The organism is Roseicella sp. DB1501, assembly GCF_013112485.1.
In the GTDB taxonomy this organism is placed as follows: domain Bacteria; phylum Pseudomonadota; class Alphaproteobacteria; order Acetobacterales; family Acetobacteraceae; genus Paracraurococcus.
This window is the reverse complement of sequence record NZ_JABFHG010000012.1, coordinates 1-54,797: the sequence shown is the minus strand read 5'-3', so window position 1 is coordinate 54,797 and position 54,797 is coordinate 1. Positions and strand designations below refer to the sequence as shown.

Here is a 54,797-nt window from a genome sequence, read left to right as displayed (position 1 = left end):
ACCCACCCGCTCCATCCCAGAGGCGATTTGTCCGAAATCAGCCTGCCTGTCCGGTACTCCCCTGTCGCGCCAGGGCCGTCCCGGAACCCGCTCCAACCAGCCCCAGAGGCTTTGTCCGAATGTCGCAGTCCCGCCTCCCCTGACCCATTCCGCGCCATGACCGCCGCCGAACGCCTCGACCGCTTCATGGCCCGCGCCGTCGCCGCCTATTACGCGGGCCGCGACCCTTTCGGCCGCGGCGGCGACTTCATCACCGCGCCCGAGATCTCGCAGGCCTTCGGCGAGGTGCTCGGCCTCTGGGCGGCGGTCACCTGGCAGCAGATGGGCGCGCCCGATCCGGTGCTGCTGGTCGAGCTCGGCCCCGGCCGCGGCACGCTGATGGCGGATGCACTGCGCGCCGCCGCCATGCTGCCGGGCTTCCGCGCGGCGCTGCGGGTGCATCTGGTCGAGGCCTCTCCGGTGCTGCGCGAGGCGCAGCGGCAGCGGCTGGGCGAGGCGGTCGCCGCCTGGCATGCCGACACCGCGGCGCTGCCCGCCGGCCCGGCCATCCTCATCGCCAACGAGTTCTTCGACGCGCTGCCGATCCGGCAATTCATCCGCCGCGGCGGCACCTGGCAGGAGCGCCATGTGGCGGCGGGCCGGTTCGTCGAGCTGCCGGCGCCGCTGGACCTGCCCGGCCTGCCCGCCGAGGCGCCCGAGGACGCGGTCCTCGAATGGGCCGAGGCCGGCGAGGCGTTGGCCGGCGCCCTCGCCGCCCGGCTGCGCGACCAGGGCGGGGCGCTGCTCGCCCTCGATTACGGCCCGGCCGGGCCGGGCTTCGGCGACAGCCTGCAGGCCATGGCGGCGCATGGCCGGGCCGACCCGCTGGCGCCGCCGGGCACGGTCGACGTCACCGCGCATGTGCCCTTCGCGGCGCTCGCCGCCGCCGGCCGGGCGGCGGGCGCCGCAGCGCATGGGCCGCTGCCGTTGGGCCTGTTCCTGCAGCGCCTCGGCCTGGCGCAGCGGGCCGCCATCCTCGCCCGCGCCGCCGGGACCGGGCGGCGCGGCCAGGCCGGGCAGATCCTCTCCGGCGCCGAGCGGCTGCTGGCCCCCGAGGGCATGGGACGCTTGTTCAAGGCCCTCTGCCTGTGTCATCCCCGCCTCCCCACCCCACCGGGCTTCGAATCCCCATGACCGATGCCGAGTATCTGACGACACCCGCGCTCGGCGCGGTGACGGGCCTGCGCCACGGCTTCTTCACCCGCCGCGGCGGCGTCTCGGAGGGGCCCTGGGCGGCGCTCAACTGCTCGCTCTCCGGCCAGGATGACCGCGAGCGGGTGCGGGAGAACCGCCGCCGCGCCGCCGCCGCCCTCGGCCTGGAGCGCGAGGCGCTGCACGGGCTGACCCAGGTGCATGGCATCGCGGTCGCCGAGATCGGCGAGGCGGGCTGGCGCGAGGGCGACGGCCCGGCGGCCGACGCCGTCGTCACCCGGCGCCCCGGCATCGGGCTCGGCATCGTCACCGCCGATTGCGCGCCGGTGCTCTTCGCCGATGCGGCGGCGGGGGTGATCGGCGCGGCGCATGCCGGCTGGCGCGGCGCCGTCGCCGGCGTGCTGGAAGCGACGCTCGCCGCCATGGAGCGGCTCGGCGCCGCCCGCGCGCGGGTCGTCGCCGCCATCGGCCCCTGCATCGGCCAGGCGAGCTACGAGGTCGGACCCGACCTGCATGATGCGGTGCTGGCGCGGGATGCGGCGGATGCCCGCTTCCTCGCCCCTGGCCGGCGCGAGGATCGCTGGCAGTTCGACCTCGCCGGCTATTGCGCCCATCGCCTCGCCGCGGCCGGCATCGCGGTGGCCGAGGCGGCGGGGGTGGATACGCTGGCCGAAGAGGCGCGCTTCTTCAGCCACCGGCGGCGGACGCTGGCCGGCGGCGGGCCGATCGGCCACCAGCTCTCCGCCATCGCCCTCGCGCCCTGAGCCATGCCCTATCTGATCCAGTTCATGATGCTGACCCTGCTGACCATGCTGGTGGCCTGTGTCCTCCTCTGAGGCGCCCAGGCCGGCGGGCCGGCGGGGGCTCCTCGCCGGTCTCGCGGCGCTCGCCCTGCCGGGCCTGCTCGCCGCCTGCGGCGACCTGCCGCAGCCCTTTCGCGGCCGGCCGGGCGCGCAGGCGCAGGTGCTGGCCGTGCCGCTCGCCCTCCGCCTTGCCGTGCCGCCGCCGCCCCAGGCCCTGCTGAGCAATGAGCAGGCGAGCGACTTCGCTGAATCGGTGACGAAGGCGCTGCAGGCGCAGGACGTGCCCGCGATCGCCACCGCGACGCCGCTGCCGCTCGACTGGCTGGTGGAGGTGACGGCGGAGAATCAGGGCCGCACGGTGCGGCCGCGCTTCCGGCTGCTCGACGCCGATCGCAAGCCGCAGGCGACGACCGATGCGCAGGCGGTGCCGCTGCGCGAATGGGCCGAGGCCAAGCCCGAGCTCTTCGACCGCATCGCCCGCGAGGCGGCGCCGAAGCTGACCCAGATGCTGCTGCAGATCGAGGCGGCGCGGAAATCCACCGATCCCGAGAGCCTCACCGCCGGCCCGCCGCGCCTCTATATGCTCGGCGTGCAGGGGGCGCCGGGCGACGGCAACACCTCCCTCGCCGCCCGGATGCGCGAGCAGCTCGGCCATCAGGGCTTCGTCGTGCAGGACAGCGCCGAGGGCGCGGCCTACGGGCTGCAGGCCGATGTCGCCGTGGTGCCCGCCGGGCCGCCCGGCGTCGAGCGGGTGGAGATCCAGTGGATCGTCAGCCGGCGCGACGGGCAGGAGCTCGGCCGCGTCGTGCAGATGAACGAGCTGCCCGCCGGGCGGCTCAACCGGCTCTGGGGCGACATCGCCTATGTGGCGGCGAACGAGGCGGCGGGCGGCGTGAAGACGGTGGTCTCGAATGCCTTGCAGGCGCCGCCGACCAACTCCGACGCGCCGCCGCTGGCCGCCCCGCCCGCGAGTGCGCCCGCGGCAAGCCGGCCCGGCACCGCCCCGGCGCTGCCGCAGGCGGCCGATCTCGGCGGCCCGCCAGCGCTGCCGGGCTTTCGGTAGGGCAGGACCAAGCCTCCCGCCGCCGTCATTCGCCCTCGATGCTGCGCACCGCGTCGAAGCCGACGACGACGCCGCCGAGCACCAGCTTCAGGTCGCCATCCGATTGCCGCTCGGCGGCCGTCGCCCGGGCGAGCACGGTGGCGGTGACGCCCTGCGCCGCGCCGGTCTCGTCGCGCCCGGTCACGGCATAGGCATAGGCGCCGTCCGCGAGCCTGGTGCCATTGGCGTCGCGGCCATCCCATTGCCACTCGGTCTCGCCGCTGCCGAGCGTCACATCCGCCGTCCGCAGCGTCCTGCCGCTGGCATCCGAGACGGTGATGGTCGCCGCCGTCGCCGCGCCGGCGGCCGGCAGGCGCAGCCGGCCCACCCCGTCCTGCAGCGCGATCTGGTTGCTCTCGACCTCGACCTCCTTGCCCATGAGCGGCGCCGCGGCGGTGAGCTGCGCCGCCTGCTGCAGGGAGATCAGCTTCTCGAGGTTGCCGTTCATGCTGATCTGCTGCTCGACCGCGGCGAATTGCACGAGCTGGTTCGTCATCTCGGTCGTGTCCATGGCCTTGGTCGGGTCCTGGTTCTTGAGCTGCGTCGTCAGCAAGGTCAGGAAGGTGTCGAAATTCTCCCCGAAGCGGCTGGCGGCGCTGCTGGCCGAGCTGCTGGCGGCGGACTGGCCGGTGGTGGTGCCGGGGATGGCGCTGGTCATGGCTGGCTCCTCTGTCAGACGGCGATGTCGAGAAGGGTGAGGGAGAGGCTGCGGCTCGCCGCGTCGGGGCCGGATGCCGCGGCGAGGGCGCCATCGGCGGCGCCCTGCGGCCGGCCGGCAGGCGGACGGCGCTCCTCCCCCCGGCCCTGCAGGGAGGCATCGCCGCCGGCGAGGTCGAAGCGCATGCCGCCCTCGGCGACCGCGATGCCGGCCTGGCCGAGGGCGCGGTCGAGCTCGCGTGCGTCCCGCTGCAACAGGGCGAGGGTTTCCGGCCGCTCCGCCACCACCTGGATGGCGGCGGCCTCGCTGCCCGCCTCGCGGGTGACGCGGATCTCGACGCGCCCGAGCGCCTCGGGATCGAGGGCGACGGTTAGGCTCGGCGCGGCGCCCGGGCCGAGGGCGAGGGCGACGGCGACCGGGGCGAGCTGCCGGGCCGGCGGCATGGCGGGGCGCGGCGCAGGCGGCGCGGCGGCCAGGCTGGCCCCGGCCGGTCCGGCGGATGGCGCGGCCGCCGGTGCCTGACCTGCCGGGGCGGCATCGCCGGACGGGACGGGTTGGGACTCGGCTGGGATGGCATCGGGATGCGGCGTGGCCCCGACCTGGCCGCCCTGGGAGTCCACCCTCTCCGCCACGGGATGCAGCGGGACCGGCGCCTCGGCGGCCAGGACGGGCGATGGCCCCGGCGGCCGGTTCTCGGCGCGGCTTTCGGCTTGGGTCTTCGCAGGGCTCTCCGCTGGCGCCTCGCCGGTCGGTACCCCGCGCCCCGCCCTGGCCGAGGGGGCCGCCTGCCCGGCGCCGAGGCGCTCCACGCCGCCCTTCGGCGCCGGGGTGGTGGCGCCGCTGGCGGGCAGAGGGGCCGGCCCGGCGCCTGGCGAGGGCGTCGGCGCCGGCGGGATCGCCGCCGGGTCGGACGGCTGCGCGGGCGATGCGGGCACCGCCGCCGGCTGGCCCGTCAGTGCCGGTGCTGGGGCCGCGCCGCCGGCGGCCGGCGGGCCCTGCGCCGCCGGCCGCATCGCCCCGGCCTGCGCCGGGCGATCCGCGCCCGCGTCCGGCGGCTGAGCGGTCGCCGCGGCGGCGTCGGGCGGCCCCGGTTCCGTGGCGACACGCCCCGTCACCGGCATCGCCGGCGCCGCGGGCTGGCCGCGCATCGCTGCCGTGCCGACGAGCGGCGTCGGAGATGGCAGGGCGCCGCCGCTGCGGTCGCCGGCAGCGGGCGCGGTGGGGGCTCCTTCGCCAGTGTTCTGCGCCGCGAAGCCGGGCAGCCCTGGCAGGACGGGCGGCAGCTCGATGACGGGCGGCGCCGGCTGCCCCGGTGCCAGATCGGCGGCGGGATCGGCGGGCGTCGCGCCGTCCTCCGCCGCGTCCCCGGCCGCCGGGACCTCGACGGCGAGGCCCGGCCCGGCCGCCCCGGCGAGGCGGGCCAGGGCATCGGCGAAGCCGCCATTGGCGATGGCGGCCGGCCGGGCGGCGAGCGGGTCCTGCGCGGGCCGGGGCGCGGCGACGGATGGGAGGGGCGATGGCAGGGCGGCATCCATGCCCGGCCCTCTGCGAAACCCGTTCCACCCGCCAAGCCGGCCCGGCCATGCCCGATGCGGCACGCCCTGCCGCCTAGCCGGCAAGCCCTGCCGGCTGCCCGGCAGGCCCGGCCGCAAAGCCTGCCTTCCGGGCTGGCACGGTGGCTGCAACCGGGCCGGCAGAGATCACGTCCTGCCCGTCGGAGCCTACCGCATGTCCCTGTTCGGCTCGCTCACCGCCGCCATCAGCGGCCTCACCGCGCAGAGCCGCGCGCTCGGCGACATCTCGGACAATGTCGCGAACAGCCAGACCGTCGGCTACAAGCGCGTCGACACCAGCTTCGAATCCTACGTCACCCAGTCCAACGCGGAGATGAATGCGCCTGGCGCCGTCGTCGCGCGGCCGGACTACACCAACTCGGTGCAGGGCACGATCCAGCAGGTGGACGGCGCGCCGCTCTCCCTCGCCATCAGCGGCCAGGGCTATTTCAGTGTCGCCATGGCCAAGGGCGCGCAGAACGGCACGTCGGTCTTCGACGAGCGGCAGTTCTTCACCCGCGCCGGCGATGTCAGCGTCGACAAGAACGGCTACCTGGTGAACAGCTCCGGCTACTACCTGCAGGGCTGGCCGGCCGACGGCGCCGGCAATCCGGACCGGACGGTGCTGGCACCGATCCGCACCAACCAGCAGGTCTTCAACCCCGTCGCCACCTCCGAGATCGACATCGGCGCCAACCTGCCGCCGGCCGCCACCACCACCCCGGTGATCCAGTCGAAGATCTACGACGCGCTCGGCAACCTGCACACGGTGAACCTCACCTTCACCAAGACGGCGGAGAATGCCTGGACGCTCTCGATCAACGCGCCGGACGCGACGCCCTCGACCACGCTCGGGACCGTCGCCCTCGGCTTCAACAGCAGCAACACCGGCAGCATCCCGGCCGGCACGCTGAGCAGGATGAGCGGCGCCACCGGCTCGGTCACCCTGCCCGGCTCGACCGCGACCGGCGATCCAGCCGCCATCACCTTCAGCGCCGATTTCGGCCAGGGCGCCCAGAGCGTGACGCTCAACCTCGGCCAGTTCAACGTCGCCCAGGGGCTGACGCAATACGCCAACAGCACCTCCGAGGTGGAGGTGCGCAACAACGCGCAGAACGGCGTGCCGCTCGGCGCCTATTCCGGCCTCAGCATCGGCGACAACGGCGACGTCACGGTGAATTACGACAACGGCCAGAGCCGCGTCATCGCCCGCATCCCGCTCGTCGCCTTCAGCGATCCGGACAAGCTGCAGCGGCTCGACGGCCAAGCCTTCATGCGCACGCCCGAGAGCGGCGAGGCGCGGGTGACCGACATCGCCTCGAACGGCGTCGGCAAGCTCGTCACCGGCTCGGTCGAGAGCTCGAATGTCGACATCGCCTCGGAATTCACCAAGCTCATCGTCGCCCAGCGCGCCTATTCCGCCAACACCAAGGTCGTGACCACCAGCGACGAGATGCTGCAGGACACGATCAACATGCGCCGCTGAGCCGGCGCCGGGCTGACCCGCCATGAGCCTCGACGCCGCCCTCCGCATCGCCAGCAGCGGTCTCGCCGCGGTCCAACGCAATATCGCGCAGGCCTCGCAGAACGTCGCCAATGCCGATACCGAAGGCTACACCCGCAAGTCGGTCACGCAGCGCGCGCTCACCAGCGGCGACAGCCCGGCCGGCCTGCGGACCAGCGAGGCGCAGCGGGCCGTCGACACCGCGCTGCTGGCGCAGCTCGATGCCAGCCGCGCCAGCACCGCCGCGGCGACGCTGCGCGAGAGCCTGCTCACCGGCATCGAGGATGCGCATGGCGACAGCGGCCAGACCCTCGCCGACGGCCTCTCGGACCTGCAGAACGCCTTCCTCGCCCTGCGCGACGCCCCGGCCGATGCCGGGGCGCAGCGATCGGTGCTGGCGGCGGCGACGACGATGGCGGAGCGGCTGAACGGCGTCTCCCAGGCCATCGGGACGGCGCGGCAGCAGGCGCAGGACACGCTCGTCTCCGAGGTGAAGGCGGCCAATGCCGCGCTGCGCCAGGTGGCCGGCCTGACCCTGCAGATCAGGAACGACGTCGGCGACACCGCCACGCTCGAGGACCAGCGCGACGCCGCCATCGCCAGCCTCGCCGAGAGCCTCGGCGTGCAGGCGGTGAAGCGGAGCGACGGCGAGGTGCTGCTCGTCGCCAGGGGCGGCGTCGTGCTGCCCCTCGATGCCGAGCACGACCAGCTCGCCGTCGCCGAGGCCGCGGTGCAGCCCGGCAGCGGCGCCGCCACCCTGCCCGGCGTTACGCTGAACGGCCTCGACGTCACCGCCCAGCTCAGCGGCGGACGGATCGGCGAGGCGATCACGCTGCGCGACACCACCCTGCCCCGCTACCAGGCCGAGGCCGACATCCTCGCCACCGGCCTCGCCTCGCGGCTCGAGAGCGAGGGGCTGCGGCTCTTCACCGACCGCGACGGCAGCAGCGTGCCGGATGCGTCGCAGGCCTATGCCGGCAGCACGCAGATCGGCTTCGCCGGGCGCATCCGGATCAACCCCGCCGTCGCCGCCGACCCGTCCCTGCTGCGCGACGGCACCCATGCCGTGGCCGGCAGCGCCACCGGGGCCAGCGCCTTCACGCCGAATGCCGCGGACGGGCCGGCCGGCTTCACCACGCTGATCGACCGTGTGCTGAACCACAGCTTCGGCGCCGAGGCGCAGGACGGCCAGGCCTGGCCCGGCCTCTCGACCAGCGGGCTCGGGCCCGATGGCACCCTCGCCTCACCTTTCACCGCCCCGACGACCCTCGCCGCCTATGCCACGCGGCTGACCGCGGCGCAGACCGGCGACCGCGCCGCGGCGACGGCGGCGAAGGAACAGCCGAGCGCCCTGCTGAGCACGCTGGAGGACCGCTTCAGCCAGCAATCCGGGGTGAATGCGGATACCGAGATGGCCCATATCGTCTCCCTGCAGAATGCCTATGCGGCGAATGCCAGGGTGCTGAGCACCATCCAGTCGCTCTTCGAGACGCTGCTCGGGGCGGTGCGATGACCTCGGTCAGCCTGCTCGCCCGCATGGAGGCCAATACGGCCGCGCTGCGGCTGCGCGTCGAGACCCTGACGCGGCAGCAGGCGAGCGGCCGCAAGACCGACAGCATCGGCGATCTCGGCGCGCAGCTGCCGCAGGCGCTGACGCTGCGCGCCGAGATCGCCCGGCGCGACACCTATGGCGCTGCGGTCGGCGAGGCGCTCACCCGCACCTCGGTGACGCAGACGGCGCTGCAGCGGCTGACCGACATCGCCAGCGAGTTCACCGACAAGCTCGCGGTATCGCTCAACCCCGACGACACCAGCTCGCTTTCCCTCATCGCCTCGCGCGCCAGGGCGGCGATGGTCGAGGTGGGGCAGCTGCTGAACACGAAGAGCGGCGGCGAATACGTCTTCGGCGGCTCGGATTTCGGCAACCCGCCGGTGCCCGACCCGGATGCGCTGCCGACGAGCGGCATGGCGACGCGGATCGCCGCGGCCGTGGCGACGCTCGGCAGCGGCACGGCCGCGACGGTCGCGGCCGCGACCAGGGCGGCGGCGCTCGACGACGGCGCCGGCGTCACGCCCTTCAGCGCCTATCTCTCGGATGCCGCGAGCGGCGCCGTCGAGCCGCGGCGCAGCGTCTCGACCGGCGACGGCCAGACGGTCGGCTACGGCATCGTGGCGAACCGCAACGCGGCCGCCGTCTCGGCCGGGGAGACCACGGGCTCCTGGGCGCGCGACCTGCTGCGCGGCCTCGCCAGCCTCGCGGCGCTGACGCCCGCGCAGGCGGGCTCGGCCAGCGATTTCCGGGCCTTCGCCGAGACCATCCGGCAGGGGCTGAAGAGCGCCGAGAACGCCCTCGCCGACGAGCAGGGCGCGCTCGGTCAGACCGAGACGCGGCTGCAGGCGGTGAAGGAGCGGCACTCGACCGTCACCGACACCCTGAAGGCGCAACTCGCCGATATCGAGGAGGTGGACCTTGCGACCGTCATAACCAAGCTGCAATCGACGAAGAGCGTGCTAGAGGCGAGCTACACCGCCATCGGCCAGCTCAGTTCCCTCACACTCACCCACTACCTCGGCTAGGGCATGGCGACGGCGGGCGGCATCGCGCGTCGCGCACCGGCCCCGATGGCAAAACGCGGAGCACGAGCCTGCCGCTTCCGGCAGGCCAGGCGCCCGGCATCGGCCGCGGTTCAGGGTCCGTTAAGCGCGCCCCGCGATGATGCAGGGGTTGCGCGCGCAGCGGCAAAAGGAAGTTTCATGTCCACGCTGGTGCTCGAGTTACGCCAGGGCGACCTCATGGTCGTGAACGGGGCGCCGATCCGTTTTCGCAATCGCACCCGGATCGAGTTGGCCGCCAAGGCGCGCTTCCTGTTCGGCAAGCAGATCATGCCGCCGGAGGCGGCGACCACGCCGGCCCGGCGCATCTACTTCGCGCTGCAGACCGCTTATATCGGCAGCGACGAAGAGCGCCCCGGCGGCCTCGCCGCGGCGCGGCGGCTGATCGACGACTTCCAGGCGGCGACCACCTCGGCGGCGGCGCGGCAGATCCTGCGCGATGCCCTTGCCTGCGCCGAGGCCGATGACTGCTACCAGGCGCTGAAGCTGGCGCGCCGGGTGATGCGGCACGAGGAGGAGGTGCTCGGCCTGACGCCCCTCGCCGCGCCGCGGATGGCGGGGTGAAGGCGCCCCGGCGCCCGCCTCGCTCGGGCGCCTCATTCCGGTGCCGGGGCCGCGACGGCGCCCGCCTCCGGCGGGCCCGGCGGCGTCGCGCCGCCGCGGCGATAGGCGTCGAGCTCGCGTTGCGTCGGCAGGCTCTCGACATGGCCGGTCTGGTCGCGGAACTCGATCACCACCAGCCCGAGCGCCGGATCGAGGCGCAGCGACATGGCCGGCGGGCCCGGCAGGGCGGTGGGCGCCGCCGCCGCCGGGGCATCGGGCGGCGACGGTGTCGGCTCGGCCACGGGGCGTGGCCAGGCCGGCGACGGGGGCATGCTGGGGTCGAGGATGTGCGGCATGGCGAGATGGTCGCAATTTTTCGACAAATCCTGAAGGAAGCCTGAACGCCGGCGGGTTTGACGGGGATCTCGCCCGGCGCGATGGTCGAGCGGCCTTGCGGACCCTTCCGACCCAGCTTCTCACCCTCGGCGGCGCGGCGCTCGGCGGCGGGCTGCTGGCGCTGCTGCACCTGCCGCTCGCCTGGATGATCGGGGCGATGCTGGCCACCGCGGCGCTGGCCTGGCACCGGCCGGTGGCGGTGCCGGGCTGGGCGCGGCCGGCCGGGCTGGTCTTCCTCGGCCTCGGCCTCGGCGCCACCTTCTCCGGCCCGGTGCTGGCCGCCGTCACCGGCGCGCTGCCGGTGCTGCTGGCCGGCGGGGTCATCGCCATCGCCACCGGCTTCGTCGTGGCCCAGCTCTTCACCCGCCTCGCCGGGACCGATCCGCAGACCGGCTTCTTCTGCGCCGTGCCCGGCGGCGTCATCGTCATGGCGATCCTGGCGCAGGAGGCGAAGGCGAGCGTCGCCACCGTCACCCTGGCCCAGACCATGCGCGTGCTGGTGGTGGTGCTGACCTTCCCGCCCCTGCTCGGCTGGCTGGCGCCGCATGGCCAGTTCGGGGAGTTCATGGCGCCGCGCCAGCCGATCTGGTGGCCAGGCCTGCTCGGCATGGCGGCGGCCGGGCTGGCGCTCGCCTTTCCTCTGCGCCGCGCCGGGCTCGCCAATCCCTGGATGCTCGGGCCGTGCGGCCTCGCCATCGGGCTGGCGGCGACCGGCCACCTGCCCTCCGGCGTGCCGATGCTGCTGCTGAACGCGGCGCAGGTGGCGATGGGCGCCTCGCTCGGGACCCGGCTGAGCCGGAGCTTCCTGCTCTCCTCGCACCGCCTGGCGGTGGCGGCGGTGCTCTCCTCGGCGGTGCTGTCGCTGCTGCTGAGCGCGATCGCCTGGGGGCTGGCGCGGCTGGTCGGGCTGCCGGTGCCGGCGCTGATCCTCGGCATGGCGCCCGGCGGGATGCCGGAGATGGCGCTGACGGCGAAGGCGCTCGAACTCGCCGTGCCGCTGGTGCTCGGCTTCCACCTGACGCGGACGGTGCTGTGCAACCTGCTGGTCGGGCCGCTGCACCGGGCCGGGCTGCGGCTGGGGCTGCTGTGACGGCGGCGCGCTATTCGCGCCGCAGCAGACCATCCACCAGCCGGTCGGCCCAGTTGAGCCGGCTGCGCGCCCGGGCCTGGAATTCCCGGCGCAGCGCCGCCTCGTCGTAATCCTCGCGCAGCCAGTCGAGGAAGGGTCGCGGCCGCTCGCGCTGGGCCTGGGCATAGGCCTCGAAGAAGGCGTCGAGGATGCCGGTGCGGCTCTGCCGGACATGGCCCCAGCGCCAGGAGAGCTGCGCCATCGCCTCCTCCACCGGCCGGCCCTGCAGCAGCAGCCAGAGCCCGGCGGCGAGGCCGGTGCGGTCGGCACCGCTCTTGCAGTGGATCAGGATCGGCTCCGGCACGCCGCGCAGGATCTCGGCGAGGCGCAGGATGCGGTCCTTGTGCGGCGCGCCGCGGCTCTCGAAGGGCGCGTCGACATGCACCAGGCCGAGCTCCGCCGCCGCCGCCCGCCCCAGCCGGTCGGAGCCGCAATTCGCCCGCTCGCCGCGCAGGTTGATCACCGTCCGGAGGCCGAGCCGGCGGGTCGCGTCGCGCAGCTGCCAGGGCAACGGGTGGTTGGAGCGGTAGAGCCGGCCGCTCTCCACCACGCCCCAATTGCGCCAGGGCAGGCGCAGCAGCGCGTGATCGACGAAGAGGCTGTTCAGCCAGGCGCGGCGGCCGGGGGCCGGCCGGGGCTGGGGCGCGCTCTGGACGGGGGTTGCGGACATGCCGCCGGTATGGGGTGCGGACAGGGGGAAGACCAGGGGGAAGGTCGAGGGGAACAGCGCGCGAGGGGGCCGCGTTGAGCAGGGGTCACGCGCAAAGGGGAGAAGGTCCCATGTCCAAGGCTCATCCGCCGCCCGTCCCGCCGGCCGGCGTCAGCCCAAAGGGTCCCGGTTCGCAGCAGGCGCCTGCGGAGGCCCGGGCCGCCGAGACGGCGGAGGCCCGCCGAGCCGCGAAGGACCGCAACCTCGAGGAGCAGGGCCGCCAGGGCAACATCCACCAGAACACCACCCATCCGGGCATGCAGCAGGATCGCTGACCATGACGCAGCAGCGCGGCGAGCACGAGACGAGGCGCGACGAGGGAGGCCCGGGCAGCAGCCACCAGGGCGGCTCGCATGGTCGCGCGCATCGGGAGCGGGACGATCACGGCCCCGCCCCCGACCAGCCCACCAATCCGGACCGCAGCCGGGTCTCCGGCGGCGGCGGCGAGCGGGACCGGCACCACGTGCACGATCCGGCCCAGAAAAGGTGAGACGCGGCAGGCGGCGCGGAAGGGATCTGGCCCCTCCGCGCCTCGCCTATTCCATGCGCGCGCCGCTGATCTTCACCATCTCGGCAAGCATCGGCCGCTGCTGCGCCGCATGCGTCACCGCCGCCTCGGGCGTGCTCCAGAGGCAGCGGGCGCCGGTCTCGAGGAAGCGGCGCTGGATGGCGGGATCGGCCGCCACCTCCTTCATCGCCGCATTCACCTTGTCGATGATCGGTCGCGGCATGCCGGCGGGGCCGACCCAGGCGCACCAGGAGGTGATGACGAAATCCGCCACCCCCGCCTCGGCCATGGTCGGGATGTTCGGCAGCGTCGACCAGCGCGCCGGGCTGGTGACGGCATAGGCCTTCATCCGACCCTCGGCGATCACCGGGATGTAGCTGGCGAGGTTGTCGATGGCGAAGGTGAGGTCGCCCGAGAGCATGGCCGGGATGATCTGCGCCGCGCCGCGGAAGGGCACGTGCTGGCCATCGATCTTCTGCCGGTCGCAGAACAGCGCGCCCGAGAGATGCGCCGTGGTGCCGACGCCCGGGCTGCCATAGGAGACGCCGCCCTTCTTCGCCTTCGCCCAGGCGATGAACTCCTGCAGCGTGTTGGGCGGCGTGAACTGCGCCGGCGCTACCACGACATTGGGCAGCTCCCAATGCATCGAGATGAGGGAGAAATCCTTCTCCGGGTCGAAGGGCAGCTTGGCGTAGAGGAACTGCGCGACGGAGAGGTTGGCGATGGTGGCCGGCGCCTGGGTGTAGCCGTCCGGGGCCGCCTTGGCGACCGCGTCCATGCCGATATTGCCGGTGGCGCCGGGCCGGTTCTCGATCACGAAGCTTTGGCCGAGCTTGCCGGTGAGCTGTTCGCAGAGAATGCGCGCCAGCACGTCGGTGGAGCCGCCCGGCGGCCAGGGGACGATCACCCGCACCGGGCGATCCGGCCAGGCCTCGGCCGCCCGCGCTCCCCCGGGGCGCAGCAGGCCCGGCGCGGCCAGCGCGGCCCCGGCCAGGCTGCCCGCGCGCAACAAGCCACGGCGTTCGATCATCGCATTTCCTTCCCGACCATTCCGACCCGTCCATCGCATCGAATGCCGCCGCGCGGAAGGGCCGCGCTGTCCATCCGGGCTTCAGCTTCCGGCCAATGCACGCCAGCCTCGTCGGGATTTGCGAAGGAGAGGTTCATGACGCCGGAGGAATTCCGCCGCCGCGGCCATCAGCTCATCGACTGGATCGCGGATTACCGCGAGCACATCGCCCGGCATCCGGTGATGGCGCAGGTCGCGCCCGGCGAGATCCGCACCCGCCTGCCCGCCGCGCCGCCCGAGCAGCCGGAGGACATGGCGGCGGTGCTCGCCGATCTCGACCGCATCATCCTGCCCGGCCTCAGCCATTGGCAGTCGCCGCGCTTCTTCGGCTACTTCCCGGCCAATGCGCCGCTCGCCGGGGTGCTCGGGGATCTCGTCAGCACCGGCCTCGGCGTCATCGGCCTCTCCTGGCAGTCCGGCCCCGCCATCACCGAGCTCGAGGAGGTGATGACCGACTGGATGCGGCAGAAGGTCGGCCTCTCCCCGGCCTGGAGTGGGGTGATCCAGGACACCGCCTCCACCAGCACCCTGGTCGCGCTGCTCTGCGCCCGGGAGCGGGCGAGCGGCTACGCCATGGCGCATGGCGGGATGCAGGCGGGCGGGCCGCCGCTGCGGGTCTATGCCTCGGCCGAGAGCCACAGCTCGGTCGGCAAGGCGGCGCTGCTGGCCGGCTTCGGCCGCGAGCATCTGCGGCTGGTGCCGACCGACGCGCGGCAGGCGATGCGGCCGGAGGCGCTGGCGGCGATGGTCGCCGAGGACCTGGCGCAGGGCTGCCGCCCCGCCGCCGTGGTCGCCACCACCGGCACCACCGCGACCACCGCCATCGACCCGGTCGGCGCCATCGCCGAGGTCGCGGCGCGGCACGGGGTGTGGCTGCATGTCGATGCCGCCATGGCCGGCAGCGCCATGATCCTGCCGGAATGCCGGCCGCTCTGGGCGGGGATAGAGGGCGCCGACAGCCTGGTGCTGAACCCGCACAAATGGCTCGGCATCCCCTTCGACAGCTCGCTCTACTACGTGCGGGACCCGCAGCACCTGGTGCGGGTGATGTCGACCAACCCCTCCTACCTCCAGAGCGCAGCGGACGGGCAGGTGAAGACCCTGCGCGACTGGGGCATTCCGCTCGGGCGGCGCTTCCGCGCACTCAAGCTTTGGTTCGTGCTGCGCGAACAGGGCGTCGAGGCGCTGCGGGCGCGGCTGCGGCGCGACCTGGAGAATGCCCGCTGGCTGGCGGCCGAGGTGCAGGCCGCGCCGCGCTGGCGGCTGCTCGCGCCGGTACCGCTGCAGACCCTCTGCCTGCGGCACGAGCCGGCCGGGCTGGCGGGCGAGACGCTCGATGCGCATACCCTCGGCTGGGCGGAGCGCCTCAACCGCTCGGGCGCGGCCTATCTGACGCCGGCGCAGCTCGACGGGCGCTGGATGGTGCGCGTCTCGATCGGCGCCGAGGCCACGGAACGGGCCGATGTCGCGGCGCTGTGGGAGGCGATGCAGGCGGCGGCGGAAGGCGGGGATGGCCTGGCGCCAGGCGGCTGAACCTCCCCGGACCAGGCCCCCCTCCCCCGGGATCAGGAGAGGCGGCAGGCCGGGGATGCGGCGCCTGCCGCCGTGCCGCCGGGACGCTTGCCGCCCGCCACCGGCATTGGGGCGCCGCCTTCGGCCTTCCCAACAGCCTCGCCGCGGCCCAGGAGGCGGGCGCCGACCGCCGCCATCTCCTGGCAGACCTGTTCCGCCTCGACCGGCCCCATATCGAGCCTGAGGAGGCGCAGGGCCCGGTCCGGCTGGCCGGTGGCGACCAGGGCGAGCGCGAGGTTGTGCCGGGCCCGGTGCGGTGCCGTCGGCGCGTATTCGGCCTCGGCCAGGATCTCGACCGCCTTCGGCGCCTGGCCCGAGAGCAGCAGGGACATGGCGTAATTGGCCCGGACGCCCCAGTTGCGCGGGGCGAGCGCCATGGCGGCGCGGTAGCTCTCCTGCGCTTGCGCGGGATTGCCGGCCAGATCCTGGGCCAGGCCGAGACCATCCAGCACCGCCGGATCGGCGGGCGCCATGGCATGGGCCTCGGTGAAGGTCGCCGCGGCCGCCGCGACATCGCCCGTGCGCAGCTGGAGGCGACCCAGGGCCAGCAGCCGCGCCCGGCTCGGCCCATCGAGCGCGATGGCCTCCCGCAACGCCTGCGCCGCCTCGGCATCGAGCCCGGCGCGCTCGGCCGCCGTGGCCCATCGCTCGCGCAGCGCCGCATCGCGCGGCCGCTCCCGCGCCGCCTGCCGCAGCACCTCGACCGAGGCCGGGCTGCCGGCGGCGCCCTGCAGCGCCTCGGCCAGCCGGAGCCTGCTCTCGAGCGACAGCGCCGGCGAGGAGGGGGCGGGCCTGGCGCCGCAGCCGGCGAGACCGACCGGCAACAGCAGGGCCAGGGTGATCAGGGGGCGGCAGGGGCGTCTTGACGCGGCAGTGCGAACCATTTTCGGCGCATGTCCTGTTTCGGCCCTAGCCTAGCGCGCGCTCTTTTCGATATCGTAAATAGAAGGCTGCGGGCGCCCCTCACCGCACCAGACGCAGGTTGGCGAGTTGCGTGCCGATCTGCTGGAAGGCGGTGCGGAGGTCGGTCGGCCGCGAGACGAAGACGTAGTTCTGCGGCGTGGTCGCGCAGTTCTGGTAGAGCGTGCGCGTCTCGGCGCTGGTGTTGCTGCCCGAGGTGTCGAGCACGACCGTGTAGATGGTGATGCCAGCCGACTTGATGGCGGTGCAGAGCGAGGCCACGCGGCGGTTGATCTCCGTCTGCGCCTGGCTATTGTTGGTGATGCCGGGGCCCAGCCGGCCATCCTTCAGCCGGCCATAGCCGGTGTAGTCCGCATTGTTGGTGATCGCCGGGGCGCCGGAGGCGGCGGCGACGTTGGCGACCTGGTTCGTGGCCGGGCATGCGATGGGCCGCACCGCCTGGGCCGGCCCCGGCGCCGGGGAGGACGGGTAGCTGGCGGTCGATTTCGTGGTGTCGCTGCAGGCGCCGGGAAAGCCGTGGGTCGCGTCGTGCCACTGGCTCGTGCCGTCGGTCATCATCACGATGACCTTGCGTATGTAGGGCGTGTTGTAGTCGAGCGGCAGCGAGGTTGCCTGGCCGGCCGGCGCGGCGCCCAGTGCCCAGGCGTCACGCCAGCGCGGACTCAGGGTGAACCAGCCGGCCTGCAGGCCGAGATTGCCCATGGTCCCGCCCCGGAAGCTCGGGCGCAGCGACTGGATGGTGTCGAGGACCACCGACTTGCTGGCCGTCAGCGGCAGGACCGCCGTGGTCGGGCAGCCGACATTCGGGCCGACCTGGTAATTCCCGCGATAGAGGTACCAGTCCTCGGTGATGGCGTTGTCGCCGCTCGTCGTGGCGTCCCAGAGCTTGCGCGCCCAGTCGTTGTCGCCGGGCACCGCCGCCCCTTCCAGCGTGTAGAGGCCGAGCGTCGACTTGTAGAGGAAGGGCCGGAACGGCGCCTCGGAGGGCGTGTAGTCCCGGCGGTCGCCGTCCTCCGGCGAGCCGGCATAGCCGGCCCTCGCCTCGACGCAGCCGCGCCAGGAGGTCGGCGCGAAATTGGCATCGAGCGAGGCGGCGGCCTCCGTCTCGAGCCAGCCGTGGCGGTTCGGGCCCAGATTGACCGTCGTCGTGAAGGGCACGACGGAGACCCAGAGATTCGCGACCGTCTCCCGCGTGCCGTAGAGGATGTTGATGAGATCGGCCGCGGCCAGCCGGAGCAGGTCCATGTTGTTGTTGCGGCTGGTCGTCGTGGTGCCCGGCTCGCGCGGCACCGCCGTGACGCCGCAATTGCTGGCGGTGCGGTTGCCGGGGGTGGTGCAATTCGTGTCCATGGAGCCGGTGACGTCGAGGACGAGCGAGAGCTCCATGCCCAGATCCGCCCGCTTCGCCTGCGCCGCCGCCGCGACCTCGACGGAAGCGACGCCGAGGACGCGCGCGAAGGTGGTGTCGAGGACCGCATGGGCCGAGACCTGCATCGTGTTGGCATCGACGGCGACCGGCGGGTCGAGCGTGGTCATGGCATCGAGGAAGCCCCGCCAGGCATGGCCCGTCGCCTGATCGGCGACGAAGCCGCTGCCGGCGACGCCGAAATTCGCCCAGAACATGCCCGCGACCTCGGCATCGCGCTGCGCGGCCGGCAGGTTGATGTTGCGCGCGCCCGCCAGCGCGGCGGCATCGAGTGCCGTATGGAGGCGCGAGCGCAGCAGCCAGGCCCTCGCCCCATCCGTCGCCAGCCCGACCAGCCCGACAAGCGGCAGGGCCAGCAGCGCCGCCATGACCGCGATGCCGCCGCGTGTCCCAAGGCCTTTCACGGGCAGGCTCCGCCGAGCGAGGTCAGGGCCGCAGTGCGGGGGCGGAGGATCGCATAGGTCCGCACCGGCCCCGGTCCGGCCGTGCCGAAGAAGACCGGCGGCGCCTTCGCCATGATGGACCAGGGCGTCGCCGCATTGATCACCTCGACGACCAGGACGCTCTGCCCGCTCGGGACGAGGAAGCCGTTGGGCAGGCTCGCCTGGCCGGCGACACGGCTCTCGAGCCCGGCATCGCCGCGCGAGCAGGTCCAGGCCAGCGCATTGCCGGAGGACGAGCCAGTCACCACGCCGATCACCGTGCGCGCCCGGCCGGTATCCGTCCCGGTCGACCAGGCGAGCACGGGCCGCGCGATGGCCTTCGCCGCGTCGAACAGGGCGCCGAGATCGGCCGGCGCCAGGCTGTCGAGCTGGCTCCCGACATTGGCCACCTCGGCGGCGGTCCGCTCCAGCCGGAACCAGATCCGCATGTAGAGGACGATTTCCGCGGTCGCGACGAACAGCAGGACGAGCAGCGGGACGATGAGCGCGAACTCGACCAGCGCCGCGCCGCGCCGTCCGTCCCTACTTCGGATAAGGCTCATTCTTCACCAGGACGGCGAATTGGATCCGCAGCAGGCCGAGCGGCAGCAGTGCCCGGCCGATGGGCGTCAGCCCGGGGGAGTGATAGGTCACCGTGTACTGCACGACATCGCCCGCGCCGCCGAGGCCGGGCTTGCCCGCCCCCGCGGCCGCAAGCGTGCCGAAGCTGCCGAAGCTCTGGGCCGCGACGGTGAGCGCCGCGCCGTCGAGCGGCAGGCCGGAGCCGTTGAGGATCACCTCCGTCATGTAGCTGTCGGCGGTGTAGCCACTCGGCGGCGCCTGCCCCGTCGCCACCCAGCGTGAGGCCTCGCGCGCCCCGGCATCGAGCGCCGCGCCGACCGCCACCTGCCAGCAGGTCTCGATCAGGACGAGCAGCAGCACGACGAAGGCCGAGCCGGCGGCGGCGAAGTCGAGCGCGGCCGCGCCGCGCCGGCACCGCAGCGGGCGGGCTACCACAGCCTGAACGCCTGCAGCATCGCCGGGCCGGCGACGACCAGGAACAGGGTCGGCAGGATGCAGAGGATCATCGGCACGGTGAGGAGCACGGGCAGGCGCGCCGCCTTCGCCTCGAAGCGGACGAGTTGCTCGTGCCGCATCTCGGCCGAGAGCGTCCGCAGGGCCTGGGTCAGCGGCGTGCCGTACTGCAGCGTCTGCGCCAGCGTCGTGCCGAGCCGGCGCAACTGGTCGAGCCGCGTCCGCTCCGCCATGTTCAGCAGCGCGGCCCGCCGGTCGGCGAGGATGCGCAGCTCGCTGCTGCACAGGGCGAACTCCGTCGCGATCGCGCGGTTCGCCGGCCGGATCTCCGTCGCCACCCGCTCGACCGCACCCTCGAGCGCCAGCCCGGCCTCCGAGCAGAGGATCATGAGATCGAGCGCATCGGGCAGCCCGCGCTCGAGTTCCCGCAGGTATCGCTTGCGCAGCCGCCGGGCGACGAGATCGGGCAGCAGCAGGCCGCCGACCGCGCTGGCCAGGAGGACGAAGCTCCAGACATGCCTCGCCGGATGCAGCACGCTCAGCGCGGCGATGGCCAGCAGGGGCAGGCCGGCGAGCAGCGCCACCTTCGTGCCGACGAAGACCGCCAGGGCCCGGTCGCCCCGGAAGCCGGAGGCCATCAGGGTCTGCTCGAGCTCATGGATCGTCCGTGCCGAGAGCACCCCGCCATCGACGAGAAGCCGCCCGACCGCCGCCAGGCCGCGGCCGGCGGCGTGGCGGAGCGACCAGGCCATCGTCACCTGGTCGATCCCGGCGCTGCGCTGGATGGCGAGCAGGCGCTCGTCCAGCCGCTTCTCGCGCCCGATGGCGCGGAGCAGCCAGGTCGCCAGCGTGGCCAGGCCGAGTAGCGCCGCGGCCGCGGCGGCGAGCCAGGGCATCGTCATGACAGCGCGCGCCGGATCATCGAGCGCATGATGGCGATGCCGAGCAGGAGCAGGCCGATCGCCGCCGCCAGGATGCGCCGCCCGCCCGCATCCTCGAACAGCATGGCGACGTAAGCGGGGCTCATCACGGCGAGGACGGCGCAGGTGAAGAAGGGCAGCGCGGCGAGGATGCCGGCCGAGGTCCGCGCCTCGGCCGCCAGCGCATAGCCGCGCTCCTTCAGCGCCACGCGCTTGCGGATGACCTCCGCCAGGTTCTCCAGCGTCTCCCCGAGCGCGCCGCCGGTCTGGTTCTGCAGGGCGAGGGCGGTCGCGAAGAAGCGGTATTCCGGGACGTTGTTGCGGTGGGCCGTCTCGGCGAGCGCCTGCTCCATCGGCTGGCCGATCGACAGGCGGTCGCCGATGCGCTTGAACTCCGCCGCAGTCTCCTTCGGCGCCTCCCGGGCCACGCTACGGATCGCCTCGCTCACCGGGATGCCGACGCGCACCGCGCGGGTCACCATGCCGAGCGCATCGGGGAATTGCTGGAAGAGGATCTCGACGCGGCGCGCATCCAGCCAGCCATAGGCCATGCGGCAGAACACGACCCAGAAGACCGGCGTCAGCAGCAGCAGCGGATCGCCGCCGAGCGCCGCGACGAGGCCCGCCGCCGCGCGGGCGAAGGGCAGCGCGACGAGCGGGATGATCCACCAGCGGATCGGATAGTCCTGCCTTCGCTCCGGTTGGAGGCGGATCAACCCCGCGATGGCCCGGAACCAGCCCTGGTCCAGATCGGGCCGGAAGCCGCGCCGGGCGGCGGCCGCGGCATCGGCCAGCCGGTGCGGCCCGACCACCGCCGCGATGCGCGCCTGCCGGCGGTCCTGGCGCCGCGCCGCGCCGAGGCCGAAGGCCAGGGCCGCGCCGAGCGTCAGCAGGCCGCCGGCGGCGATCGGCAGGACGGATGACGGCACGCTCAGCGCTCCGCTTCTTCCAGGGCCTGCATCCAGGCCCGCTCCAGGCCGAAATAGGCGAGCCGCGGCAGGAATGCCGGCCTGGCCCGGCTCACCTTCCAGCGGACGCGCAGCCTCCCATCCTGGTCCTCGCCCTCATGCTCCAGGGAGAAGACGTCGTTCAGGGTGAAGACATCGCCCTCCAGTCCGACCAGCTCCGTGACCTGGACCAGCCTGCGACCGCCGTCGCGCTGCCGCTCCACCTGCAGGATCAGGTCGATGGCGCTGGCGATCTGCGTCCGGATGGCGCGTGTGGGCAGGCCGAAGCTGCCCATCATCACCATGTTCTCGACGCGGATGAGCGCATCGCGCGAGGTATTCGCATGCACCGTGCTCATGCTGCCGTCATGGCCGGTGTTCATGGCCTGCAGCATGTCGAAGGCCTCGGCGCCGCGGCACTCGCCAAGGATGATGCGGTCGGGGCGCATGCGCAACGCGTTGCGGACCAGGTCGCGCTGCGTCACCTCGCCGCGGCCCTCAAGGCTCGGCGGACGTGTCTCGAGCCGGACCACATGCGGCTGCTGCAGCTGCAGCTCCGCGGCATCCTCCACGGTGACGATGCGCTCGCCATGGTCGATCATCCGGCTGAGCGCGTTCAGCATCGTCGTCTTGCCCGAGCCGGTGCCGCCGGAGATCAGGATGTTCAGCCGGCAGCGCGCCGCGACCTGCAGCGCCTTCGCCATCGGCCGGGTCAGGGCGCCGAACTCCACCAGCCGGTCGAAATCGATGACCTTGCGCGAGAATTTGCGGATCGACATGGCCGGTCCGTCGAGCGCGAGCGGCGGGAAGACGATGTTGACGCGGCTGCCATCGGCGAGCCGGGCATCGACCATCGGGCTGCTCTCGTCGATGCGCCGGCCGACCGCGGCCACGATCCTCTGGGCGATGTTGGCCAGGTGCTGGTTGTCGCGGAAGCGGATGCCCGAGAGCGTCACCTTGCCGCGTTGCTCGACGAAGACCTTCTCGTAGCCGTTGACCATGATGTCGGTGATCGAATCGTCCTCGAGCAGCGGCTCGAGCGGCCCGAGGCCGAGCATGTCGTCCACCAGGTCCAGCGCAAGCTGGCGCTGCTCCCGGGCGTTGAGCTGCATCCGCTCCTCGGTCGCCACCTCGGCCAGCAGGCGCTCGACCTCGGCAGCCAGCCGGTCCGGCGTCATCGTGGCGACGCTCGCCGGATCGATGCGGGCGAGGCAGAGCGCCCTGAGCTCGGCGAGCGGCGCGCCCGGCGCCGCCGGCCGGCTGGCGGGCGGCGGATGGGCGGCGGCCTCCGGCGCCTGCCGGACCACGGCCATGCCGCTGGCCACGCCGCAGGCCGTGCCGTCCTGGCCGGGCGAGGCTTCCGGACGGCGGCGGCCGAAGCTCGGGACGAGGGCGTTGCTCATCGACGGAACAGGCTCCGCAGGCCGCGCCGCGCGGCTGTCTTGTTGCCGACGCCGCCCGCGGCATGCGCGAGCTGCGCGATCGCATTGCGGAACGGGCCGCCGGCGCTCGCGGCCATCTGGCCGAGCGTCGCGGCATCCTCCACCCGCCGCGGCAGGTCGGCGATGACGATGTCGGGCTCGAGCTTCAGCGCCTCGGCGACCTGGCCGGCGGACAGGCCGCCGCGGATGCCGGCGCGGTTCAGCACCAGGAGCGGCCGCGAGGCCTGGGCCGGCCCGGCCTCGATCTGCAGCAGGCGCAGCACGTCGCGGATGCAGGCGAGCGTCGGCTGGAAGACGAAAATGCGTTGCTGCGCCAGGTCCAGCAGGTCCCGGCTGAAGCCCTCCGCCGCGAAGGGGGCGTCGGCGATGATGAAATTGTGGCGGCGGCGCAGCATGCCGACAAGGCGCTCGGCGGCGCCGGGCCCGTAGGCGAGCGGCAGGCTGAGCGGCTCCTCCGCCGCCAGCAGGTGCAGCCGCTCGCCGGCCGCGGCGGCCAGACGCTCGACGAACAGCTCATCGACCCGCTCGGGATGCTCGACGGCGTTGCGCAGGCCCGGGCCGACGGCGACGGAGAGCAGCAACGGCTGGATGCCGCGATGCAGGTCGGCATCCAGCATGGCCACATGGCGCTGCGAGACCTCGGCGAGGAACCAGGCAAGGTTGCCCGCGATGGTCGAGGCGCCGACGCCGCCGCGGGCGCCAGTGACCGTCAGCAGCCTGCCGCCGCGCGCCTGCGCCGCGGCGAAGCGGCGCCGCGCCACGACGGGGCCGAAATGCTCGGCGACCATCGCCGCCGTCAGCGGCTTGTAGAGGTAGTCGGCGACGCCGAAGCTGCGCGTCAGCTGCCGGTAGAAGCCGACATCCTGGCGGTCGCCGACGACCAGCACCCGCACGTCTGGCTCGACCACCTGCGACAGGTCCTCGAGCGCCGCGAGGGGCTGCGGATGGGCCGCGACATCGACCACCAGCGTCCAGGGCGTCGGCATCCCCCGCAAGGCGGCGATTGCGCCCTCGATATCCGCGCGATGGAATTCGATCTGCAGCCGGCCGAACTCGGACAGGCCGCCGCGCAGCGCCTGCTCCGTCTCCGCGTCCGCGATGAAGCAAAGGAGGGGGCGCCGTTCCGGCCTGTGCTGGGCGTCCTCCGCGGCGTCGGGAAAGGCGTGGTCGGGCATGGTCAGTTCCCCGAGGACCCGTTCGGAACGGTGACGATGCGGGCGAGGCCGGAATCGGGCAGCGGCTTGACCTTGTCGGCGCGCAGCCGCTCGATCGCGGCGGCCGCCGTGGTGCCGGCCGCGCCGCCGCCGCCGGTGCCCTGGATCCGCTCCTCGGGATGCACGAGCATGACGGCGAGGTTCTGCTCGTTCACCCCGGCCGGGCGCCAGCGCCCCTCGCCTGCATAGGGGTCGAGCGCGTGGCAGCCGGCGAGACCCGCCAGGACTGGCAGGAGGAGCAGGCCGTTCGGGCGGATGCGCATGGCGCCGGTTCCCTCAGTTGAGACCGAAGCCGGCCTGTCCCGGCAGGTGGGCCGGCAGGCCGCGCTGCCGCGCGATCTGGCGGAAGAACAGCAGGCGCTCCGGATCGTCGGGCGGCAGGTAGCCGTCGGTCGGCGCCCGCAGCGCCACCGGATTGCTGGTGGGGCGGACGACATAGGGCGTGATGATGATGACCAGCTCGGTCTCGTTGCGCTGGAAGCGGTCCGAGCGGAACAGCGCCCCGAGCACCGGCACCTCGCCGATGCCGGGCAGGGCGCGGCCGAGGGCGCGCACATTGTCCTGCAGCAGGCCGGCGATGGCGAAGGACTGGCCGCTGCCGAGCTCCACCGTGGTCTCGGCGCGCCGCACGCTGAGGGCCGGAATCTGGATCGAGCTGTTGCCGGCGGCGAGCCGCACCGCACCCTGGTCGGTCAGGTCGCTCACCTCCGGCCGCACCCGCAGGCTGATCCGCCCCTGCGACAGCACGGTGGGCACGAAGGCCAGGCTCACCCCGTACTGCTTGAACTGGACGGTGACGACGTTGTCGCGCAGCGCGACGGGGATCGGGAATTCGCCGCCCACGAGGAAGCTCGCCGACTCGCCGCTCATCGCGGTCAGGTTCGGCTCGGCCAGCAGGGTGATGAGCCGGTCCTGCGCCAGGGCATCGACCAGCGCGTTGACGTCGTAGCTCTTGCCGTCGCCGGCCCCGAGGGCGAGCGTGCTCGACGGGTTGATGGCGTCGAGCAGGGCGTTGCGCGTCACCAGGCCGACCGCGAAATTGCCCGAACGCCCAACCGCCTGCCAGTCGATGCCGAGCTGGCGCGTGACCTCGCGTCCCACCTCGGCGATACGGACGCGCAGATTGACCTGCACCTGGCCGAGCACCGAGAGGCGGTTGTCGAGCTCCTGCCCCTCGGCGAGGTAGCCGCGGGCGATGGTGACCGCCTGCTCCGCCTCCGCCGCCGTCGCCACCTCGCCCAGCAGGGCGATGCCCTTGCCGCGCTGCTCGGCGCGGATGCGCGCGCCCGGCAGGAGGCGCGCGATCGTCGCCTGCGCCTCGCCCGCCCCGAAGCCGGAGGCGCGGACCGTGACCTCGTACTGGGCGACCGGGCTGCCCTGGCTGTCCATGGCGGCGATGGTGGTGCGGCCCGGGGCGACGCCGAACAGGAACAGGCTGGTCGGACTCGCCGGCCGCACCTCGACGATGCGGGGATCGGCCGCGAAGACCGAGCCGGCGCCGCGGCCGAGCTGCAGGATGCGTCCGGCCCCGGCCTCGATCGTGAGCGGCAGGCCCGCGCGCAGCGTCGCGCTGTTCTCCTGCGTCACCTGCTTCATGGGCGGCGCGACGGGGCGCACGGGGGGCACTTCCTGCGCCAGCGCGAGGGCGGGCGCCAGGAGGAACAACAGGCCGGCGATGCGCATCAGAAGCGGAACTCCTCGCGTTTTGCGGCACCCTGGAAGATCTGCAGCGTCTGCGGCGGGGCTTCGGCATTGCCCCGCCCGGCCCGCAGCGCCGGGGAAACGTCGCCCGCCCAGGTGATGGCGGGGGGCGGCTGATCGGCGGTCTGCTCGGTGCCGGTGGCCGAGCGGACGACCAGCGACAGCCGGCCCAGCCGCGTGGCGACGGCGACCCGCTCGGCCTGCTTCGCGGTGACTTCGAGCGTGACGGTCCGCACCTGGCGGTTGCTGTCCGTCGTGTCGCCCATGGCGCCCTGGACCAGCGCCTGGTCGATGGCGATGACGCGGATGTCGGGCAGCACCGTTTCCCCCGCGACGCGCCGATAGGCGGGCAGGGCATCGTCGTTGATCTGCTGCGTGAGCACGACATCCACGCGGTCGCCGGGCCAGATCAGGCCAGCCGTGCCGGAGACGGCATCGACGCCGACCGAGACGGCCCGCATGTCGGCGCCGAGCACGGCGGCGAGGAAGCCGCGGTCCCCCGGCCGCAGGACATCCTCCGGCAGCATCGGGTCGCCCTGCGGCAGGCTGCGGCGGACCATGGCGCCGAACAGCTCGGCCCGGGCCTCGCGCGTGTCGCGCCGCATGCCGGCCGGCATGGCCGCGACCTCGATCTCCTGGCTCGCGAGATCCTCGGGCTTGATCAGCACTCCCGCGCGCAGCGGCCTGGCGGCGATCAGGGCCATCGCCCTGGCAGGCGGCGCCTCTGCCTCGGCGACCGGCGCATCGGCAGGCCGCAGGCCGTACCAGGCGAGGCCACCGAAGCCGGCGGCGCCGAGGAGAAGCAGCCCGAAGAGGAGGAGACGCAGGACCATGGGCGACACTCTCAGCCAAGGAGCGTGAAGAAAGTCCCAAGCCCGATGGCCACGGCGTAGGGCAGCGGCCCGCCACGGCGGATCCGCCAGGCTTCGGCACGGAGGACACGGGCGAGGAGCGAGGCGGGCCGGCGAGCCGCGGGCGGCGCGAGCAACGGCCGGAGACCGAGATAGACGAGGGCCAGCACCCCGCCGGCCAGCGCCACGGCGAGGAGCAGATCAGGAGCGGTTGCCGGCCCGGCCAGCAGCGTGCAGGCGGCGAGAAGCTTGACGTCGCCGCCTCCCATGACGCCGCAGCGCCAGGCGAGGATGCCGAGCAGGAAGACGCCGAGCGCGGCGAGCAGCGCGGGTGGCGCATCCCCGGCGAGGAGATGCGCACCGAGCCCGAGCACCGCGATCGCCAGGCTCAAGGCGTTCGGGATCGTGCGCGCCGCGATGTCGTGCAGGCTGGCCAGGCACAGGGCCAGGCCGGCCGGGAGCAGGAGCATGGATGGCATCCGGGGTTGCGCCGGGACCGGCGGCTCCGCTGACGGAGCCGCCGGCCCCGTCAGCGGCCCGGCCGACCGGTCAACTAGGGGGTGACGAGCTTGCCGGCGATGAACTGGAACACACCGGCGGCACTGGTGCCGAGCGTGGTGACGGCGCCGACGATCACGGCCGCAATCAGCGCGGCGATCAGGCCGTATTCAAGCGCGGTCACGCCCTTGCGGTCCGTGACGAGGGATTGGGCGAGGAGATAGAGCGACATCGACTTGCGGTGGCCTCCTTCATGCTGCCGGGCGATGGGGCTCGACCGGGCCGGAAGCAGAATGAGGTCGCACCGGTTTAAATCGGCTGAATGTTCTTGAGACGATGCTTAACGGCCGCGACGACGATTGGCCGTTTCCGCGGCGTTAGACCGTGATCCGCTCACATAGATTCGCGGATCATGGTCCAGGCGGTTGTTTGATCGCGTGAGTCACGCTTGTCGGTGAGTCCACCTCAAGCGATCACGCTTAGCGCAGCGTCGGCGTGATGATCCGCGGCAGCCATCGCGCCGTCGCCGGCGCAGGCGGCGGGCCCGCATCGCGGGCCGCGAGGGCGCGCGGCACGAAGACCGGGATCGCCGCCTGCAGGAGCGGCGGCATGCGCATGGCAGGTGGCGCTGCGTTCGCCAGCGCCGTTCCCACTCCCTGCCCTGCCCCTTGGCCCACCCCCTCCAGGCTGGCGAGGACGCGGAGGCGATAGGCGGCGCCGCGCTCGGGTGTCGCGGAATGGTAGCGGGCGATCGCCTCGCCCCAGTCGCCGCCGGCACGCTGATGCAGCTCGCGCAGGAAGCGCGCGGCATAGCGGGCGTTGGCCAGGGGATCGAAGGCCTCCTCAAGCGAGCCGAAGGCGGCCGGGTGATGCAGCAGGTTCACCTGCAGGCAGCCGACATCGATGGAGCGGATCCCCTGCGCCCGCAGCGCGGCAACGGTGGCGAGCGCCGCGGCACGGCTCGGCGCATGCAGGCCCATGCCGGCGGCGTTCAGCGTCCAGGGCCAGGGCTCGATCCGTCCGCTCGTCGGGTCGCGCCGGCCGGATTCGGTCCGCGCGATGGCCTGCAGCAGCCCGGGCGGCAACCCGGCCTCGCCCTCGGCCTGCGCGACGGCCGAGCCGCAGGCCAAGCGGTCCTGCGCGGCGGCCATCAGCGGGAACAGGCCGAGCACCGCAACGAGCACCCGACGCATTATCGAGATCATCATGACTGGCAGGCTAGGTGCAGGCGCTCACCAAAGCACAAAGACGAGGCCTGCCACGCGATGGCGCGATTCCTGCAGTACGAGGACGCCCTGGCCTGGATGCAGGGCCGGACGAGCCTGACGTTCGAGGGCATGCGGCGCGGCCTGGATGCGAGCCCCACCGCGACGGCCAGCTTCCTCCGCCGCATGGAGGCGGATGGCCTCATCGGCCCGGCCGGGCCGGATGGCGCGCATCCGGTCCTGGGGTCGCGCCGCCGCGCCTCCCTGCATGCGGCGCAGGACGAGCCGGCCATCGCCGCGCGGCTGCGGGCGGAGCTGCAGGCGGCGCTGCAGCGGGCGGAACGGGCCGAGGCGCGCCTGGCCGCGCTGACGGCGCCGCAGGCCCGGCTCGGCACGCTGCGGCGCCTGCTGGCGCGGGAACTGCACCCCGATACGGCGGCGCTGGCGGAGGACCCGGCCCGGCAGGCGGCCTATGCCGAGATCTTCAAGACCCTCTGGCCGCGGATCGAGGCCGTGCTGGCCGGGATGAGGCTGGAGGAGCCGTGAATGGGCCGGCCGAGTCGGATCCGAATGTCGGGGAAGGGCTGGAGCGGGCGATGGGAATCGAACCCACGACATTCAGCTTGGGAAGCTGACGTTCTACCTCTGAACTACGCCCGCGCCGGGTCGCTCTTATAGGCATCGCGCGGGCGGATCGGCAAGCCGGCGGTTGACCTTTGGCACCCCCATCCCTAGCCTCATACCGTGTCCCGACTGGATCCGAACCGCAGGATGATGCCCTCTCCAAAAGCGCTGGCCGGCGCGATGGGGGCTTCCGGCGCGGGGGCTTCGGTCGCCGGCCTCGATAGCCGGAGCGCGACCATCCTCCGCGAGCTGGTCGAGCTCTACGTGCTGACCGGCGAGCCGGTGGGCTCCCGCACCCTCTCCCGCCGCCTGCCCCTCGGCCTCTCCCCCGCCTCCATCCGCAACGTGATGGCGGATCTGGAGGAGGCCGGCTTCCTCTACGCTCCGCATACCAGCGCCGGCCGGCTGCCGACCGATCGCGGCCTCAGGCTCTTCGTCGACGGGTTGCTGGAATTCGGCGATCTCGGCGAGACCGAGCGGGAGGCGATCGCCGCCCGCTGCGCCGCCTCCGGCCGGTCGCTGCAGGAGACGCTGGCCGAGGCCGGGCAGATGCTCTCCGGCCTCGCCGGCGCCGCCGGGCTGGTGGTGGCGCCGAAGAGCGAGGGGCGGATCCGCCACATGGAATTCGTGGCCCTCGGCCCCGGGCGCGCCCTGGTGGTGCTGGTCACCGATGACGGGCAGGTGGAGAACCGGGTCATCGAGGTGCCGTCCGGCCTGCCGCCCTCCGCTCTCGCCCAGGCCAGCAACTACCTGAACGCCCGGCTCGCCGGCCGCAGCCTGGACGAGGCGCGGGCCAAGGTGAACGAGGAGATCGCGGCCAACCGCACCGCTCTCGACGCCCTGACGCATCAGGTGATCGAGGCCGGGGTCGCCACCTGGGCCGGCGGCAATGCCGGTAGCCTCATCGTCCGCGGCCAGCACAAGCTGCTGCAGAACCTCGACCAGATCGCCCGCGTGCAGGAGATCCAGTCGCTGTTCGAGCGGCTGGAGGCGCAGGAGACGGTGCTCCGCCTGCTGGAACTGGCGCAGCGCGGCGAGGGGGTGCAGATCTTCATCGGCGCCGAGAGCGGGCTGTTCGACACCGCCGGCCTCTCGATGGTGGTTGCGCCCTTCCGCAACGGGCAGGAGCGCATCGTCGGCGCCATCGGCGTCATCGGCCCGACCCGGATCAATTACGGCCGGGTGATCCCGGTGGTGGATTACACCGCGCGCGTCATCGGCCGCCTGCTCGGCTGAGCCGGACCGCCGCGCGCGCCGCGCCGGTCAAGCGGGACCGTCAGCGGGACAGATCGGCCCCGGCGTGGAGTTGATCGGGCGGCACCGGCAGGTCCGAGGCGCTGATCTTTCCCGCCGCGACGTCCTCGATGAGGGCCCTTACTTGATTCAATCGCGCAATTTGTTCGCTCAGCGGCAGGTCATCAAGCTGGTAAAATGTCTCTTCGTAGAGCCGCACGATCGAGAGGGCCTGCGCGCGTCGAAGCACCTGGAGATAGGCGTCTTCGAGTTGCGTTTGCGCAGCATATAAATCAGCATTTGTTGCCATTCTGGCCTCCAAGCTCAGATTGTCGTTGCTGCTCCTTTTTTTTAACTCTCGAAACCCGTCAGGTTTCCCGGAAGACAACCGTATCGAATTCGGTCCGATTTGCCCGCCATGGCGGCGTGCCCGCCCGAAGGCGCGGGCCCAGGGCCTGTAGCCAGAGGAGGAGCCCATGCGGATGCGCCCGATGCCGTGCGACGAGGTCCCGCGGGGACGTGCGGCATGAGCGCGCCGCGCGTCACGGTCACCGCCATCGAGCGGCATGAATGGCCCTTCACCCTGCGTCTTCCCTTCCGCTTCGGCGTCATCACGGTCACCCATGGCCGGCAGACGGTGCTGCGGCTGCGGCTGCGCGACGAGGCCGGCGGCGAGGCCTGGGGTGTGGCGGCGGAAAGCCTGGCCGCCAAATGGTTCGACAAGGACCCCGCCCTCTCGGATGCGCAGAACGAGGACCAGCTGCGGCGCTCGCTGGAACTGGCCTCCGCGGCGACGCTCGCCGCCGGCGCCAACACCGCCTTCGGGCATTCCGCCGACAGCTATGCCGAGCAGGTCGCGGCCTGCGCCGCCGAGGGGCTGAACCCGCTGGTCGCCAGCTACGGCCGCGCCCTGGTCGACCGCGCCGTGCTGGACGCGCTGCTGAAGCGGCACGGCCTCTCCGTCTTCGCCGGCATGCGGGCGAATATCGGCGGCATGGCGCCGCATGCGGTGGCGCCCGATCTCGCCGGCTTCGATTTCGCCGCGCTGCTCGGCAGGCTGGCGCCGGCGCGGCGCATCCATGCGCGCCACACGGTCGGGCTGGTCGATCCGATCACCGCGGCGGATCAGACCGGGCGGGTGGCGGACGGCCTGCCCGAGACGCTGGAGGAGGTGGCCGCCACCTATCGCCACCGCTACTGGAAGCTGAAGGTCGCCGGCCAGGTGGAGGCGGATATCGACCGGCTCTGCCGCATCGCCGCCGTGCTGGACCGGCTGCACCTCTATCACGCGACCCTCGACGGCAACGAGCAGTATGCCGATGCCGAGGGCGCCGTCGCGCTGTGGCGGGCGATGGAGGCGGAGCCACGGCTGGCGCGGCTGCGCGCCTCGATCCTCTTCATCGAGCAGCCGGTGACGCGGGCCCGGGCGCTCGAGACCGGGATGGCGGCGCTGGCCGCGGCGCGGCCGGTCATCATCGACGAGAGCGACGGGGCGCTGGACGCCTTCCCCCGGGCCCGCGCCCTCGGCTATGCCGGCGTCTCCAGCAAGTCCTGCAAGGGGCTCTGGCGCAGCCTGGTCAACCTCGCGCGCTGCCGCGCCTGGAATACCGCGGGCGGGCAGCATTTCCTCTCCGGCGAGGATCTGACGACGCTGGCCGGCGTCTCGCTGCAGCAGGACCTGGCGCTGGTCGCATTGCTCGGCCTCGCGCATGTCGAGCGCAACGGCCACCACTTCATCGACGGCTTCGCCGGCCGGCCGAAGGCGGAGGCGGTGCGCTTCATGGAGGCGCATCCGGACCTCTATGCCGATACGCCGCGCGGGCCGCGGCTTCGCCTGCGCGAGGGCCTGCTGGAGCTCGGCTCGCTCGACCGGCCGGGGCTCGGGACCAGCGAGGAGCCGGACTACCGCGCCATGGAGGCGATGCCCCCTGCTGCCTGGCCGCCTGCCGCTTGGCCCCCTGCCACCTGGCCCCCTGCCACCTGGCCCCCTGCCGCGCGCGGCTGAGCCGGCGCGGCGGCCCCGGCCAGCTCCTCCGGCGTCGCCGCCACCCGGCGGTCGCGCAACCAGCGGGAGAGCGCCGGCGAGGCGGTGAGCACGCAGAAGGGGATCGCCAGCAGCAGCCCGCCGGCGAAGGGCAGCGCCCAGGGCAGCGCCGCCGGCGCGAGGCCTGCGAGCAGCCCGAGGACAGCGAGGCCGAAGCCGGTATGCGGCCAGAGCAGCCGCGCCGCATCCGCCCAGGCGACGCCGCGATCGGCGCGGTTCTGCGGCGCCCAGCCCCGCGACCGCCGGCCGAAGGGCAGCGCGACCAGGAAGATCGCCTTGTTGAGGATGGAGACCGGGTCGAGCAGCGTGGTGAAGCCAAGCTCCGCCGCGGCACCGCGGAGAAAGGCGGCGCGGCCGCCATAGCGCGCGGCATGGGCCGGGCGCAGCAGCACCTCGGCATAGCCCGCGAGCTTCGGCGCGTGCAGCATGGCCCAGACGGCGACCATCAGGGCCAGCAGCGCGCCCGGCGGCGTCGCCGCGGCGCCGCCCGCCACGGCGTTCAGCGCAGCGAAGAGGAGCACGCCGACCCAGAGCGGCGCCGCCAGGAAGAGCAGGATCGCCTGCACGAGCTGCCAGCGCCCCATGGCGCTCTGCCCGGGCAGGAAGAGCAGGTCCCAGTACTGCATGTTCCCCGCCGCCCAGCGCAGGTCGCGCGCCATGAATTCCGGCAGGGCGGGCGGGTTGCCCTCCATGCTGCCCTCCTCCAGCGGCAGGCAGCAGACCTTCCAGCCGGCGGCGTGCAGCCGCACCGCCTCGACCTGGTCGTGGCTGAGGATCGGGCTGCCGTCGGTCAGCGCCTCCAGCCGGCAGTGCTGCCGAAAGGGGGCGATGCGGATGAGCGCGTTATGCCCCCAGTACGGCCCGTCCGGCCCCTGCCACCAGGCCTGGCCGGTCGCCCAGCTCCGCATCCCGGCGCGCATGCCGAACTGGAACAGCCGCGGAAAGGCGGCGCCCGCCGGCCGCCCGACGATGAGCTGCTGCAGGATGCCGATCCGCGGATCCGCCTCCATGCAGGCGACGAGGCGCAGCACCGCCGGCGCCGACATCTCGCTATCGGCGTCGAGGCAGAGCATGAAGGTCTCGTCCGCCACGTGCCGGTCGAGGAAATCCATGACATTGCCGGCCTTAAAGCCGGTATTCGCGGTGCGGCGACGGTAGCGCAGGGCGATGCCACCGCCGCCACGCGCGGCGCGGAAGGCCTCGACCGCCGCCGCCTCGGCCGCCGCCAGCGCCGGCGCCTCGGTGTCGGAGAGCAGCCATAGGGTGAAGCGGTCCGCCACGCCCGCCGCCTCCAGCCCGTCGAGCAGCCGGCCGAGCGGCGGCAGCACCTGCGCCATGGCCTCGTTGCGGATGCAGACGGCGATCGCCGTGCGGGCCTCCGGCGGGCCGGGGCGCAGCTGCCGCAGGGCCGGCAGCACGGCCGAGGCCGGGCTCGGCGCCCCGAGCAGGATGGCGAGGCCGACCAGGGCATTGCCGGCGCAGAGCGCAGTCCAGGGCGCGGTGCCGGCGAAGCAGAGCAGCACCAGAACCTCCCAGTGCAGCCAGCCGCCAGGCGCCAGCACCCGTGCCGCGAGCCAGAGCTGCAGCGCCGTCAGGCCGAGGACGAGCAGGGCGAAGGCCAGGCGGCGCAGCGCCAGGGGGAGTCCCGAGGGCGCCCCCAAGGGAGGTATGGACAGGTCGGGCACGGGGGCCAATCTCGCTGCGCAGCATGGCGAAATTGCGCATTCCCGCGACCCGCCGCGCTTGCCGCCCCGGCTGGCCCGTGCGCTGATCGCAACGGCGCCGGCGGCAACAGGCCGGCCCGGGAGGTCAAAGTCCATGCAACGTCGCATGCTCCTCGCGGCCGCGCTGACCGCGCCGCGTCTCGCCTCGCCCCGTCTCGCCAGGGCCCAGGCCGCCTGGCCCGCCGAGCGGCCGGTCGAGGTGATCGTCCCCTTCCCGCCCGGCGGCGGCGTCGACATCATGACGCGCCTGGTCATGCCGCTGGTCGCCGCCCGCATCCCCGGCATGGTCGCGGTGGTGAGCAACCGGCCCGGCGCCGCCTCGCAGATCGGCCTCGAGGCGGTCTTCAACGCGGCGCCGGACGGCTACACGCTCGGCGCCACCTCGACCCCGGCGCACAGCGCCATCCCGATCGAACGGCCGGCGCGCTACCGGGCGCTGGACTTCACCTTCCTCGCCAATATCGTCGAGGATCCCAACTGCTTCTACGTGCGGTCGGAGAGCCCCTTCCGCACGCTCGGCGACCTCGTCACCCAGGCGCGGGCAAGGCCGGGTGGGCTCGACTACGGCACCACCGGGGTCGGCAGCGACGACCACATCACCATGCTGGCCTTCGAGGCGCTGGCCGGCATCCCGCCGCTCATCCACGTGCCCTTCAACGGCGTCGCGCCGCTGCTGCCGCAGCTGCTCGGCGGGCATCTGGCGATGGGGGTGGGCAACACCTCCGATCTCGCCACGCTGAGCAAGGAGGGCCGGATGCGCGGCCTGGCGGTGGCCAGCGCCGGCCGCGTCGCCGAGCTGCCGGAGGTGCCGACCTTCCGCGAGCTCGGCTTCGACATCGTCGCCGCCGCGGCGCGCGGCATCGTCGCCCCGCCCGGCCTGCCGCCGGCGGTCGCGGCGCGGCTGCAGGAGGCCTTCCGCGACGCCCTCGCCGATGGCGACTTCCGGCGCGAGGCGGCACGTCAGCACATGCCGTTGCGGCCGCTGATCGGCGCCGACTACCAGGGCATGGCGACCCGGGTGGACGAGCAACTGCACGCCCTCTGGAAACTCCGCCCCTGGCGGGCGTGACGGCACGCCGCGCTTTGGCCTTGCAGCCCTGCAGCCTGACGCCTCCCGTTGCCTTGACGCGGCTTCGCCGCGGCAGGCTGTGACGGATCCTGGGCCCGCAGCGAATCACGGGGGCCCTGCGGAGCCGCGCAGCGGCTTCGTGGGGAAACATCGGGGCCCCGCGGTGTCGCGCAGCGACGTCGCGGGGAGTTCAAAGCCATCTCCGCTCACTGGTGAACTCGATGTTCAGCCAATGGCTGGGCGGCGCTGCATCGAGCGCGGCAGCGATCTCGCCCCGGATGGCGTCGAAATAGCCGAGCGGCCGCGCCCCCAGCTCCGGCCCGGCGAGGAAGGTGATGTCGACGAAGCGGGCGCGGCCGGTCTTCGCCACATAGCTGGTGAAGTCGTGGAAGCCATGCCGGGCGACGATCTCCCGCGCGATCGCCCGCACCCGCTCGTCGAGCTCGCTCGGCGCGATCTCCAGGATGTCCTTGCCGGCCCGCCAGCAGGCGGCGAGCGGCACGGGCAGCAGCAGGAGCGCCATGACGGCGAGGATGGCGGGGTCGAGATAGGGCACGAAGGCCGTCCATGGCGTCCCCTGCAGCGCCAGGCCGAGGGCGAAGCTGAGGCCGAGCCCGATGCTCAGCAGGCCGGAGACCAGCCAGGCGCGGGCATCGAGGGCGACAAGCTCGGAGCCGAGCCGGGCGGCCTGCCGGCGCATCGCCAGCCAGAGCAGGAACTCCGTCGTCCCCGCCCCGACCACATAGACCAGGCCGGGGCCGAAATCCGTGCCGCGGCCGGCGCGGAACAGGTCGTTCAGCGCGCCGAGGAAGGCATAGCCGCAGGAGAGCGCCAGGACGACGCTGTTCAGCAGCACCAGCATCGGCTCGAGATGCCAGAAGCCGAACTGGAAATGCCGCGACCCGCCGCGGCCGAGCAGCACCGAGACGCCGAGCGCCAGCGCGGTCATCGCCGCGTCGATCAGCGAATAGAGGCCGTCGAACAGGATGGAGCTGGAATTGGCGAAAAGGCCGCAGGCGATGCCGATGGCCGAGAGGACCATGGTGACCGCGATCGACCAGGCCAGGACCCGCTGCTCCCGCCGGTTGTCATCGTTCTGCAATATTGCACCTGCGACGCGTCATCCCCTGCCCTTACCGCAGCCGCGCCGGGCCGGGAACCGGAGGCGGCCCAGGGGGGAGTGGCCAAGGGGCCGCCAAGGCTGGCGCTGCGGCTTGCCCGGCCGCCCCTGCCATGTCCTGATGCATGCAACCGTATCGGGGGAGGCAAGCATGCAGGAAGCGGATTACGTCATCCTCGGCGGCGGCTCGGCCGGCTGCGTGCTGGCCTCGCGGCTGTCGGAGGACCCGGACACGAAGGTGGCGCTGCTCGAGGCCGGGCCGTGGGACAAGAATCCCTGGATCCACATCCCGATGGGCTTCGCCCGGCTCTACGTCACCCGCAAATACGACTGGAACTACCAGACCGAGGACGAGCCGGAGCTGAACGGCCGCAGCGTCTACTGGCCGCGCGGGCGGGTCATCGGCGGCTCGGGCAGCGTCAACGGCCTCGTCTTCCTGCGCGGCTCGCCGCGCGACTACGACCGCTGGGCGCAGCTCGGCGCCCGCGGCTGGGCCTATGAGGATTGCCTGCCCGCCTTCCGCAAGCTGGAGAATTTCCGCGGGCCGGAGAGCCGCTACCGCGGCCGCGGCGGGCCGATGCAGATCGCCGAGGTGCCGCACCCGACCATCGGCTGCCAAGCCTTCGTCGAGACCTGCGAGACGCTCGGCTTCCCGCGCAACCCGGACAACAACGGCGAGTGGTTCGAGGGTGTCGCGCCGAACCAGCTCAATGTCCATAACGGCCGGCGCTGGAGTCCGGCGGTCGCCTATCTGCGCCCGGCGCTCGGCCGGCCGAACCTGCGCGTCGAGACCGAGCGGCTCGGGCTCCGCCTCACCTTCGAGGGCAAGCGCTGCACCGGCGTCGTCGTCCGCACCGCCGACGGGCGGGAGGAGGCCTGGACGGCGCGGCGCGAGGTGATTGTCTCGGCCGGCGCGATCGAGAGCCCGAAGCTGCTGATGCTCTCCGGCATCGGCGACGGCGCGGCGCTGCAGGGGCTCGGGATCGAGACCCGGGTGCATGCGCCGGAGGTCGGCCGCAACCTGCAGGACCATTTCATGGTCCGCTTCGCCTTCCGCACCAAGCCCGCCGACACGCTGAACGAGACCCTCGCCAACCCGATCAAGACGGCGCGGATGGGCCTCGACTGGGCGCTGCGGCATCGCGGCCACATGACCATCGGCGCCTCCGAGGCGAGCCTCTTCGCCCGCGTCCTGCCCGGCTCGGAGGAGGCGGAGGTGCAGTTCCAGTTCGTCAATTTCAGCCTCGACACCACCAATCAGGGGCTCTCGGCGAGCAAGCTGGCGAAGCATCCAGGCTTCACCTTCAACTTCTGCCAATGCCGCCCGGACAGCCGCGGCGAGCTGACGCTGCGCTCGCCCCGGGTCGAGGACAAGCCGCGCATCCTGGCCAACTACCTCACCGCGCCCACGGATGTGCGGGTGATGCTGGAGGCCGCGAAGCTGGCGCGACGCATCGCGGTGACGGCGCCCTTCGCCGATCTGGTGGAGGAGGAGCTCTCGCCCGGGCCGAAGACCCAGACCGACGAGGATTTCCTCGCCTATCTCCGCAGCTCCGGCACCACCGTCTACCATCCCTGCGGCACCAACCGGATGGGCGCCGACGACCGCGCGGTGGTGGATCCGGAGCTCCGGGTGCGCGGCGTCGAGGGTCTGCGGGTCTGCGACGCCTCGGTCTTCCCGCTCGTCCCCTCCTCGAACATCCATCCGGCGGTGCTGATGACCGCGGAGCGGGGGGCGGAGATCATCCAGGCGGCGGCCCGCGGCGGCGCCCGCGCGGCGGCCTGAGGGTTCCCCCCGAAACCGCTGCGCGGCTCCGCGGGGGCCCCGTGGAGCCCCAGCCTGCCCAGGAACCGTCGCAGCCTGCTGTGGCAAAGCCGCAGCAAGGCAACGGGAAGCGACGGTTTTGGTAGGCACTTTGAGGTGCCAGCGGCGCCGCCCGCCGGCCGCCATCCTTGCCGCGGGGAACGCCGTGCGCCGTCGCGGCTTGTGCGATGCGAGGAGGAGAAGCGCGATGGCAGGCATCGAGGCGGGCGAGATGCTCGCGGCGCTGCTGGCCGGCGAGACCGGCCGGCTGCGGCAGCTGCTGGACGCGGCGGGCGGGCCGACCATGGTCGAGAGGCTCGACCTGCCCGGCCGGATGACGCTGCTGATGGCCGCCGCCGCCTGCGGCAACGCGGCAGCGGTCGACCTGCTGCTGGAGGGCGGGGCCGATCCGGCGCGCCGGGATGCCGAGGGCCACACGGCCGCGGCGCATGCCCGGCGCGGCGGCCATCCGCATCTCGCGGCGCGGTTGGACACGGTGGTCGACCAGGAACGGCGGCTGTAGCGACGTCGCGCCCGCGGTCGCCTCAGCTCCGCGCCGGGTCCGACCGGGCGACGGCCCCGGGCAGCAGCCGCGCCATGGCGAGGCAGCCGAGCGCCGGGCCGATGGCCAGCGCGGCGAAGGCGCCGCCCCAGCCGAAGCGCGCCGCCAGCAGCGGCATCAGGTGGATCGCCGGCAGGGTCAGGGCGAAGCCGAGGCAGGTCTGCACCGTGAGCATCGTCCCAGCGAGGCCGGGCGGCGCGTATTCCGCGACGCTGGCCGAGAACTGCGCCGAATCCGCGACCACCGCCGCCCCCCAGACGAGGCAGAGCGCCAGCGTCAGCGGCGGCGCCAGGCCGAAGGCCGGGCCGGCGAGCAGGCAGCAGGCGCCGCTCGCCGCCATCGCCCAGATCGTCAGCCGCGCCTTGCCGATGCGGTCGGCGATGACCCCGCCGAGGACGCAGCCGAGCGCGCCGGCGACCATCACGGCGAAGGTGGCGAGCGCCGCGACGCCCGGCCCGGCACCGCGCCCGGAGGCGGCGAAGCTCGCCGCCAGATAGGCGCCGATCCAGGCCCACATGGCGTAGAGCTCCCACATATGGCCGAGATAGCCGAGGGTCGCGAGCCGCGTGCCGCGGGTGCGGAACAGCAGCAGGGCGAGACCGGGGCGAAAGGGCGGCGCCGGCGCCTGGCCAGGCCCGAGCCGTGTCGCCAGGATCAGCGCCGCCGCCGCCAGCGCCCCCGCCGAGGCGGCACCGACGGTCAGCCGCCAGTCGAGCCCGCCGAAGGCATTGACCAGATGCGGCGAGCCGGAGCCAAGCGTGAGGCCGCCGACCAGCAGGCCGACGACGAAGCCGGCATCGGCGCGGCTCGCCCAGCCCGTCGCCAGCTTCATGCCGACCGGATAGATGCAGGCGAGCGCGAGGCCGGTCACGCCGCGCGCCAGGATCACCCAGGGCGAGCCGATGGGCAGGGCCAGGATCGCCGCATTCGCCGCCGCGCCGAGCAGCGCCGCGCCGGCGATCAGCCGCCGCGGGTCGAGCCGGTCTGGCAGGGCGAGGCTGGCGCTGCCGAGCGTGCCGAGGACGAAGCCGAGCTGCACCGCCCCGGTCAGCCAGGCGAGGAAGCCGGGCGGCAGCGCCGCCTCCCGCGCCATGGCCGGCCCGGCGGCGGTGCCGGAGAACCACAGCGCCAGGGCGAGCACCTGCGCCAGGGTGATGCGGAGGAGGTTGGCCCGCTTGCCGTCCGGCATATCCTAGTCGACCGAGGCGCCCGAGGCCTTCACCACCGGCGCCCATTTCGCCGCCTCGGTCCGTATGAAGGCATCGTAGGCGGCGGGACCGAGCGGCGTCGGCTCGGCGCCGAACTCGCGGTAGCGCTGCGCCAGCCCCGGATCCTGCAACGCCGCGACCAGCTCGGCGCCGAGGCGCTCGATGATCGGCCGCGGCGTCGCGGCCGGGGCGGTGATGCCGTACCAGGAGGCGACGTCGAATTCCGCGATGCCGGATTCCTGCAGCGAGGGCAGTTCCGGCATGGTCGGCGCGCGCTCCGCCGTGCTGACCGCCAGCGCCCGCAGCATCCCGGCCAGGACCTGCTGCCGGCTGGCCGGCGCGTTGTCGATGGCGAACAGCACCTCGCCATTCATCACCGCGGCCATGGAGGGGGCGGTGCCGCGATAGGGCACATGCGTCACCTCGACGCCGGTGCGCAGGCCGAGCAGCACGCCCGAGAGATGCGAGGAGGTGCCGGTGCCGGCGGAGGCGAAGGTCGCCTTGGCCGGGTTGGCGCGGATGAAGGCGACGAATTCGGCAACTGATTTGATTGGGCTGTCGCCCTTGACGATCAGCACGTTGGGCATGGCGGCGAGCTTGGCGACGCCCGGCAGGTCCTTCAGCGGATCGAAGGCGAGGCGCCGGTAGAGGCTCGGCCCGATGCCGTGCGAGGCGATGTGGTTGATGTAGAAATTATAGCCGTCCCCGGGCGAACGGGCGACATTCTCGGCCCCGACCATGCCGCCCGCGCCCGGCCGCGGATCGAGCACCAGGGGCTGGCCGAGCTTCTCCCGCAGGCGGTTCTCCAGGATGCGGACGAGGATGTCGGAGACGCCGCCGGCCGAGCCGCCGATCACGAAGCGGATCGGCCGCTCCGGCCAACTCTCCGTGCCCTTGTCCGTGCCCTGGGCAAGGGCGGCCGTCGTCGGAAGCATGGCGGCGAGCATCGCCCGGCGGGTGGTCCGAAATGGCATGGCGTCTCCTTCCCCGGCTGCCGGCCTCTCCCGTGCCGGATCCGGGACGATGGTATCGCGAATTGGCCCTCAATTCGATGCCTGGCCGGGCGGCGCGCCGGGCCGGGGAGCCGCGGCGTTGACGCGGCTCAGGGGCGGACGGAAGCTGGCGGCAAACGGAGAACGGAAACGGCCATGCGCCAGATGCATCTCGTCGGCTTCCTGCAGGCGCAGAACTGCACCACCCTCGCCAGCTCCTGGCGTCACCCGGACAGTCGCACCGACTTCCTGACCGCGGACTACTTCCAGGAGATCGCCCGCATCCTGGAGGCCGGCAAATTCGATCTCGGCTTCTTCGACGACCGGCTCTCGATGCCCGACCGCTTCGGCTCGGACCATGTGCACACCATCGAGCACGGCATCCGCTGCGTGAAGCTCGACCCGGTGGTGACGCTGACCATGATGGGCGCGGTGACCTCGCGGCTCGGCCTCGGCTCCACCGCCTCGACCACCTATTACGAGCCCTTCCACGTCGCCCGCGCCTTCCAGACGCTGGACCTGATGAGCAACGGCCGCGCCGCCTGGAACGTCGTCACCTCGCTCAACGACGGCGAGGCGGCGAATATGGGCCATGACGAGATGATGGCGCATGACCTGCGCTACGACCGCGCCGACGAGTTCGTCGAGGTGGTGCTCGGCCACTGGGATTCCTGGGAGGACGACGCCCTCATCCTCGACAAGGCCTCCGGCCGCTTCGGCGACGGGCACAAGGTGCACCGGCTGGACTATCGCGGGAAATACCTCCGCTCGCGCGGCCCCTTCACCGTGCCGCGCACGCCGCAGGGCCGGCCGGTGCTGATCCAGGCCGGCAGCAGCGGCCGCGGCAAGCGCTTCTCCGCCCGCTGGGCCGAGCTGGTCTTCGTCGCCTATCACGACGTCGCCTCGGGCCGGGAGGACTATGCCGAGTTCAAGGCGATGGTCGCCGCCGAGGGCCGCGACCCGGATGCAGTGAAGGTCGCCACGCTCTGCTACCCGATCTGCGCCGCGACCAAGGCCGAGGCAGAGGACAAGGCGGCGCTGATCGCCAAGCTGCCGCTCGAGATCGACGCGCTCTCGCTGCTCTCGGAGGCGCTGAATTTCGACTTCGCCTCGAAGGGCATGGACGAGCCCTTCACCGATGCGGAGATGGCCGGCATCCAGGGGCTGCAGGCGATCCGCGACCGCGTGGTGAAGGCGACCGGCAAGAAGAACCCGACGGTGCGGGACTTCATCGTGGGCAGCGGCCGCGGCAAGCCGCCGATGAACATGGTAGGCGGCCCGAAGGAGATCGCCGACATCTTCGAGGAGTGGTTCACCGCTCGCGCCTGCGACGGCTTCGTCCTCGGCGCCTGTGTGGTGCCCGGCAGCTACGCCGATTTCGTCCGCCACGTGGTGCCGGAGCTGCAGCGCCGCGGCCTGTTCCGCAAGGACTATGCCGGCCCGACGCTGCGCGACCATCTCGGCTTGGCGCGGGCGGAGCGCGGCGACTGGCGGTCGCGGCTCGCCGCCGAATAGGGCACGGCCGGACGCCGAAACCTCTTGCCTCGACCGCTCCGGCTTCGATACCAGATCGAGGATGAGTCAGATCGGGCGTCGGGGCATGGCGCCCGGGCAGGGGCGGGCCGGCCGCGCCACGGGCGGATCGGGCCCCAGGGCAAGGGCCAAGGCCAGGGCATGGCCTGCCGCCCGGCGATGGGCGGCGGCCGCCCTGCTCGGCCTCGGGCTGGCCAGCCCGGCGGCGGCGCAGGTTTCCGGCGTGTCGGACAACACCCGGCTGCGGACGTTGAACGAGGACGTCGCCTATTCGCTGTTCCTGCTCACCAATGGCGGCTTCACCAGCGCCGGCACCATCGACTACCGGGACGACACCCTCGCCGCGAAGATCAATGTCTACACCCTGCCGCTGCGCCTGCCCTTGCAGACCGGCCTGCTCGGCCCGATCGAGCTGCGCCTGACCACCGGCTATGGCGAGGCGAAGACCACCTCGCAGCAGGTCCTGCCCGGCCTCGGGGGCGTGACGGAGCGGGAATACGTCTCGCTGCTGAATTTCCGCCTCGATCTCGGCCGGCCGATCACCCTGCTGCCCGATCTGGTGGCGACGCCGATGGTCGGCCTCGGCACCCAGCACTGGTCGGGCAAGCTCGACCGCAACCCGCTCGGCGGCAGCGCCGTGCCCGCGGACCGGACGACCTTCTGGACCGATGCGCTGCTCGCCGAACTCGCCATGATCGTCGAGTACCGCTACCGCTGGGGCGCGGTGAACATCCGGCCGGGCGCCTCGGCGAGCTTCATCAACCTCTCCACCCTCGATGGCCGCGCCACGATCACGCCGACGGCGCCCGACCCGCCCGCCCGCGGCAAGGCGACGGTCGATGCCGACAGCACCATCCTGCGCGCGGCGCTGCGGGCGGACGGGCCGCTCGGCTACCGGCTCGGCGAGGCGGAGCTGCGCTGGCAGAGCTTCGTCGTCGGCAATTACAGCACCTCGGCGATCGGCCTCTTTCCGTGGTCGATCGAGCTGGGCGTGGCGGCCGGGGTGGAGCTCGGCGCGGTGGGCCGCCGGCTGGTCGGCTTCGATCCCGGCGCCCTCTATCTCGGGGTGAGCTACATCACCGGCGCCAATTTCTCCGGCGTGCGGGCGAATTTCGGCTTCCGCTTCTGAGGTCTGGTTCTGGGGTTCGGCGCCCCCGGCGTCATCTTCGCGGGGCGCGCGCGCGCGCCAGATCCACCAGGCCCGCCAGCGACAGCAGATGCGCGTAGATCGCGTCGAGCCAGCCATTGGCGCGGAATTCGAGGAACTGATCGCCCGGCAGGGCGGTGAGGCCGGCCCGGTCGACGGCGAAGAAGCCATCGACACGCAGCGGCCCGCCCGGCCGCGGCACCTGTAGCACCATGGGCTTGAGCAGGCCGAGCCGGTGCAGCCGCTCGGTCATGGCGCGGGTGCGCAGCGACCCCTCCTCGATGGCCCGGGCGAAGCCCAGCACGTGCTGCAACTGCGCCGTCGGCTGGCCGGCGGCATCGAAGAGCGGCGCGCCGGACTCCTCGCTCACCTGCGGCGCCTGCGGATCGAGGCAGAGCACCAGCTGCTCCGCCTCGGGCCGGGCGCGGACCAGGAGGAAAGGGTAGCGGCGCAGATAGGCCGGCACATAGGCGCCGGGCCGCCAACCGCCGGTCGGGGTCACGAAGCCGTTGCGGCCAGGGGCGAGGCCGGTCAGCGCCACGGGCAGGTGCGGCGGCTGGGCGGCGAAGACGATCGGCAGGCTTCGGGCGGCAGCCGGGAATTCCTCGGCCATGAGGGGGATCGCATGGGCGGCGGCGGCGAAGGCATAGCCGGCATCCCGCACACGCAGCTTGCCGTGGCGCTCCGGCGCCAGCGGCTCGAGCGCATGGTAGAGCACCGGCAGGGTGGGCGCGGGCGTGGCGGGCGTGGGTGTCGGCGCGGCCGGGCCGGCGCCGTTCCTGGCGCCATTCAGATGCGGCCGTGACTCGGGCATGGGCGGGCTCCTTCGCGCCATCCCGGCCTTACGGCCCCCTTCCCCCCTTCGGCAAGCAGTGTGCCCCGACGACGATCCTCTCCGGGCCGGCAACCGCTCAGCCGACCAGGAGACGCAGCACCTGCACCACCAGGACGACGGCGAGCAGCACGAGGATGATGCGCTGCAGGGTTCCTGGTGAGGGCATCCTTCGAATCGCTCTCCCCTGGACCCGCCCCCGCGGGGCGATCCTGCCAAACCTGTGCCTCGTCCGGCCCCCGGCGGGCGCCTAGCCTCGCCGTGGCCGGGCCTGGCGGTTCACGATCGCCCGCAGCAGGTCCTTGATCGCGACCGCCTCGGTCTCCGGATGGCGGGCGAGAACCTCGGCTTCGTGCAGTTTCGCCGCCTGGACCAGGTCGGCGGCCATCATTTCTCCGCGCGCGGTCAGGGCCACCCGCACCACGCGCCGGTCGCGGGTATCCTGGGCCCGCTTCACCAGCCCGTCGCGTACCATGCGGTCGAGCAGCTTGGTCATGGTCGGCTGCTGCAGCAGGCAGGTCTCAGCGAGGCCGGTGACCGTCTCGCCAGGGCTGCCGACGAGGCTGGCGAGCACCCGCCATACCGGCACGCTGATCCCCTTCCGCCGCAGCAATTCATGGAATTCCGCAGAGATCAGGTGCGAGGTTCGTGCCAAAAGATAGAGAAGATAGTCGTCAATGAAGCGTCCGTGCGGTGGGTTGGCGAGCGATTGCGACATATCGATCACGGTCCAAAAAAAGAGCCATTGCCGATATGATACGCTATGCCAACCATAGATGCCTGCAAAATAATACGTGCAGGCGATGAATGCATTTTCATGGTACTCCGATTCACGCATATTATGGTAAACAGGGAAGCATCGATGCCGAGCGACCAGTTGGAGGCCTCCTGGATCGAGGCCTTCGAGACCGTGCTGCGGCTCTGCCGCGCCGAGCCGGGGCTGCCGGTCTGTCTCCTTTCCGAGAGCCAGTCGCGTTCCTTGAACATCGCCCTGGCGGATCTGGCGGCGCAGCGACTCGGCTGCCGGCCCTTCCAGGTCGTGATGCCGAGCCCGCCCCAGACGGCCCCCGTGCCGGTGCGCTCGACTGGCGCCTCAAGGGCGTTGCAGGGCCATTCGGCGGCGCTCGCGGCGCTGAAATCCTCGCCTCTCATCCTCGACCTCACGCTTGAGGGCCTGCTGCATGCGCCCGAGCTCGGGGAGATCCTCCGCGCCGGCAGCCGGGTCCTCATGGTCTCGAACGAGCATCCCGAGGCCCTCGCCCGGCTGGTGCCGCGCCCGGAGGACGAGGCGCCGGTGAAGGCCGCCGTGAAGCACGCCCGCAGATCGAAACGCATGACAGTCGTCTCGGCAGCGGGTACCGATCTCACGATTTCGATGGAGGGCGCAATGACGGCCGGCGTCTGGGGCTGGACCGACCGCCCCGGCACGGTCGCCCACTGGCCGGGCGGCGTGGTCGTGTCCTTCCCGCGGGCCGGCAGCGTCGAGGGCGTGCTCGTCCTCGATGCCGGCGATGCCAACCTCACCTTCAAGCGCTACCTGGAACGGCCGGTACGGCTGACGCTGCGGGACGACCACATCGTTGCGATCGAGGGCGAGGGAACGGATGCCGAGCTGATGCGCCGCTATCTCGCCGCATGGGACGACCACGCCGCCTATGCCGTCTCGCATGTCGGCTGGGGCCTCAACCCTCGCGCGCGCTACGAGGCGCTGGCCATGTATGACCGCCGCGACACCAATGGCACGGAGATGCGGGCCTTCGCCGGCAATTTCCTGTTCTCGACCGGCGCCAACGAATTCGCCGGGCGCTACACCGAGGGCCATTTCGACATCCCGGTGCGCAACTGCACCATCGCGCTCGATGGCGAGCCGGTGGTGATCGAGGGAAGGCTGGTCGCATGAGCACCCTGACACTGCTGCACGGCATCGGCGGCGCGAGCTGGAGCGGACTGGCCCTTGCCCAGCCCGAGGCCCGCCTCCTCGACTGGCCGCTGCCCGGCTATGGCGGCAGCAAGCCCCTGCCCGAGACCAGCTTCGCCAGCCTCTCGGCGGCGCTGGCCGCCCGGCTGGACCGCGAGGGCATCGCCCGCACCGACCTGCTCGGCCATTCCATCGGCGGCATGCTGGCGCTCGATTTCGCGCTCCGCTTTCCGGAGCGCATCCGCGGCCTCGTGCTCTACGCCACCACCCCGGCCTTCGGCGGCAAGGACCCGACCTTCGCCGAGGCCTTCCTCGCCGAGCGCCTGGCGCCACTCGATGCCGGGCAGGACATGGCGCGGCTCGCCGCGGAGAGCATCCTGCCCATGTTCCGCCCCGGCACCCCGGCGGCGCGGGTGCGGGAGGCGGTGGCCGCCATGGCGGCGGTGCCGGAGGCGGCCTATCGCGCGACGGTCCGCTGCCTCACCACCTTCAACCGGCGCGACGATCTGCCGCAGCTCGCCATGCCGGTGCTGCTGATCGCCGGCGAGGCCGACCCGCTGGCGCCGCCGAAGACCATGGCGCGGATGCAGGCCGCGATCCCCGATGCGCGGCTGGCGGTGCTGCCCGGCTGCGGCCATCTCGGCCATCTCGAGGATCCGGAGGGGTTCGCCGCGGCGGTGCGCGGCTTCCTCCGCGACCTGCCGCCGGCATGAGCGACGCGCCGATCTTCGACCCCGCCGCCTTCCGCCTGAGCCCGGCGGAGGCGGCGCTGGCGGCGCGGGCGCGGGAATTCGGCCAGGCGGTGCTGGCGCCGCGCGCGGCGCGCTGGGACCGGGAGGCGAGCTTCCCGACCGAGAATTACCGCGACATGCACGCCAACGGGCTGCTCGGCATCTGCATCCCGGAGGCCGAAGGCGGGCTCGGCGCCGGCTTCCGCGCCTATTGCCTCGCCGCGGCCGAGATGGGCCGTTATTGCGGCGCCACGGCGCTCACCTGGAACATGCATGTCTGCAGCACGCTCTGGACCGGCGCGCTGACCGAGGATCTGGAGATGGCGCCGGAGGTGCGGGCGGAGCATCGCCGCCGCCGCGCCGCCCATTACGCGCGCATTCTGCGCGACGGCGCGGTCTATGCGCAGCCCTTCTCCGAGGGCGGCGCGGCGGCGGCCGGCGGCACCGCCTTCGGCACCACGGCGCGGCGCGTGCCGGGCGGCTTCCTGGTCAGCGGCCGGAAGATTTTCGCCAGTCTCGCCGGCCATGCCGACTATTACGGCATCCTCTGCACCGAGGTGAGGGAGGGCGAGGACAGGCTGTCGCGCCGCGACACGCTCTACCTCGCCATCCCGAGGGATGCGCCGGGCGTCACCGTGGAGGGCGACTGGGATCCGCTCGGGATGCGCGGCACCGTCTCGCGCAACCTGCTGTTCCAGGATGTCTTCGTCGAGGAGGATGCGGCGCTGATGCCGCCGGGCCTCTACTTCCAGGCGGCGAGCCGCTGGCCGCACATGTTCATGACCCTCTCGCCCACTTATATGGGCCTCGCCCAGGCGGCCTACGACTTCACCGTCAAATACCTGCGCGGCGAATGGCCCAATATGGGAGGAGGGGGCATGCCGCCGGTGAAGCGGCGCATGTACCCGACGAAGCAGGTCGCCGTCGCCGAGATGCGGGTGATGCTGGAGCAGACCAAGGCGCTCTGGTTCCAGGCGGTGAGCGAGGCGCGGGCCGATCCGGGCAAGGAAAGCGTGCTGCGCGCCTGGGCGGCGCAACATGCGGTGATGGAGAATGCCGCGGCGCTGGCGGCCAAGGCGGTGCGCACCTGCGGCGGCCAGGCGATGCTGAAATCGCTGCCGCTGGAACGGATCTACCGCGATGCCCGCTGCGGCTCCCTCATGCTGCCCTGGACCGCCGAGCTCTGCATCGACCGCATCGGCCGCGAGGCGCTCTACGAGAAGGGCGAGACGGATGATTAAGGCTGCCTGATGCGCCTCTGGATCGAGGGCCATGCCGCACATGCGCCAGATGCCGTCGCGCTGCGCAGCCTGGACGAGCGCATCACCTATGCGGCGCTGCAGGCGCGGATCGCGGCCATGGCGGCGCTGCTGGCCGCCGAGGGCATCGGCCCCGGCGAGCGCGTCGCCTTCCTCGGCGAGAACCATCCGGCGCAGCTCGTGCTGCTCTTCGCCTGCGCCCGGCTCGGCGCCCTGCAGGTGCCGCTGAACTGGCGCCTGGCGGCGCCGGAGCTGCGCTTCATCCTCGAGGACAGCGGCGCCCGGCTGCTGCTGGCGACGCAGGCGATGGCGGCAGCGGCCACCGCCGCCCTGCCGCCGGGCTGCCGGCTGCTGGAGGCCGAGGCGGCGCCCGCCGCCGCGGCGCCGCCGGCCCTGGGCGGCGCCGAGTACCCGGTGCTGCTGGTCTATACCTCCGGCACCACCGGCCGGCCGAAGGGCGCGATCCTCGACCAGCGCGCCCTGCTCTTCAACGCGCTGAACGCGCAGCACTGCTTCGGCCTCACCGCCGCCGACCGGGTGCTGACGGTGCTGCCGATGTTCCATGTCGGCGGGCTCAACATCCAGACCACGCCGGCGCTGCTCGCGGGCGCCGAGGTGGTGCTGCTGCCGCGCTTCGAGCCGGAGGCCTTCTTCGGCGCCGTCGCGGCGGAGCGGCCGAGCCTGACGCTGCTGGTGCCGGCGGTGATGCAGGCGCTGATCGCGCATCCCGGCTGGGCCGCGGCCGACCTCGCCTCGCTGCGCGCCGTCGGCGCCGGCTCCTCGGACGTGCCGCTGCCGCTGATCGAGGCCTTCCATGCCCGCGGCATCCCGGTGCAGCAGGTCTATGGCGCGACCGAGACCTGCCCCATCGCCATTTGCCAGAGCCGCGCCGCCGCCCTCGCCGCGCCGGGCAGCATCGGCCTGCCGGCGCTGCACGGGGAGGCACGGGTGGTGGATGCTTCGGGCCGGGAGGCGCCGCCCGGCATGCCGGGCGAGATCCAGCTGCGCGGCCCGCATCTCGCGCGCGGCTACTGGGGCGCGCCGGAGGCGACGCGGGAGGCGTTCCGCGAGGGCTGGTTCGCGTCGGGTGATGTCGGCCTCCGGGATGCCGAGGGGCGCTACTGGTTCACCGACCGGCTGAAGCACGTCATCATCTCGGGCGGCGAGAACATCTACCCGGCCGAGCTGGAGCGGGTGCTGCGCACGGCGCCCGGGGTGCGGGAAGGCGCGATCTGCGGCCGGCCGGACCCACGTTGGGGCGAGGTGCCGGTCGCGGTCGTGGTGCCCGGCCCGGGCTTCGAGGCCGGCGCGGTGCTGCGGCATTTCGAGGGGCAGCTCGCCCGCTTCAAGCATCCACGGGCGGTGGTGACGGTCGGGGCGCTGCCGCGGACGGCGCTCGGCAAGGTGCAGCTCGAGGCGCTGCGGGTGCTGGCGCGGGAGGGGTAGCGGGACGGACCGGTCGCCCATGGGGAATACCCATGGGCGACGGCGCGCCGGCCTCATGCCGAGCGCAGGAAGGTTGCACCTTCCTGCCCCTCAAACGCCGGGCGGTTTGCGCCGCAACCCTTGGCTCCGCCACACCGGTGGCGGCGCCCGTTCGGGCGCTCGGCCCCGCGGGCCGCAGGTCGGAACGTCGCATGCCGGGAATCAGCCGACCCGGTTCTGCACCAGCTCCTCCACCACCGAGGGATCGGCGAGGGTCGAGGTGTCGCCCAGGCTCTCCGTCTCGTTCGCCGCGATCTTGCGCAGGATGCGGCGCATGATCTTGCCCGAGCGAGTCTTGGGCAGGCCCGGTGCCCATTGGATGGCGTCGGGCGCGGCGATCGGGCCGATCTCCTTGCGCACCCAGGCGACCAGCTCCTTGCGCAGCGCCTCGGTCGGCTCCTCGCCGCTGGTCAGCGTCACGTAGCAGTAGATGCCTTGGCCCTTCAGCTCGTGCGGCATGCCGACCACGGCGGCCTCGGCGACCTTGGGGTGCGCGACCAGCGCGCTTTCGATCTCGGCCGTGCCCATGCGGTGGCCGGAGACGTTGATGACGTCATCCACCCGGCCGGTGATCCAGTAATAGCCGTCCTTGTCCCTGCGGGCGCCGTCACCGGTGAAGTACATGCCCTTGAAGGTCGAGAAGTAGGTCTGCCCGAAGCGCGCATGGTCGCCGAAGATGGTGCGCATCTGGCCCGGCCAGCTATCGAGCAGCACCAGGTTGCCCTCGGCCGCGCCCTCGATGAGTTTGCCCTCGCCATCGACCAGCGCCGGGAAGACGCCCGGCAGCGGCAGCGTCGCCGAGCCCGGCTTCTGATCCACCGCGCCCGGCAGCGGCGAGATCAGGATGCCGCCGGTCTCGGTCTGCCACCAGGTATCGACGATCGGGCAGCGCTCCTCGCCGACCACGCGGTAGTACCAGAGCCAGGCCTCGGGATTGATCGGCTCGCCGACGGAGCCCAGGATGCGCAGGCTCCGGCGGCTGGCCTTCTTCACCGGCGCCTCGCCGTCGCGCATCAGGGCGCGGATGGCGGTCGGCGCGGTGTAGAAGATGTTCACCTGGTGCTTGTCCACCACCTCCCAGAAGCGGGAGACGGAGGGGTAGTTCGGCACGCCCTCGAACATCAGCGTGGTCGCGCCGTTCGCCAGCGGGCCGTAGACGATGTAGGTGTGGCCGGTCACCCAGCCGACATCGGCGGTGCACCAGTAGATCTCGCCCGGGCGGTAGTCGAAGACCAGCTCATGCGTGTAGCTGGCCCAGACCAGGTAGCCGCCCGTGGTATGCAGCACGCCTTTGGGCTTCCCGGTCGAGCCCGAGGTGTAGAGGATGAAGAGCGGGTCCTCGGCGCCCATCGGCTCCGGCTCGCATTCGGCCGGCTCCTGCGCCGTGATCGCCTCGTACCAATGGTCGCGGCCCTCCTGCATCGGCACCGCGCCGCCGGTGTTCCGCACCACGATGACGTTGCGGATGGAGGGGCAGCTCCGCAGCGCCTCGTCGGCATTGGTCTTGAGCGGCACGCTGCGGCCGCCGCGGCGGCCCTCATCGGCGGTGATCAGCAGCGCGCATTCGCTGTCCTGGATGCGGCTCGCCAGGCTGTCGGGGGAGAAGCCGCCGAAGACGATGGAATGGATCGCGCCGATGCGGGCGCAGGCGAGCATCGCCACCGCCGCCTCGACGATCATCGGCAGGTAGATGCAGACGCGGTCGCCCTTGGTCACGCCGAGCTTGCGCATGGCGTTGGCCAGGCGGCAGACCCGGGCATGGAGGTCGCGGTAGGTGACCTTGGCGTCGCTCTTCGGGTCGTCGCCCTCCCAGAGGATCGCCACCTGGTCGCCCCGGCTCGCCAGGTGCCGGTCGAGGCAGGAGACCGAGGCGTTCAGCACGCCGTCCTCGAACCAGCGGATGGTGACGTCGCCGGTGAAATCGACATTCTTGATCCGGCTGGGCGGCTTGATCCAGGCGACGCGCTCCGCCTCCTTCCGCCAGAAGCCCTCCGGATCCTTCGCTGCCGCCTCCGTCATGGCGCGGTAGCGGTCCTTGTTGACGAGCGCCTTGGCGGCGATCTCCGGTTTCACGGGGATCAGATCGTCAGGCATGCGTAGCCTCCCCTTGATGTCGACGTCTCGACTGACGGGAGATAGGGCCTCGCGCCTTGCGCTGCGTCAATCCGACCAAGAGGGGTTGGTCAATCTAAGGTAATCCGGCCTCCGAAGCAGCCCCGGCGGCGGCCGGGCCGCCAGGGCCGGCTTTGCGGCGGCTTGCGGCACGGGCGACTGCGGCAGGCCCGGGGCCGGAACCGGGGTCTGGGCCATGGGCGCCGGCGTGGCGAGTTGGCCGCCGCCCTGGACCACGATCCGCTCACACAGGGTCGCGGATCATGGTCCAGGCCGTTGTTTGATCGCGTGATGCACGCCTTCCGGTGAGTCCACCTCAAGCGGTCACGCTCTAGGCGAGGGCCGGGCCGGCCAGGACGATCAAACCGACGGCGAGCAGGCTGCGGCGAATGCGGGCGGAGTGCTGCATGTTTGCCTCCTTGCGGGCGCGCCCAGCGCGGCATCGTGCCCGAATGCAGGAGGAAGGTTGGCCCCGGCCCTTGCCCAGCCCCCGGGCCGTCTCAGGGCCATGGCGGGAGGACGGTGGCGAGTCCGGGGCAGGAAAGGCGAACCGGCGGCGGCAATGAAGCCCCCCGGACCTCGGCGCGAGCCGCGCCGGTCCGGCGCGGAGTGACCAACCCCACAGAATCGATTTCCGTCGTCAAGTAGAAGCTTGCAGGTCGATCCTGCGCCGGCCCATTCCACCATCGGAAAGGGCGCAATCGTCAATCGATGGAACGACACTGCATTTTATGTCGATGGGGAGAAACCAATGTCTGGAACCTTTGCAGCCAGGGTCAAAGACGCGATCCAGTCGGCCGCCAACAGGAACGAGATCAGCCTCGATGAGGCCGGACTACAGACCATGGATCTGAAGCCCTTCCAGCATCTTGGCGACCGGTTCGACCTGAACGACACGCCGGCCATAGTGAAGTACCTCAAGGAAAGAGCGACAGCCCAAAAAGACATCAACGCCAAGCTCGCCGCCTTCGCATGGTTCGGCGCACCGACGACGGATCTCCAGGGCGATGCCGAAGGCTATTTCCAGCATTTCCAGCAGGGTTCCATATACTGGACACCCAGCCTCGGCGCGCATGAGGTCCATGGCGATATACGAGCGAAATACTTCAGCCTGGGCGCCGAGAAGTCCTACCTGAAATACCCCATGACGGACGAGCTCACGACCCAGGTTGCCGGCGTCGAGGTCAGGTACAGCAATTTCGAGGGCGGGTCGATCAACTGGAAGCCGGGGACCGGCGCCTATATCGATCTCTCGATCTCCGTTCGGGTGGAGCGTCACCAGCTCGGCGCCTGGCTGCACATCGGCGGCACCGGCTTCACGCCCGGCGGTACGGTGAGGTTCTCCGTCGAGAACCTCGACGGGATGGCAGGCCCGAAATCGACCGGGGTCTTCACCATCGCAAAGGCGGACGGAACATTCACCGACGTCGTCTGGGACGGCCGGACCTGGTCCCGAGGCGGAGCGGCACATTTGCGGGCCCTCGATGAAGCCAGCGGCCGTTCGGTGACCGCGTCCATCCCCGCCCTGTACTGACCGCGGCGCCTTGCCGGCCAAGGCTGCGGCATGGCGCAGCGAAGCTGGCGGAGGGCAGCACGCGCGGCCGGATCGCGCGGACCCTGCCGGGGGAGGCCCTCCTCCGGTGGGATGCCCCCGGTCTTCCGCGGAATGCTCCGACCCGGTTGCGTGCCGCGCGCCCGGCAGGTCAGCGCCCCGGGCGGCACTCACCGCCCCCGGGGCCCGGCTACACCGTCGGCACCACCACCTGCCCCTCGACGATCCGCACCGGCACCGCCTCCAGCGCCTCGCCGATGCAGGGGCCGGAGAGGCACATCCCGTCCTCGATCCGGAAGCGCGCCCCGTGCACGGCGCAGAGGATCACCTGCCGCCGCGGGTCGAGGAAGCGGTCGGGCAGCGGCTCGAGCGGCAGGCCGGCATGCGGGCAGGAATTGACGTAGACGCGCACCCGCCCGTCCCGGCGCAGGGCGAAGAGGCCGATGAAGCCGCCCGGCGGCGCCGGGAAGCCCTTGGCGCCGCCCTCGGGGATGTCCTCGACCCGGCAGAGGATGCGCTCGGCCCCAGGATCGACCGGGAGGTCGGCCGGGGGCTCGGCCGGCATATCGTCCTGCGTCCTCATGCCTCCTCGCCGAGCCCGTGCCGGGCATGCCATTCGGCGATGCTCTCCTCCGGGTAGCGGTCGTGCCGGCGGTCCTTCGGCCCGGCCTCCACCGCCACCCAGGGTGCCTTGAACGCCAGCATGATATGCGTCGAGTCCGGCGGCTCCGGCAGCGGCGTGTCGATGGCCGAGGCGAAGGGATGCACGAGTTCCGGCCAGCGCGCGTCGTAGAGCCAGAGCGCGCTGCCGCAGCGGGCGCAGAAGTGCCGTTCCGCCGCACTGCGATGCGCCCGCGCGTCCTCGGGGTCCTTCAGCCGCGCGTGGTAGATCGTGATGTGCTGCTTGCCGGTCACGCGCAGGCTGGCATGGTCCGCGCCGAGATTGATGGCATAGCCGCCCCCGCCCTGGGTCTTGCGGCAGACCGAGCAGTAGCAGCGCTGATAGGGATAGGGGTGCGGGCTCTCCACCCGGAACCGCACCGTGCCGCACTGGCAAGACCCTTCGAGTTGCATCGCGGCGTCTCCCTCTATTTGCGCGTCCAGCCGCCCAGCTTGCACAGCCTGGCCCAATGCGCATCGCTCACCGGCATCACGGAGAGGCGCGATTGCCGGACCAAGGCGAGCTCGGCGAAATCCGGGTCCGCCTTGATGGCGGCCAGCGTCACCGGCTGCGGCAGCGGCCCGACCGCCCGCATGTCGACGCAGACCCAGCGCCCGCTCTCGTCCGTCGGGTCGGGATAGGCCTCGCGCGCCACCTCGACGATGCCGACGATCTCCTTGCCGATGTTGGAATGGTAGAAGAAGCAGCGGTCGCCCCGCCGCATCGCCTTCAGGTTGTTGGCGGCCAGCGCGTTGCGCACGCCGGTCCAGGGCTCGGTGCCGTTCTGCACCTGCTGGTCCCAGGAAAAGGCGTCCGGTTCGCTCTTCACCAGCCAATGCGCCATCGGATCCCCCGCACGAATGATGACATAGGGTAACCATCGTGTCGGACGCTTCAAACCGCGCCCGTCCGGCGCTAGAGCATCGCCGGTTCGCACGGGCGCCGGCCCGGGCTCTGCCCGGTGCAGGAGGGGATCATGATCCGCTCACCCGGCGTCGCGGACCATGGTCCAGGTCGTTGTTTGATCGCGTGCCATACGCCTTCGGTGATGCCACCTCAGGCGATCGCGCTCTAGGGTAGGGTCGTGGAAACCGCCGACACACAATCCCTGGGGCGAGCCGGGGCCGCTGTTCTCCCTGCTGGGCGTGGCCTGCACCGCTTTGCCAATCCTGGCCGGTTCCTGCGGCTGGCGGGGCGGTTGCAGCCCTGGCTGACGGGGGCGGCGCTGCTGGTGCTGGCGGTTGGGCTGCCCTGG

54 protein-coding genes and 1 tRNA gene are annotated in these 54,797 nt (G+C 72.6%); 24 read left to right on the top strand and 31 right to left on the bottom strand.

Going from position 1 to position 54,797, the window contains the following annotated elements; translation table 11 throughout:
- The first annotated feature begins 156 nt into the window (after positions 1-156).
- Genes HJG45_RS21270 through HJG45_RS21260 form a run of 3 tightly spaced genes read left to right on the top strand, consistent with a single transcriptional unit; the run spans position 157 to position 3,057 of the window.
- Positions 157-1,173, top strand: coding sequence for a class I SAM-dependent methyltransferase (locus HJG45_RS21270; protein ID WP_171614838.1), 1,017 nt, complete (start codon positions 157-159; stop codon positions 1,171-1,173).
- A complete protein-coding gene (gene pgeF, locus HJG45_RS21265; protein WP_171614835.1) occupies positions 1,170-1,955 on the top strand; it encodes a peptidoglycan editing factor PgeF in 786 nt (261 codons plus the stop codon). The genes HJG45_RS21270 and pgeF overlap by 4 nt, the downstream gene beginning before the upstream one ends.
- A 58-nt stretch (positions 1,956-2,013) precedes the next feature.
- Positions 2,014-3,057 (top strand): hypothetical protein, encoded by a 1,044-nt coding sequence (locus HJG45_RS21260; RefSeq protein WP_171614833.1) that lies wholly within the window; start codon positions 2,014-2,016, stop codon positions 3,055-3,057.
- A 25-nt stretch (positions 3,058-3,082) separates the two neighbouring features.
- Here HJG45_RS21260 and HJG45_RS21255 read toward each other — a convergent pair whose 3' ends face one another.
- Positions 3,083-3,754 (bottom strand): flagellar hook assembly protein FlgD, encoded by a 672-nt coding sequence (locus tag HJG45_RS21255; protein ID WP_171614831.1) that lies wholly within the window; start codon positions 3,752-3,754, stop codon positions 3,083-3,085.
- 14 nt (positions 3,755-3,768) lie between these two features.
- A complete protein-coding gene (locus HJG45_RS29275) occupies positions 3,769-5,289 on the bottom strand; it encodes a flagellar hook-length control protein FliK (RefSeq protein WP_171614829.1) in 1,521 nt (506 codons plus the stop codon).
- Between the two features lie 193 nt (positions 5,290-5,482).
- On the opposite strand from HJG45_RS29275, the gene flgE reads away from it, so the two are divergent.
- From flgE to HJG45_RS21230, 4 genes are all read left to right on the top strand, one after another.
- A complete protein-coding gene (gene flgE, locus HJG45_RS21245) occupies positions 5,483-6,793 on the top strand; it encodes a flagellar hook protein FlgE (protein ID WP_171614827.1) in 1,311 nt (436 codons plus the stop codon).
- Between the two features lie 22 nt (positions 6,794-6,815).
- Positions 6,816-8,324, top strand: coding sequence for a flagellar hook-associated protein FlgK (locus HJG45_RS21240; protein WP_171614825.1), 1,509 nt, complete (start codon positions 6,816-6,818; stop codon positions 8,322-8,324).
- Positions 8,321-9,388, top strand: coding sequence for a flagellin (locus HJG45_RS21235; RefSeq protein ID WP_171614823.1), 1,068 nt, complete (start codon positions 8,321-8,323; stop codon positions 9,386-9,388). The genes HJG45_RS21240 and HJG45_RS21235 overlap by 4 nt, the downstream gene beginning before the upstream one ends.
- Before the next feature lie 177 nt (positions 9,389-9,565).
- On the top strand, positions 9,566-9,988 hold the full coding sequence (locus HJG45_RS21230; protein WP_171614821.1) for a flagellar biosynthesis repressor FlbT: 423 nt from the start codon (positions 9,566-9,568) through the stop codon (positions 9,986-9,988).
- Positions 9,989-10,020: 32 nt separating this feature from the next.
- Here HJG45_RS21230 and HJG45_RS21225 read toward each other — a convergent pair whose 3' ends face one another.
- Positions 10,021-10,269 carry a hypothetical protein gene (locus tag HJG45_RS21225; protein WP_171614819.1) on the bottom strand — a complete coding sequence of 83 codons (249 nt, stop codon included), beginning with the start codon at positions 10,267-10,269 and terminating at the stop codon, positions 10,021-10,023.
- 149 nt (positions 10,270-10,418) lie between these two features.
- Here HJG45_RS21225 and HJG45_RS21220 point away from each other — a divergent pair, with 149 nt between their 5' ends.
- Complete coding sequence (locus tag HJG45_RS21220) at positions 10,419-11,453, top strand: AbrB family transcriptional regulator (RefSeq protein WP_171614817.1); 1,035 nt, start codon at positions 10,419-10,421, stop codon at positions 11,451-11,453.
- A gap of 10 nt (positions 11,454-11,463) precedes the next feature.
- Here the strand turns inward: HJG45_RS21220 and HJG45_RS21215 are convergent, their stop codons facing one another.
- A complete protein-coding gene (locus HJG45_RS21215) occupies positions 11,464-12,162 on the bottom strand; it encodes a tyrosine-protein phosphatase (RefSeq protein WP_171614815.1) in 699 nt (232 codons plus the stop codon).
- A gap of 110 nt (positions 12,163-12,272) precedes the next feature.
- Between HJG45_RS21215 and HJG45_RS21210 the strand changes: the two genes are divergently transcribed.
- Together HJG45_RS21210 and HJG45_RS21205 are read left to right on the top strand one after the other, a co-directional pair.
- A complete protein-coding gene (locus HJG45_RS21210; RefSeq protein ID WP_171614813.1) occupies positions 12,273-12,476 on the top strand; it encodes a hypothetical protein in 204 nt (67 codons plus the stop codon).
- Positions 12,477-12,478: 2 nt separating this feature from the next.
- Complete coding sequence (locus HJG45_RS21205; protein ID WP_171614811.1) at positions 12,479-12,691, top strand: hypothetical protein; 213 nt, start codon at positions 12,479-12,481, stop codon at positions 12,689-12,691.
- Positions 12,692-12,737: 46 nt separating this feature from the next.
- Here the strand turns inward: HJG45_RS21205 and HJG45_RS21200 are convergent, their stop codons facing one another.
- A complete protein-coding gene (locus HJG45_RS21200; protein WP_171614809.1) occupies positions 12,738-13,739 on the bottom strand; it encodes a tripartite tricarboxylate transporter substrate binding protein in 1,002 nt (333 codons plus the stop codon).
- Between the two features lie 135 nt (positions 13,740-13,874).
- Between HJG45_RS21200 and HJG45_RS21195 the strand changes: the two genes are divergently transcribed.
- Positions 13,875-15,311, top strand: coding sequence for a pyridoxal-dependent decarboxylase (locus HJG45_RS21195; protein WP_171614807.1), 1,437 nt, complete (start codon positions 13,875-13,877; stop codon positions 15,309-15,311).
- Positions 15,312-15,343: 32 nt separating this feature from the next.
- On the opposite strand, the gene HJG45_RS21190 is transcribed toward HJG45_RS21195, so the two are convergent.
- From HJG45_RS21190 to HJG45_RS21125, 14 genes are all read right to left on the bottom strand, one after another.
- Positions 15,344-16,234 carry a tetratricopeptide repeat protein gene (locus tag HJG45_RS21190; protein ID WP_171614805.1) on the bottom strand — a complete coding sequence of 297 codons (891 nt, stop codon included), beginning with the start codon at positions 16,232-16,234 and terminating at the stop codon, positions 15,344-15,346.
- Between the two features lie 79 nt (positions 16,235-16,313).
- Entirely contained in the window at positions 16,314-18,101 is a 1,788-nt protein-coding gene (locus HJG45_RS21185) for a vWA domain-containing protein (RefSeq protein ID WP_171614802.1), read from the bottom strand.
- Positions 18,098-18,682, bottom strand: coding sequence for a TadE/TadG family type IV pilus assembly protein (locus HJG45_RS21180; RefSeq protein ID WP_171614800.1), 585 nt, complete (start codon positions 18,680-18,682; stop codon positions 18,098-18,100). The genes HJG45_RS21185 and HJG45_RS21180 overlap by 4 nt, the downstream gene beginning before the upstream one ends.
- Positions 18,663-19,136, bottom strand: a complete 474-nt coding sequence (locus tag HJG45_RS21175; RefSeq protein WP_171614798.1) for a hypothetical protein — start codon at positions 19,134-19,136, stop codon at positions 18,663-18,665. The genes HJG45_RS21180 and HJG45_RS21175 overlap by 20 nt, the downstream gene beginning before the upstream one ends.
- On the bottom strand, positions 19,130-20,056 hold the full coding sequence (locus HJG45_RS21170; protein WP_171614796.1) for a type II secretion system F family protein: 927 nt from the start codon (positions 20,054-20,056) through the stop codon (positions 19,130-19,132). Before HJG45_RS21170 ends, HJG45_RS21175 begins: the two co-directional genes overlap by 7 nt.
- Entirely contained in the window at positions 20,053-21,003 is a 951-nt protein-coding gene (locus tag HJG45_RS29500) for a type II secretion system F family protein (protein WP_171614794.1), read from the bottom strand. Before HJG45_RS29500 ends, HJG45_RS21170 begins: the two co-directional genes overlap by 4 nt.
- Positions 21,004-21,005: 2 nt before the next feature.
- The gene (locus HJG45_RS21160) at positions 21,006-22,424 is read right to left on the bottom strand and encodes a CpaF family protein (RefSeq protein ID WP_171614792.1); all 1,419 of its coding nucleotides are present in this window, start codon (positions 22,422-22,424) and stop codon (positions 21,006-21,008) included.
- On the bottom strand, positions 22,421-23,638 hold the full coding sequence (locus tag HJG45_RS21155) for a pilus assembly protein (protein ID WP_171614790.1): 1,218 nt from the start codon (positions 23,636-23,638) through the stop codon (positions 22,421-22,423). Before HJG45_RS21155 ends, HJG45_RS21160 begins: the two co-directional genes overlap by 4 nt.
- A gap of 2 nt (positions 23,639-23,640) precedes the next feature.
- Complete coding sequence (locus tag HJG45_RS21150; protein WP_171614788.1) at positions 23,641-23,940, bottom strand: hypothetical protein; 300 nt, start codon at positions 23,938-23,940, stop codon at positions 23,641-23,643.
- A 13-nt stretch (positions 23,941-23,953) separates the two neighbouring features.
- Positions 23,954-25,360 (bottom strand): type II and III secretion system protein family protein, encoded by a 1,407-nt coding sequence (locus tag HJG45_RS21145; RefSeq protein WP_171614786.1) that lies wholly within the window; start codon positions 25,358-25,360, stop codon positions 23,954-23,956.
- Positions 25,360-26,211: a Flp pilus assembly protein CpaB gene (gene cpaB, locus HJG45_RS21140; protein WP_171614784.1), complete on the bottom strand. Its 852-nt coding sequence runs from the start codon at positions 26,209-26,211 to the stop codon at positions 25,360-25,362. The genes HJG45_RS21145 and cpaB overlap by 1 nt, the downstream gene beginning before the upstream one ends.
- An 11-nt stretch (positions 26,212-26,222) precedes the next feature.
- Positions 26,223-26,699, bottom strand: a complete 477-nt coding sequence (locus HJG45_RS21135; protein WP_171614782.1) for a prepilin peptidase — start codon at positions 26,697-26,699, stop codon at positions 26,223-26,225.
- An 83-nt stretch (positions 26,700-26,782) separates the two neighbouring features.
- Positions 26,783-26,959, bottom strand: a complete 177-nt coding sequence (locus HJG45_RS21130) for a Flp family type IVb pilin (RefSeq protein ID WP_171614780.1) — start codon at positions 26,957-26,959, stop codon at positions 26,783-26,785.
- A 247-nt stretch (positions 26,960-27,206) separates the two neighbouring features.
- Positions 27,207-27,920 (bottom strand): lytic transglycosylase domain-containing protein, encoded by a 714-nt coding sequence (locus HJG45_RS21125; protein ID WP_254452692.1) that lies wholly within the window; start codon positions 27,918-27,920, stop codon positions 27,207-27,209.
- A gap of 72 nt (positions 27,921-27,992) precedes the next feature.
- Between HJG45_RS21125 and HJG45_RS21120 the strand changes: the two genes are divergently transcribed.
- Complete coding sequence (locus HJG45_RS21120; RefSeq protein WP_171614776.1) at positions 27,993-28,478, top strand: hypothetical protein; 486 nt, start codon at positions 27,993-27,995, stop codon at positions 28,476-28,478.
- A gap of 39 nt (positions 28,479-28,517) precedes the next feature.
- Here the strand turns inward: HJG45_RS21120 and HJG45_RS21115 are convergent.
- Positions 28,518-28,592, bottom strand: a tRNA-Gly gene (locus HJG45_RS21115).
- 144 nt (positions 28,593-28,736) lie between these two features.
- Between HJG45_RS21115 and hrcA the strand changes: the two genes are divergently transcribed.
- The gene (hrcA, locus tag HJG45_RS21110; RefSeq protein WP_171615060.1) at positions 28,737-29,792 is read left to right on the top strand and encodes a heat-inducible transcriptional repressor HrcA; all 1,056 of its coding nucleotides are present in this window, start codon (positions 28,737-28,739) and stop codon (positions 29,790-29,792) included.
- A 40-nt stretch (positions 29,793-29,832) separates the two neighbouring features.
- On the opposite strand, the gene HJG45_RS21105 is transcribed toward hrcA, so the two are convergent.
- The gene (locus HJG45_RS21105) at positions 29,833-30,099 is read right to left on the bottom strand and encodes a hypothetical protein (protein ID WP_171614774.1); all 267 of its coding nucleotides are present in this window, start codon (positions 30,097-30,099) and stop codon (positions 29,833-29,835) included.
- Between the two features lie 216 nt (positions 30,100-30,315).
- On the opposite strand from HJG45_RS21105, the gene HJG45_RS21100 reads away from it, so the two are divergent.
- Entirely contained in the window at positions 30,316-31,794 is a 1,479-nt protein-coding gene (locus tag HJG45_RS21100; RefSeq protein ID WP_171614772.1) for a mandelate racemase, read from the top strand.
- Here the strand turns inward: HJG45_RS21100 and mdoH are convergent.
- Entirely contained in the window at positions 31,692-33,518 is a 1,827-nt protein-coding gene (gene mdoH, locus HJG45_RS21095) for a glucans biosynthesis glucosyltransferase MdoH (protein WP_368040650.1), read from the bottom strand. The genes HJG45_RS21100 and mdoH overlap by 103 nt on opposite strands.
- 133 nt (positions 33,519-33,651) lie before the next feature.
- On the opposite strand from mdoH, the gene HJG45_RS21090 reads away from it, so the two are divergent.
- The gene (locus tag HJG45_RS21090) at positions 33,652-34,626 is read left to right on the top strand and encodes a tripartite tricarboxylate transporter substrate binding protein (protein WP_254452691.1); all 975 of its coding nucleotides are present in this window, start codon (positions 33,652-33,654) and stop codon (positions 34,624-34,626) included.
- Positions 34,627-34,816: 190 nt separating this feature from the next.
- On the opposite strand, the gene HJG45_RS21085 is transcribed toward HJG45_RS21090, so the two are convergent.
- A complete protein-coding gene (locus HJG45_RS21085) occupies positions 34,817-35,728 on the bottom strand; it encodes a cation diffusion facilitator family transporter (protein WP_171614768.1) in 912 nt (303 codons plus the stop codon).
- A 169-nt stretch (positions 35,729-35,897) separates the two neighbouring features.
- Here HJG45_RS21085 and HJG45_RS21080 point away from each other — a divergent pair, with 169 nt between their 5' ends.
- The gene (locus tag HJG45_RS21080) at positions 35,898-37,532 is read left to right on the top strand and encodes a GMC family oxidoreductase (protein ID WP_171614766.1); all 1,635 of its coding nucleotides are present in this window, start codon (positions 35,898-35,900) and stop codon (positions 37,530-37,532) included.
- A gap of 226 nt (positions 37,533-37,758) precedes the next feature.
- The gene (locus tag HJG45_RS21075; protein WP_171614764.1) at positions 37,759-38,073 is read left to right on the top strand and encodes an ankyrin repeat domain-containing protein; all 315 of its coding nucleotides are present in this window, start codon (positions 37,759-37,761) and stop codon (positions 38,071-38,073) included.
- A gap of 22 nt (positions 38,074-38,095) precedes the next feature.
- On the opposite strand, the gene HJG45_RS21070 is transcribed toward HJG45_RS21075, so the two are convergent.
- Positions 38,096-39,301, bottom strand: coding sequence for an MFS transporter (locus HJG45_RS21070; RefSeq protein ID WP_171614762.1), 1,206 nt, complete (start codon positions 39,299-39,301; stop codon positions 38,096-38,098).
- A 3-nt stretch (positions 39,302-39,304) separates the two neighbouring features.
- The gene (locus HJG45_RS21065) at positions 39,305-40,294 is read right to left on the bottom strand and encodes a tripartite tricarboxylate transporter substrate binding protein (RefSeq protein ID WP_171614760.1); all 990 of its coding nucleotides are present in this window, start codon (positions 40,292-40,294) and stop codon (positions 39,305-39,307) included.
- 174 nt (positions 40,295-40,468) lie between these two features.
- Between HJG45_RS21065 and HJG45_RS21060 the strand changes: the two genes are divergently transcribed.
- Together HJG45_RS21060 and HJG45_RS21055 are read left to right on the top strand one after the other, a co-directional pair.
- Positions 40,469-41,827 carry an LLM class flavin-dependent oxidoreductase gene (locus HJG45_RS21060; RefSeq protein WP_217362997.1) on the top strand — a complete coding sequence of 453 codons (1,359 nt, stop codon included), beginning with the start codon at positions 40,469-40,471 and terminating at the stop codon, positions 41,825-41,827.
- 241 nt (positions 41,828-42,068) lie between these two features.
- Positions 42,069-42,974: a hypothetical protein gene (locus tag HJG45_RS21055; protein WP_171614758.1), complete on the top strand. Its 906-nt coding sequence runs from the start codon at positions 42,069-42,071 to the stop codon at positions 42,972-42,974.
- Between the two features lie 31 nt (positions 42,975-43,005).
- Here the strand turns inward: HJG45_RS21055 and HJG45_RS21050 are convergent, their stop codons facing one another.
- Both HJG45_RS21050 and HJG45_RS21045 read right to left on the bottom strand, forming a co-directional pair.
- Positions 43,006-43,806: a SapC family protein gene (locus HJG45_RS21050; protein WP_171614756.1), complete on the bottom strand. Its 801-nt coding sequence runs from the start codon at positions 43,804-43,806 to the stop codon at positions 43,006-43,008.
- A 268-nt stretch (positions 43,807-44,074) separates the two neighbouring features.
- Entirely contained in the window at positions 44,075-44,662 is a 588-nt protein-coding gene (locus HJG45_RS21045; protein ID WP_171614755.1) for a MarR family winged helix-turn-helix transcriptional regulator, read from the bottom strand.
- 24 nt (positions 44,663-44,686) lie between these two features.
- Here HJG45_RS21045 and HJG45_RS21040 point away from each other — a divergent pair, with 24 nt between their 5' ends.
- The 4 genes from HJG45_RS21040 to HJG45_RS21025 are packed head-to-tail and all read left to right on the top strand — an operon-like array spanning position 44,687 to position 49,178.
- Positions 44,687-45,724, top strand: a complete 1,038-nt coding sequence (locus HJG45_RS21040) for a peptidase M29 (RefSeq protein ID WP_171614753.1) — start codon at positions 44,687-44,689, stop codon at positions 45,722-45,724.
- Positions 45,721-46,455, top strand: coding sequence for an alpha/beta fold hydrolase (locus tag HJG45_RS21035; protein ID WP_171614751.1), 735 nt, complete (start codon positions 45,721-45,723; stop codon positions 46,453-46,455). The genes HJG45_RS21040 and HJG45_RS21035 overlap by 4 nt, the downstream gene beginning before the upstream one ends.
- On the top strand, positions 46,452-47,714 hold the full coding sequence (locus HJG45_RS21030; RefSeq protein ID WP_171614749.1) for an acyl-CoA dehydrogenase family protein: 1,263 nt from the start codon (positions 46,452-46,454) through the stop codon (positions 47,712-47,714). The genes HJG45_RS21035 and HJG45_RS21030 overlap by 4 nt, the downstream gene beginning before the upstream one ends.
- Before the next feature lie 9 nt (positions 47,715-47,723).
- Positions 47,724-49,178, top strand: a complete 1,455-nt coding sequence (locus tag HJG45_RS21025) for a class I adenylate-forming enzyme family protein (protein WP_171614747.1) — start codon at positions 47,724-47,726, stop codon at positions 49,176-49,178.
- A gap of 201 nt (positions 49,179-49,379) precedes the next feature.
- On the opposite strand, the gene acs is transcribed toward HJG45_RS21025, so the two are convergent.
- The gene (acs, locus tag HJG45_RS21020; protein ID WP_171614746.1) at positions 49,380-51,311 is read right to left on the bottom strand and encodes an acetate--CoA ligase; all 1,932 of its coding nucleotides are present in this window, start codon (positions 51,309-51,311) and stop codon (positions 49,380-49,382) included.
- A 670-nt stretch (positions 51,312-51,981) separates the two neighbouring features.
- Here acs and HJG45_RS21015 point away from each other — a divergent pair.
- Positions 51,982-52,863, top strand: coding sequence for an LGFP repeat-containing protein (locus HJG45_RS21015; RefSeq protein WP_217362996.1), 882 nt, complete (start codon positions 51,982-51,984; stop codon positions 52,861-52,863).
- Between the two features lie 208 nt (positions 52,864-53,071).
- Here the strand turns inward: HJG45_RS21015 and HJG45_RS21010 are convergent, their stop codons facing one another.
- From HJG45_RS21010 to HJG45_RS21000, 3 genes are read right to left on the bottom strand one after another with little or no spacing between them, the layout of a single operon-like run.
- Positions 53,072-53,446, bottom strand: coding sequence for a Rieske (2Fe-2S) protein (locus HJG45_RS21010; RefSeq protein ID WP_171614745.1), 375 nt, complete (start codon positions 53,444-53,446; stop codon positions 53,072-53,074).
- 14 nt (positions 53,447-53,460) lie between these two features.
- The gene (locus HJG45_RS21005) at positions 53,461-53,955 is read right to left on the bottom strand and encodes a GFA family protein (protein WP_171614744.1); all 495 of its coding nucleotides are present in this window, start codon (positions 53,953-53,955) and stop codon (positions 53,461-53,463) included.
- Positions 53,956-53,969: 14 nt separating this feature from the next.
- Complete coding sequence (locus HJG45_RS21000) at positions 53,970-54,386, bottom strand: EVE domain-containing protein (RefSeq protein WP_171614743.1); 417 nt, start codon at positions 54,384-54,386, stop codon at positions 53,970-53,972.
- Positions 54,387-54,797 lie beyond the last annotated feature (411 nt).

Coding starts and splice junctions, on each gene's coding strand:
- HJG45_RS21150 (WP_171614788.1), bottom strand. CDS start 23,940: ATGCGCATCCGCCCGAACGGCCTGCTCCTCCTGCCAGTCCTGGCGGGT.
- HJG45_RS21035 (WP_171614751.1), top strand. CDS start 45,721: ATGAGCACCCTGACACTGCTGCACGGCATCGGCGGCGCGAGCTGGAGC.
- HJG45_RS21030 (WP_171614749.1), top strand. CDS start 46,452: ATGAGCGACGCGCCGATCTTCGACCCCGCCGCCTTCCGCCTGAGCCCG.
- HJG45_RS21255 (WP_171614831.1), bottom strand. CDS start 3,754: ATGACCAGCGCCATCCCCGGCACCACCACCGGCCAGTCCGCCGCCAGC.
- HJG45_RS21105 (WP_171614774.1), bottom strand. CDS start 30,099: ATGGCAACAAATGCTGATTTATATGCTGCGCAAACGCAACTCGAAGAC.
- hrcA (WP_171615060.1), top strand. CDS start 28,737: ATGGGGGCTTCCGGCGCGGGGGCTTCGGTCGCCGGCCTCGATAGCCGG.
- cpaB (WP_171614784.1), bottom strand. CDS start 26,211: ATGGTCCTGCGTCTCCTCCTCTTCGGGCTGCTTCTCCTCGGCGCCGCC.
- HJG45_RS29275 (WP_171614829.1), bottom strand. CDS start 5,289: ATGGATGCCGCCCTGCCATCGCCCCTCCCATCCGTCGCCGCGCCCCGG.
- HJG45_RS21230 (WP_171614821.1), top strand. CDS start 9,566: ATGTCCACGCTGGTGCTCGAGTTACGCCAGGGCGACCTCATGGTCGTG.
- HJG45_RS21060 (WP_217362997.1), top strand. CDS start 40,469: ATGCGCCAGATGCATCTCGTCGGCTTCCTGCAGGCGCAGAACTGCACC.
- acs (WP_171614746.1), bottom strand. CDS start 51,311: ATGCCTGACGATCTGATCCCCGTGAAACCGGAGATCGCCGCCAAGGCG.
- HJG45_RS21120 (WP_171614776.1), top strand. CDS start 27,993: ATGGCGCGATTCCTGCAGTACGAGGACGCCCTGGCCTGGATGCAGGGC.
- HJG45_RS21190 (WP_171614805.1), bottom strand. CDS start 16,234: ATGGTTCGCACTGCCGCGTCAAGACGCCCCTGCCGCCCCCTGATCACC.
- HJG45_RS21000 (WP_171614743.1), bottom strand. CDS start 54,386: ATGGCGCATTGGCTGGTGAAGAGCGAACCGGACGCCTTTTCCTGGGAC.
- HJG45_RS21170 (WP_171614796.1), bottom strand. CDS start 20,056: ATGACGATGCCCTGGCTCGCCGCCGCGGCCGCGGCGCTACTCGGCCTG.
- HJG45_RS21040 (WP_171614753.1), top strand. CDS start 44,687: ATGCCGAGCGACCAGTTGGAGGCCTCCTGGATCGAGGCCTTCGAGACC.
- HJG45_RS21135 (WP_171614782.1), bottom strand. CDS start 26,699: ATGCTCCTGCTCCCGGCCGGCCTGGCCCTGTGCCTGGCCAGCCTGCAC.
- HJG45_RS21125 (WP_254452692.1), bottom strand. CDS start 27,920: ATGCGTCGGGTGCTCGTTGCGGTGCTCGGCCTGTTCCCGCTGATGGCC.
- HJG45_RS21155 (WP_171614790.1), bottom strand. CDS start 23,638: ATGCCCGACCACGCCTTTCCCGACGCCGCGGAGGACGCCCAGCACAGG.
- HJG45_RS21215 (WP_171614815.1), bottom strand. CDS start 12,162: ATGTCCGCAACCCCCGTCCAGAGCGCGCCCCAGCCCCGGCCGGCCCCC.
- HJG45_RS21200 (WP_171614809.1), bottom strand. CDS start 13,739: ATGATCGAACGCCGTGGCTTGTTGCGCGCGGGCAGCCTGGCCGGGGCC.
- HJG45_RS21010 (WP_171614745.1), bottom strand. CDS start 53,446: ATGCCGGCCGAGCCCCCGGCCGACCTCCCGGTCGATCCTGGGGCCGAG.
- HJG45_RS21075 (WP_171614764.1), top strand. CDS start 37,759: ATGGCAGGCATCGAGGCGGGCGAGATGCTCGCGGCGCTGCTGGCCGGC.
- HJG45_RS21270 (WP_171614838.1), top strand. CDS start 157: ATGACCGCCGCCGAACGCCTCGACCGCTTCATGGCCCGCGCCGTCGCC.
- HJG45_RS21065 (WP_171614760.1), bottom strand. CDS start 40,294: ATGCCATTTCGGACCACCCGCCGGGCGATGCTCGCCGCCATGCTTCCG.
- HJG45_RS21240 (WP_171614825.1), top strand. CDS start 6,816: ATGAGCCTCGACGCCGCCCTCCGCATCGCCAGCAGCGGTCTCGCCGCG.
- HJG45_RS21025 (WP_171614747.1), top strand. CDS start 47,724: ATGCGCCTCTGGATCGAGGGCCATGCCGCACATGCGCCAGATGCCGTC.
- HJG45_RS21045 (WP_171614755.1), bottom strand. CDS start 44,662: ATGCGTGAATCGGAGTACCATGAAAATGCATTCATCGCCTGCACGTAT.
- HJG45_RS21145 (WP_171614786.1), bottom strand. CDS start 25,360: ATGCGCATCGCCGGCCTGTTGTTCCTCCTGGCGCCCGCCCTCGCGCTG.
- HJG45_RS21235 (WP_171614823.1), top strand. CDS start 8,321: ATGACCTCGGTCAGCCTGCTCGCCCGCATGGAGGCCAATACGGCCGCG.
- pgeF (WP_171614835.1), top strand. CDS start 1,170: ATGACCGATGCCGAGTATCTGACGACACCCGCGCTCGGCGCGGTGACG.
- HJG45_RS21070 (WP_171614762.1), bottom strand. CDS start 39,301: ATGCCGGACGGCAAGCGGGCCAACCTCCTCCGCATCACCCTGGCGCAG.
- HJG45_RS21130 (WP_171614780.1), bottom strand. CDS start 26,959: ATGTCGCTCTATCTCCTCGCCCAATCCCTCGTCACGGACCGCAAGGGC.
- HJG45_RS21160 (WP_171614792.1), bottom strand. CDS start 22,424: ATGAGCAACGCCCTCGTCCCGAGCTTCGGCCGCCGCCGTCCGGAAGCC.
- HJG45_RS21195 (WP_171614807.1), top strand. CDS start 13,875: ATGACGCCGGAGGAATTCCGCCGCCGCGGCCATCAGCTCATCGACTGG.
- HJG45_RS21005 (WP_171614744.1), bottom strand. CDS start 53,955: ATGCAACTCGAAGGGTCTTGCCAGTGCGGCACGGTGCGGTTCCGGGTG.
- HJG45_RS21090 (WP_254452691.1), top strand. CDS start 33,652: ATGCAACGTCGCATGCTCCTCGCGGCCGCGCTGACCGCGCCGCGTCTC.
- flgE (WP_171614827.1), top strand. CDS start 5,483: ATGTCCCTGTTCGGCTCGCTCACCGCCGCCATCAGCGGCCTCACCGCG.
- HJG45_RS21050 (WP_171614756.1), bottom strand. CDS start 43,806: ATGCCCGAGTCACGGCCGCATCTGAATGGCGCCAGGAACGGCGCCGGC.
- HJG45_RS21100 (WP_171614772.1), top strand. CDS start 30,316: ATGAGCGCGCCGCGCGTCACGGTCACCGCCATCGAGCGGCATGAATGG.
- HJG45_RS21180 (WP_171614800.1), bottom strand. CDS start 18,682: ATGAGCCTTATCCGAAGTAGGGACGGACGGCGCGGCGCGGCGCTGGTC.
- HJG45_RS21205 (WP_171614811.1), top strand. CDS start 12,479: ATGACGCAGCAGCGCGGCGAGCACGAGACGAGGCGCGACGAGGGAGGC.
- HJG45_RS21210 (WP_171614813.1), top strand. CDS start 12,273: ATGTCCAAGGCTCATCCGCCGCCCGTCCCGCCGGCCGGCGTCAGCCCA.
- HJG45_RS21080 (WP_171614766.1), top strand. CDS start 35,898: ATGCAGGAAGCGGATTACGTCATCCTCGGCGGCGGCTCGGCCGGCTGC.